General features: G+C 52.5%; 56 protein-coding genes (2 of these 56 cut by a window edge). 33 read left to right on the top strand and 23 right to left on the bottom strand.

The annotated features are described in order from the left end of the window. The 10 genes from bchM to ACZ1HF_RS11005 form a co-directional block, all read left to right on the top strand. Positions 1-104: the 3' portion of a magnesium protoporphyrin IX methyltransferase gene (gene bchM / locus ACZ1HF_RS11050; protein ID WP_472657549.1), read on the top strand. The gene continues 571 nt to the left of window position 1, outside the view; only the last 104 of its 675 coding nucleotides appear in the window; its start codon lies beyond the left edge, outside the window; it ends in the stop codon at positions 102-104. After that, entirely contained in the window at positions 101-1,525 is a 1,425-nt protein-coding gene (locus ACZ1HF_RS11045; protein WP_472657548.1) for a PucC family protein, read from the top strand. The genes bchM and ACZ1HF_RS11045 overlap by 4 nt, the downstream gene beginning before the upstream one ends. A gap of 18 nt (positions 1,526-1,543) precedes the next feature. Continuing rightward, the gene (gene puhA / locus ACZ1HF_RS11040; RefSeq protein ID WP_472657547.1) at positions 1,544-2,311 is read left to right on the top strand and encodes a photosynthetic reaction center subunit H; all 768 of its coding nucleotides are present in this window, start codon (positions 1,544-1,546) and stop codon (positions 2,309-2,311) included. Between the two features lie 78 nt (positions 2,312-2,389). Beyond that, positions 2,390-2,944 (top strand): photosynthetic complex putative assembly protein PuhB, encoded by a 555-nt coding sequence (gene puhB / locus ACZ1HF_RS11035; RefSeq protein ID WP_472659035.1) that lies wholly within the window; start codon positions 2,390-2,392, stop codon positions 2,942-2,944. A gap of 11 nt (positions 2,945-2,955) precedes the next feature. Beyond that, positions 2,956-3,408, top strand: coding sequence for a photosynthetic complex assembly protein PuhC (gene puhC / locus ACZ1HF_RS11030; RefSeq protein WP_472657546.1), 453 nt, complete (start codon positions 2,956-2,958; stop codon positions 3,406-3,408). A gap of 18 nt (positions 3,409-3,426) precedes the next feature. Next, positions 3,427-3,723: a hypothetical protein gene (locus tag ACZ1HF_RS11025; protein ID WP_472657545.1), complete on the top strand. Its 297-nt coding sequence runs from the start codon at positions 3,427-3,429 to the stop codon at positions 3,721-3,723. Continuing rightward, positions 3,720-4,814 carry a magnesium-protoporphyrin IX monomethyl ester (oxidative) cyclase gene (gene acsF, locus ACZ1HF_RS11020; RefSeq protein WP_472657544.1) on the top strand — a complete coding sequence of 365 codons (1,095 nt, stop codon included), beginning with the start codon at positions 3,720-3,722 and terminating at the stop codon, positions 4,812-4,814. Before ACZ1HF_RS11025 ends, acsF begins: the two co-directional genes overlap by 4 nt. Beyond that, a complete protein-coding gene (gene puhE / locus ACZ1HF_RS11015; RefSeq protein ID WP_472657543.1) occupies positions 4,814-5,608 on the top strand; it encodes a putative photosynthetic complex assembly protein PuhE in 795 nt (264 codons plus the stop codon). Before acsF ends, puhE begins: the two co-directional genes overlap by 1 nt. Further along, positions 5,598-6,809 carry a 5-aminolevulinate synthase gene (hemA, locus tag ACZ1HF_RS11010; RefSeq protein WP_472657542.1) on the top strand — a complete coding sequence of 404 codons (1,212 nt, stop codon included), beginning with the start codon at positions 5,598-5,600 and terminating at the stop codon, positions 6,807-6,809. Before puhE ends, hemA begins: the two co-directional genes overlap by 11 nt. Before the next feature lie 82 nt (positions 6,810-6,891). Next, complete coding sequence (locus tag ACZ1HF_RS11005; protein WP_472657541.1) at positions 6,892-7,344, top strand: c-type cytochrome; 453 nt, start codon at positions 6,892-6,894, stop codon at positions 7,342-7,344. A gap of 45 nt (positions 7,345-7,389) precedes the next feature. Here ACZ1HF_RS11005 and ACZ1HF_RS11000 read toward each other — a convergent pair whose 3' ends face one another. The 3 genes from ACZ1HF_RS11000 to ubiE form a co-directional block, all read right to left on the bottom strand. Beyond that, entirely contained in the window at positions 7,390-8,757 is a 1,368-nt protein-coding gene (locus tag ACZ1HF_RS11000) for an IS110 family RNA-guided transposase (protein WP_472657540.1), read from the bottom strand. A gap of 292 nt (positions 8,758-9,049) precedes the next feature. Next, positions 9,050-10,582: a 2-polyprenylphenol 6-hydroxylase gene (ubiB, locus tag ACZ1HF_RS10995; RefSeq protein WP_472657539.1), complete on the bottom strand. Its 1,533-nt coding sequence runs from the start codon at positions 10,580-10,582 to the stop codon at positions 9,050-9,052. Beyond that, positions 10,583-11,335, bottom strand: coding sequence for a bifunctional demethylmenaquinone methyltransferase/2-methoxy-6-polyprenyl-1,4-benzoquinol methylase UbiE (gene ubiE / locus ACZ1HF_RS10990; RefSeq protein ID WP_472659034.1), 753 nt, complete (start codon positions 11,333-11,335; stop codon positions 10,583-10,585). It abuts the gene before it with no gap. A 186-nt stretch (positions 11,336-11,521) separates the two neighbouring features. On the opposite strand from ubiE, the gene mutM reads away from it, so the two are divergent. The 8 genes from mutM to ACZ1HF_RS10950 all read left to right on the top strand — a co-directional run bounded on the left by mutM (position 11,522) and on the right by ACZ1HF_RS10950 (position 18,633). Further along, positions 11,522-12,373: a bifunctional DNA-formamidopyrimidine glycosylase/DNA-(apurinic or apyrimidinic site) lyase gene (gene mutM, locus ACZ1HF_RS10985; protein WP_472657538.1), complete on the top strand. Its 852-nt coding sequence runs from the start codon at positions 11,522-11,524 to the stop codon at positions 12,371-12,373. A 62-nt stretch (positions 12,374-12,435) separates the two neighbouring features. Further along, the gene (locus ACZ1HF_RS10980; RefSeq protein ID WP_472657537.1) at positions 12,436-13,212 is read left to right on the top strand and encodes an enoyl-CoA hydratase; all 777 of its coding nucleotides are present in this window, start codon (positions 12,436-12,438) and stop codon (positions 13,210-13,212) included. Positions 13,213-13,298: 86 nt separating this feature from the next. Next, the gene (gene rpsT, locus ACZ1HF_RS10975; protein ID WP_472657536.1) at positions 13,299-13,565 is read left to right on the top strand and encodes a 30S ribosomal protein S20; all 267 of its coding nucleotides are present in this window, start codon (positions 13,299-13,301) and stop codon (positions 13,563-13,565) included. Between the two features lie 203 nt (positions 13,566-13,768). Then, on the top strand, positions 13,769-14,218 hold the full coding sequence (locus tag ACZ1HF_RS10970) for a rhodanese-like domain-containing protein (RefSeq protein WP_472657535.1): 450 nt from the start codon (positions 13,769-13,771) through the stop codon (positions 14,216-14,218). A 22-nt stretch (positions 14,219-14,240) separates the two neighbouring features. Beyond that, on the top strand, positions 14,241-15,620 hold the full coding sequence (gene dnaA, locus ACZ1HF_RS10965; protein ID WP_472657534.1) for a chromosomal replication initiator protein DnaA: 1,380 nt from the start codon (positions 14,241-14,243) through the stop codon (positions 15,618-15,620). 105 nt (positions 15,621-15,725) lie between these two features. After that, positions 15,726-16,844 carry a DNA polymerase III subunit beta gene (gene dnaN / locus ACZ1HF_RS10960; protein ID WP_472657533.1) on the top strand — a complete coding sequence of 373 codons (1,119 nt, stop codon included), beginning with the start codon at positions 15,726-15,728 and terminating at the stop codon, positions 16,842-16,844. A gap of 27 nt (positions 16,845-16,871) precedes the next feature. Next, positions 16,872-17,984: a DNA replication/repair protein RecF gene (gene recF / locus ACZ1HF_RS10955; protein WP_472657532.1), complete on the top strand. Its 1,113-nt coding sequence runs from the start codon at positions 16,872-16,874 to the stop codon at positions 17,982-17,984. A gap of 28 nt (positions 17,985-18,012) precedes the next feature. Then, on the top strand, positions 18,013-18,633 hold the full coding sequence (locus ACZ1HF_RS10950) for a LysE family translocator (protein ID WP_472657531.1): 621 nt from the start codon (positions 18,013-18,015) through the stop codon (positions 18,631-18,633). A 67-nt stretch (positions 18,634-18,700) separates the two neighbouring features. Here ACZ1HF_RS10950 and gspD read toward each other — a convergent pair whose 3' ends face one another. The 9 genes from gspD to ACZ1HF_RS10905 all read right to left on the bottom strand — a co-directional run bounded on the left by gspD (position 18,701) and on the right by ACZ1HF_RS10905 (position 27,587). Continuing rightward, the gene (gene gspD / locus ACZ1HF_RS10945; RefSeq protein WP_472657530.1) at positions 18,701-21,151 is read right to left on the bottom strand and encodes a type II secretion system secretin GspD; all 2,451 of its coding nucleotides are present in this window, start codon (positions 21,149-21,151) and stop codon (positions 18,701-18,703) included. A gap of 89 nt (positions 21,152-21,240) precedes the next feature. Continuing rightward, the gene (locus ACZ1HF_RS10940) at positions 21,241-21,900 is read right to left on the bottom strand and encodes a hypothetical protein (protein WP_472657529.1); all 660 of its coding nucleotides are present in this window, start codon (positions 21,898-21,900) and stop codon (positions 21,241-21,243) included. After that, positions 21,897-22,748, bottom strand: a complete 852-nt coding sequence (locus tag ACZ1HF_RS10935) for a hypothetical protein (RefSeq protein WP_472657528.1) — start codon at positions 22,746-22,748, stop codon at positions 21,897-21,899. The genes ACZ1HF_RS10940 and ACZ1HF_RS10935 overlap by 4 nt, the downstream gene beginning before the upstream one ends. After that, entirely contained in the window at positions 22,733-23,398 is a 666-nt protein-coding gene (locus ACZ1HF_RS10930) for a type IV pilus modification PilV family protein (RefSeq protein ID WP_472657527.1), read from the bottom strand. The genes ACZ1HF_RS10935 and ACZ1HF_RS10930 overlap by 16 nt, the downstream gene beginning before the upstream one ends. After that, positions 23,395-23,793, bottom strand: coding sequence for a type IV pilus modification PilV family protein (locus ACZ1HF_RS10925; protein WP_472657526.1), 399 nt, complete (start codon positions 23,791-23,793; stop codon positions 23,395-23,397). The genes ACZ1HF_RS10930 and ACZ1HF_RS10925 overlap by 4 nt, the downstream gene beginning before the upstream one ends. Further along, positions 23,790-24,227, bottom strand: coding sequence for a pilus assembly FimT family protein (locus tag ACZ1HF_RS10920; RefSeq protein WP_472657525.1), 438 nt, complete (start codon positions 24,225-24,227; stop codon positions 23,790-23,792). Before ACZ1HF_RS10920 ends, ACZ1HF_RS10925 begins: the two co-directional genes overlap by 4 nt. Then, on the bottom strand, positions 24,208-24,645 hold the full coding sequence (gene gspG, locus ACZ1HF_RS10915) for a type II secretion system major pseudopilin GspG (protein WP_472657524.1): 438 nt from the start codon (positions 24,643-24,645) through the stop codon (positions 24,208-24,210). The genes ACZ1HF_RS10920 and gspG overlap by 20 nt, the downstream gene beginning before the upstream one ends. Further along, positions 24,629-25,867 (bottom strand): type II secretion system F family protein, encoded by a 1,239-nt coding sequence (locus tag ACZ1HF_RS10910; protein WP_472657523.1) that lies wholly within the window; start codon positions 25,865-25,867, stop codon positions 24,629-24,631. The genes gspG and ACZ1HF_RS10910 overlap by 17 nt, the downstream gene beginning before the upstream one ends. A 19-nt stretch (positions 25,868-25,886) precedes the next feature. Beyond that, positions 25,887-27,587, bottom strand: coding sequence for a GspE/PulE family protein (locus ACZ1HF_RS10905; RefSeq protein WP_472657522.1), 1,701 nt, complete (start codon positions 27,585-27,587; stop codon positions 25,887-25,889). 294 nt (positions 27,588-27,881) lie between these two features. Between ACZ1HF_RS10905 and ACZ1HF_RS10900 the strand changes: the two genes are divergently transcribed. The 5 genes from ACZ1HF_RS10900 (at position 27,882) to ACZ1HF_RS10880 (ending at position 34,300) form a co-directional block, all read left to right on the top strand. Continuing rightward, positions 27,882-30,785: a DUF1800 domain-containing protein gene (locus ACZ1HF_RS10900; RefSeq protein WP_472657521.1), complete on the top strand. Its 2,904-nt coding sequence runs from the start codon at positions 27,882-27,884 to the stop codon at positions 30,783-30,785. A gap of 96 nt (positions 30,786-30,881) precedes the next feature. Further along, on the top strand, positions 30,882-32,123 hold the full coding sequence (locus ACZ1HF_RS10895) for a DUF1501 domain-containing protein (protein ID WP_472657520.1): 1,242 nt from the start codon (positions 30,882-30,884) through the stop codon (positions 32,121-32,123). 71 nt (positions 32,124-32,194) lie between these two features. Further along, positions 32,195-33,256 (top strand): PilN domain-containing protein, encoded by a 1,062-nt coding sequence (locus ACZ1HF_RS10890; RefSeq protein ID WP_472657519.1) that lies wholly within the window; start codon positions 32,195-32,197, stop codon positions 33,254-33,256. After that, on the top strand, positions 33,253-33,789 hold the full coding sequence (locus tag ACZ1HF_RS10885) for a GspMb/PilO family protein (protein WP_472657518.1): 537 nt from the start codon (positions 33,253-33,255) through the stop codon (positions 33,787-33,789). Before ACZ1HF_RS10890 ends, ACZ1HF_RS10885 begins: the two co-directional genes overlap by 4 nt. A gap of 28 nt (positions 33,790-33,817) precedes the next feature. Beyond that, positions 33,818-34,300, top strand: a complete 483-nt coding sequence (locus ACZ1HF_RS10880; RefSeq protein WP_472657517.1) for a hypothetical protein — start codon at positions 33,818-33,820, stop codon at positions 34,298-34,300. On the opposite strand, the gene phaZ is transcribed toward ACZ1HF_RS10880, so the two are convergent. After that, entirely contained in the window at positions 34,301-35,575 is a 1,275-nt protein-coding gene (phaZ, locus tag ACZ1HF_RS10875) for a polyhydroxyalkanoate depolymerase (protein ID WP_472657516.1), read from the bottom strand. A gap of 113 nt (positions 35,576-35,688) precedes the next feature. Between phaZ and ACZ1HF_RS10870 the strand changes: the two genes are divergently transcribed. Then, positions 35,689-37,476 carry a PHA/PHB synthase family protein gene (locus tag ACZ1HF_RS10870; protein WP_472657515.1) on the top strand — a complete coding sequence of 596 codons (1,788 nt, stop codon included), beginning with the start codon at positions 35,689-35,691 and terminating at the stop codon, positions 37,474-37,476. A gap of 146 nt (positions 37,477-37,622) precedes the next feature. After that, complete coding sequence (locus tag ACZ1HF_RS10865) at positions 37,623-38,069, top strand: phasin, PhaP (RefSeq protein ID WP_472657514.1); 447 nt, start codon at positions 37,623-37,625, stop codon at positions 38,067-38,069. Positions 38,070-38,130: 61 nt separating this feature from the next. On the opposite strand, the gene ACZ1HF_RS10860 is transcribed toward ACZ1HF_RS10865, so the two are convergent. Further along, positions 38,131-38,715 (bottom strand): DNA-3-methyladenine glycosylase I, encoded by a 585-nt coding sequence (locus ACZ1HF_RS10860; RefSeq protein ID WP_472657513.1) that lies wholly within the window; start codon positions 38,713-38,715, stop codon positions 38,131-38,133. A 123-nt stretch (positions 38,716-38,838) separates the two neighbouring features. Between ACZ1HF_RS10860 and ACZ1HF_RS10855 the strand changes: the two genes are divergently transcribed. From ACZ1HF_RS10855 to phbB, 3 genes are all read left to right on the top strand, one after another. After that, positions 38,839-39,669 carry an EAL domain-containing protein gene (locus ACZ1HF_RS10855; protein ID WP_472657512.1) on the top strand — a complete coding sequence of 277 codons (831 nt, stop codon included), beginning with the start codon at positions 38,839-38,841 and terminating at the stop codon, positions 39,667-39,669. A 171-nt stretch (positions 39,670-39,840) separates the two neighbouring features. Then, positions 39,841-41,013 carry an acetyl-CoA C-acetyltransferase gene (locus ACZ1HF_RS10850; protein WP_472657511.1) on the top strand — a complete coding sequence of 391 codons (1,173 nt, stop codon included), beginning with the start codon at positions 39,841-39,843 and terminating at the stop codon, positions 41,011-41,013. A 39-nt stretch (positions 41,014-41,052) separates the two neighbouring features. Then, on the top strand, positions 41,053-41,778 hold the full coding sequence (gene phbB, locus ACZ1HF_RS10845) for an acetoacetyl-CoA reductase (RefSeq protein WP_472657510.1): 726 nt from the start codon (positions 41,053-41,055) through the stop codon (positions 41,776-41,778). Between the two features lie 113 nt (positions 41,779-41,891). Here phbB and ACZ1HF_RS10840 read toward each other — a convergent pair whose 3' ends face one another. The 3 genes from ACZ1HF_RS10840 to ACZ1HF_RS10830 all read right to left on the bottom strand — a co-directional run bounded on the left by ACZ1HF_RS10840 (position 41,892) and on the right by ACZ1HF_RS10830 (position 43,117). Then, the gene (locus ACZ1HF_RS10840) at positions 41,892-42,056 is read right to left on the bottom strand and encodes a YdcH family protein (protein WP_472657509.1); all 165 of its coding nucleotides are present in this window, start codon (positions 42,054-42,056) and stop codon (positions 41,892-41,894) included. A 95-nt stretch (positions 42,057-42,151) separates the two neighbouring features. Next, positions 42,152-42,901 (bottom strand): tRNA1(Val) (adenine(37)-N6)-methyltransferase, encoded by a 750-nt coding sequence (locus ACZ1HF_RS10835; RefSeq protein WP_472657508.1) that lies wholly within the window; start codon positions 42,899-42,901, stop codon positions 42,152-42,154. Beyond that, the gene (locus tag ACZ1HF_RS10830) at positions 42,902-43,117 is read right to left on the bottom strand and encodes a putative signal transducing protein (protein WP_472657507.1); all 216 of its coding nucleotides are present in this window, start codon (positions 43,115-43,117) and stop codon (positions 42,902-42,904) included. 56 nt (positions 43,118-43,173) lie between these two features. On the opposite strand from ACZ1HF_RS10830, the gene ACZ1HF_RS10825 reads away from it, so the two are divergent. Beyond that, entirely contained in the window at positions 43,174-44,175 is a 1,002-nt protein-coding gene (locus tag ACZ1HF_RS10825; RefSeq protein ID WP_472657506.1) for a polyprenyl synthetase family protein, read from the top strand. Here the strand turns inward: ACZ1HF_RS10825 and ACZ1HF_RS10820 are convergent. From ACZ1HF_RS10820 to ACZ1HF_RS10805, 4 genes are all read right to left on the bottom strand, one after another. Then, the gene (locus ACZ1HF_RS10820) at positions 44,151-45,047 is read right to left on the bottom strand and encodes a 4-(cytidine 5'-diphospho)-2-C-methyl-D-erythritol kinase (protein ID WP_472657505.1); all 897 of its coding nucleotides are present in this window, start codon (positions 45,045-45,047) and stop codon (positions 44,151-44,153) included. The two genes, ACZ1HF_RS10825 and ACZ1HF_RS10820, sit on opposite strands and share 25 nt — an antisense overlap. Beyond that, a complete protein-coding gene (locus tag ACZ1HF_RS10815) occupies positions 45,040-46,755 on the bottom strand; it encodes a tetratricopeptide repeat protein (RefSeq protein WP_472657504.1) in 1,716 nt (571 codons plus the stop codon). The genes ACZ1HF_RS10820 and ACZ1HF_RS10815 overlap by 8 nt, the downstream gene beginning before the upstream one ends. 98 nt (positions 46,756-46,853) lie before the next feature. After that, complete coding sequence (locus ACZ1HF_RS10810; protein WP_472657503.1) at positions 46,854-48,506, bottom strand: electron transfer flavoprotein-ubiquinone oxidoreductase; 1,653 nt, start codon at positions 48,504-48,506, stop codon at positions 46,854-46,856. 65 nt (positions 48,507-48,571) lie between these two features. Continuing rightward, positions 48,572-49,537 (bottom strand): phosphatase PAP2 family protein, encoded by a 966-nt coding sequence (locus tag ACZ1HF_RS10805; protein WP_472657502.1) that lies wholly within the window; start codon positions 49,535-49,537, stop codon positions 48,572-48,574. A gap of 145 nt (positions 49,538-49,682) precedes the next feature. Here ACZ1HF_RS10805 and ACZ1HF_RS10800 point away from each other — a divergent pair, with 145 nt between their 5' ends. The 3 genes from ACZ1HF_RS10800 to ACZ1HF_RS10790 are packed head-to-tail and all read left to right on the top strand — an operon-like array spanning position 49,683 to position 53,944. Continuing rightward, the gene (locus ACZ1HF_RS10800; protein ID WP_472659033.1) at positions 49,683-50,000 is read left to right on the top strand and encodes a DUF2834 domain-containing protein; all 318 of its coding nucleotides are present in this window, start codon (positions 49,683-49,685) and stop codon (positions 49,998-50,000) included. Beyond that, the gene (gene lysA / locus ACZ1HF_RS10795) at positions 50,000-51,265 is read left to right on the top strand and encodes a diaminopimelate decarboxylase (protein ID WP_472657501.1); all 1,266 of its coding nucleotides are present in this window, start codon (positions 50,000-50,002) and stop codon (positions 51,263-51,265) included. The genes ACZ1HF_RS10800 and lysA overlap by 1 nt, the downstream gene beginning before the upstream one ends. 30 nt (positions 51,266-51,295) lie before the next feature. Continuing rightward, a complete protein-coding gene (locus ACZ1HF_RS10790) occupies positions 51,296-53,944 on the top strand; it encodes a DUF4175 domain-containing protein (RefSeq protein WP_472657500.1) in 2,649 nt (882 codons plus the stop codon). 200 nt (positions 53,945-54,144) lie between these two features. Here ACZ1HF_RS10790 and ACZ1HF_RS10785 read toward each other — a convergent pair whose 3' ends face one another. Next, the gene (locus tag ACZ1HF_RS10785; protein WP_472657499.1) at positions 54,145-54,783 is read right to left on the bottom strand and encodes a hypothetical protein; all 639 of its coding nucleotides are present in this window, start codon (positions 54,781-54,783) and stop codon (positions 54,145-54,147) included. 323 nt (positions 54,784-55,106) lie between these two features. Next, on the bottom strand, positions 55,107-55,838 hold the full coding sequence (locus ACZ1HF_RS10780) for a zinc-ribbon domain-containing protein (RefSeq protein ID WP_472657498.1): 732 nt from the start codon (positions 55,836-55,838) through the stop codon (positions 55,107-55,109). A 158-nt stretch (positions 55,839-55,996) separates the two neighbouring features. Here ACZ1HF_RS10780 and ACZ1HF_RS10775 point away from each other — a divergent pair, with 158 nt between their 5' ends. Beyond that, positions 55,997-56,590 carry the 5' portion of a cell division ATP-binding protein FtsE gene (locus ACZ1HF_RS10775; RefSeq protein WP_472657497.1) on the top strand. The gene runs 84 nt beyond the window's last position, so 594 of the gene's 678 nt are visible here — the first part of the coding sequence; the start codon lies at positions 55,997-55,999; the stop codon falls past the right edge of the window.

Here is a 56,590-nt window from a genome sequence, read left to right as displayed (position 1 = left end):
CGCATAACTTATGCAGCCTTGGCATTGATGGTTTGCAAGAGGTCGGCACGGTCAATTCTGGGTTTTACCATTCGACCGCCTATCGTTTCGGAGGTGCCCTATGAGCCAGCACCCCCTGACCAAGTTTACGCTGAAAATGTTGCCTTTCGCAGATGCGGCGAGTGCCGATCTGCCGATGCGCCAACTGCTGCGTCTGTCGCTGTTTCAGGTGTCGGTAGGTATGGCGGCGGTTATGCTGCTTGGGACGTTGAACCGGGTGATGATCGTCGAGCTTTCGGTTCCGGCTTTCCTTGTGGCCATCATGATCGCGTTGCCAGTTCTGATTGCGCCGTTCCGGGCGCTGCTTGGGTTCCGATCAGACACCTATCGGTCTGCCATCGGGTGGAAGCGCATTCCGTATCTGTGGTTTGGGACGCTTTGGCAAATGGGTGGCCTTGCCATTATGCCGATGAGCTTGCTGGTGCTTGGTGGCGACAATGTTCATGACGTTCCTTTCGCGGGCGAAGTTCTGGCTGCGCTTGCGTTTCTGATGACTGGCCTTGGTATGCACATGACCCAAACCGCGGGTCTTGCGTTGGCTGCAGATCGCGCCACGGATGAAACGCGCCCCCGTGTTGTTGCGCTGCTTTATGTGATGTTCCTGATCGGAATGGGGCTGTCTGCTGCTATAGTTGGCTATCTTCTGCGCGACTTCGGAAATATCCGTTTGATCCAAGTGGTTCAGGGCACAGCCGTTGTGACCATCGTGCTCAATACGGTGGCGCTTTGGAAGCAGGAGCAGATGAGCCCGATGAGCGCAGAAGACCGCGCAGCTCCACGCCCGAAATTCGCCGATGCGTGGGCCGATTTTGCCGCTGGTGGGCAGGCAGGTCGTCTGATCGCTGTGGTCGCTATCGGAACACTTGGTTTCAACATGCAAGATGTTCTGCTGGAACCATATGGCGGTGAAATCCTAGGCCTGTCGGTCAGTGCGACGACACTTTTGACGGCAATGTGGTCTGTTGGGGCGCTGATTGGTTTCGCGCTTTCCGCAAAATGGCTTTCCATCGGAATGGATCCTTTCCGTATGGCGGGGCGCGGTTTGCTGGCCGGCGTAATCGCCTTTTGCGCAGTTATATTTGCGGGGCCTATGGTTTCGCCTGTTCTGTTTTTCATTGGTGCTACAGTTATTGGCTTTGGCGGTGGCATCTTCTCGGTTGCGACGCTGACTGCCGCCATGACTATGCCAGCCGCTGGTATCGCCGGGCGTGGTCTTGCCCTTGGCGCTTGGGGGGCCGCGCAGGCGACTGCCGCGGGGCTTGGGGTCGCCATCGGCGGGACTGTGCGCGATCTGACCAATGCTGCAGCGCTGCAAGGAGCGCTTGGCGAAGCGATGGCGTCAAATGCCACCGGCTATTCTGTCGTTTACCACATCGAAATCGCGTTGCTTTTCGTAACGCTCATTGCACTTGGTCCGCTGGTGCGGACCGGGCGTCTTACCACACAGGAGAACCGCAAGATCGGGCTTGCGGATTTCCCGACTTAAAGACCTTCGGAGGATAAAATGGTTGACCCATTCTTTGGTAATTTCGATCTCGCATCCCTCAGCCTTTGGCTGTTCTGGGCCTTCTTCGCGCTTTTGATTTACTACCTGCAAACAGAAAATATGCGCGAGGGCTACCCGCTTGAAGATGATGACGGGAAGCCCGCAGCCAATCAGGGACCGTTCCCGGTTCCGTCACCAAAGACATTCAAGTTGCCCCATGGACGGGGCGAGGTCACTGTGCCCGATCTTCAGCCAGAACGTCGCGATGTTGCGCTGAAACGCACGAATGCAGCGAATGGTTTCCCGCTTGAGCCTACCGGTGATCCAATGATTGACGGTGTCGGCCCTGCGTCCTGGGCTCCGCGCCGTGATGTGCCTGAGCTTGATGGGCATGGCCATCCAAAGATCGTTCCAATGGCGGGGCTTGATAGCTTTGCTGTCGCCGCAGGGCGTGACCCCCGTGGCCTGCCTGTCATGGCAGGGGACAATGAAATTGTCGGTGTGATCTCGGATATGTGGGTGGATGAGCCGGAGCAACTGGTGCGCTACCTTGAGGTCGAGCTTGACGCGGCCCACGGTGGCGGCAAACGTCTGATCCCTATGCCTTTGGCCAAGATCAAATCCGACCGCGTGCAGGTGAAGACGATCTTTGGCAAGCATTTCGCAAATGTGCCGCGCACGAAGTCCGGAAACCAGGTGACGCTGCTCGAGGAAGACAAGATCTGCGGATATTATTCCGGCGGTTTGATCTACGCCTCAAAAGAACGTCAGGAGCCTCAGCTTTAAGGATATAGATATGCCCCATGACGATTTTTCCATAGAACCCATAGAAGGCTTGCCAGAGCTTCCCCCGAAGGTGAGAAGATCCTTTGGCAGGGTCGTCCGAACTGGTGGGCTTTGGCCAAAGAGAGCCTGAATATCTACTGGGTTATGGGGTATTTCGCCCTGCTTGCGGCATGGCGGTCTGTCGCATTGTCAGATTTTCTTGATCTTGGCCCGTCGCTTTGGGGTGCAGTGCCGTTTCTGATCCTTGGTCTGATAACCTGTGGGCTGCTTGTTCTGATTGCTGTGACACAGGCGCTGACAACGGTTTACACGATCACCAATAAACGCGTTGCAATGCGCATTGGGGCGGCGCTGACAGTCACGTTGAACCTGCCATATCGTTGGATTGGGTCTGCCGATCTTGACTTGCGGCGCGGTGGAACGGGGTCAATTGCGTTGCATCTGATCGATGACGGCGCGACGAAGCTTAGCTACCTGACCTGCTGGCCCCATGTCCGTCCATGGAAAATGAACCCGGCCCAACCCGCTCTGCGCTGCATTCCTGATGCTGAGCATGTTGCAAACATTCTTGGACAAGCGGTGCAAATGCAGGTCGAGATCGCGCAACCGGGCATTGCCGTTGCCGCAGAATAGGGAAAACAAGAATGAGCCAGCAGGAGTTAATCACGCGCGACAAAGAGATGATCCCCGTAGCATTGCTGCGCGCTATGTTGGTGCTGGTTCTGATTGTTTTGGCCGTAGTATCCTATGCTACCCTAACCGACCGTCCGCTTGAGGCCATGCCACCCGAACTGGCAGTGGCTCAGGAACGTGAGATCATGATCTTCTCTGAAATGTCTGGCGCTGCGGTCGTGAAGGACAAAACAGGCTCTGTTATTGCAGAACTCAGCCCGCAAGAGGGCGGATTTATCTCGGGCGTGGGCCGTGTTCTTGAACGCGAACGTGCCAAGTTGGGCCTGAAGGCCTCCCTGCCTATTCGTTTGATCAAATACGAAAACGGTCGTCTTGCCCTGAGAGACGATTTCACCACGTGGCGCGCCGAACTTCAGGGGTTCGGCCAATCGAACGAAGCCGCGTTCCACAAACTTCTCAACTGATTGCCGGGAGACAATGCAATGGGACTATTTACAAAGGAAACCGAAAAGGCGCCTTGCGAGGTCGAGGTGTCGCACACCTTCGACAGTTTGCATGCACACGTGAAATTTCTCAACGGTGCCGTGATCCATCCGGGTGATGAGGTCTTGGTGCATGGCAAGCCCGTGTTGGCGGGCTATGGCGAGGTCATAATCGAAGAGCGCGAGGCCACGATCACACGTGCGTCGAAACTGGAACAGGTCTGGACCCGCCTCACCGGCGATTTCGAATGTATGGAGCTGGCCGAATTTGCCTTTTCAGAAGGAGCTTTGTCATGAACGCGCATGCTGACCCGAATGCAATGGGCATAATCCCTGAAAACTCTGATGAGGCGACTGCTATCGCCACCGAAACGACGCTGCTGGACCCCCGCTTCTATACCACCGATTTCGACGAGATGGACAAGATCGACGTCACCCCGGTGCGGGCACAATGGGATGAGATGATCACAGCTATGGCAGCAGATCCTAACAAGGGCCATTTCAAGAAGAATGATACGTGGGAAACCCCCGACTGGGAGAATATGGAGCCGCAACTCAAGGCTGAGTTGATCGACTTCCTTGTGTCCTCGCTTACGGCGGAATTTTCAGGCTGTGTGCTTTACAAAGAGATGAAGCGTCGCGGCAATAACCCTGACATCTGTCAATTGTTCCAACTTATGGCGCGGGACGAGGCACGGCATGCGGGCTTTATCAATGACGCGCTGCGCGAAGCCGGGGTTGCAGTCAATCTGGGCTTCCTCACAAAGTCGAAGAAATACACATATTTCCGGCCAAAATTTATCTACTATGCCACTTATCTGTCGGAAAAGATCGGCTATGCCCGCTACATCACGATCTTCCGCCATCTGGAGCAGAACCCGGACCATAAGATACACCCGATTTTCAACTGGTTCCGGGAATGGTGCAATGATGAGTTCAGCCACGGTGAAGCCTTTGCTCTTCTGATGAAAACAGACCCTAAATTGACCCAAACCTGGCAAAACAAGCTTTGGATCAGGTTCTTTCTGGTCGCTGTGTTTTCGGTAATGTGTATCCGTGATCACAACCGCCCCGCGTTTCACAAAGCGCTTGGGATCGATATCGATTGGTATGACCGCGAGGTGCTGCGCAAGACCTCTGACATCTCCAAGCAGATTTTTCCGATCGCAATTGATCTCGATAATCCTCGTTGGGAAAAGAACCTGCTGAAGCTGCGCCAAGCCTCTGAGGCGATGGATGCGGCCCAGCGCAGGGGCGGTCTTATGGGCAATCTGGGGAAAATCCCGGCTGGACTGCGCGCCGCCAAGGCGTTTGCGTCTCTTTATCTGATCCCGGTCAAAACTGACCATGTGATCGCGGAAGACAGCCGCATGGTGCCGAGCTACTGATGCTGGCAAGCCCATGGATAGCAGCCCTTTTGGCCCTGTTTCTCTGGTGGTTTTCGACCGGGGTAATCCTTCTGCTGGTCCGGTATGGAGATCAGCAGGGCCGGGGGCCGGTATCCACATTTTTGACAACACCGCTTCTTTGTATCGGGTTGTATGGTATCTGGGCGACATCGGGCTCTGTGTCAGTTCAAAACATCTATCTTGCTTTTCTGTCCGCGCTGGCTGTTTGGGGTTGGATCGAACTCGCCTTTCTGACGGGTGTGATCACCGGCCCCAATCGAAATATTTGCCCTGAAAACATCCCACAATGGGAGCGTTTTATCCGTGCCTGGGGAACCATTGCTTATCACGAAATGCTGCTTGCGAGCGCGCTTATTGGCATTGCGTTTCTTGCCATACACGCCCCCAACACGTTTGGCTTCTGGACTTTCGCGGTGCTGTTCTTCGCCAGGATTTCAGCCAAGCTGAATTTGTTTCTGGGTGTGCCGAAGATAAATACTGAATTCTTGCCAGGCGCGCTGAGCCATTTGCCTAGCCACTTCCGGTATGCGCGCATGAACTGGCTATTCCCCGTCTCGATCACACTGCTGACATTCGCGGTCGGTTGCTGGTTGGAAAGACTCTATTCCGGGGCAAATCCTGTTGGTTTTGCTCTTCTGGCTGCGCTTACGACCCTTGCCATGCTGGAACATTGGTTGATGGTTTTGCCGCTCCCGGATGAAAAACTTTGGCGCTGGATGTTGCCTGCGCCCAAAAACGACACGTCACGACAGGAAGAAGCTCATGGAATTTGACACGCTATTTGACGCCCAACTAGATACGCTGAAGGAAGAGGGTAATTACCGCATTTTCGCCAATCTTGAACGTAAATGCGGCGCCTTTCCAAAGGCGCGAAACCATTCTGACGGCGCGAATGAAGTGACCGTGTGGTGTTCGAATGACTACCTTGGTATGGGTCAGCATCCCAAAGTTATGCAAGCCATGAAGGACGCAGTGGATAAATGCGGTGCCGGGGCGGGCGGGACGCGCAATATCTCTGGCACCAATCATGCGCATACTGCGCTTGAAGCGGAACTGGCGGATCTGCATGGCAAAGAGACCGCGCTATTGTTCACTTCGGGTTATGTGTCGAATTGGGCGGCGCTCAGCACCCTTGGCGCACGTCTGCCAAACGCTGTGATCTTGTCTGATGAGCTTAACCACGCCTCTATGATCGAAGGCATCCGCCATTCCCGCGCTGATAAAGTCATCTGGAGACATAACGATCCGGATGATCTGGATCGCAAGCTCGCGTCGCTTCCGGCCAATGCAACCAAGATAATCGCATTTGAAAGCGTCTATTCAATGGATGGTGACATCGCGCCTATTCGTGAGATTGTCGAGGTCGCAGAAAAACACAATGCCATGACCTATCTGGACGAGGTCCATGCGGTCGGCCTTTACGGCCCGCGTGGTGGCGGCGTCAGTGAACGCGAAGGGCTGGCCGACCGCATCACCCTGATTGAAGGAACCCTTGGCAAAGCCTATGGCGTCGTTGGTGGCTATATCACCGGGTCGGATAGTCTGTGCGATTTCATTCGGTCTTTTGCGTCCGGGTTTATCTTTACGACTGCATTGCCGCCCGCAGTGGCTGCTGCGGCTAAAACCTCGATTGCGCATCTGAAAACAAGCCAGATCGAGCGTGCGCGGCAGCGCCGCCAAGTCAAGCGTTTGCGCGCCATGTTGGACCGCGAAGGTATCCCGCATCTGGACAATCCCAGCCATATCATCCCTGTGATGATCAAAGATCCGGTCAAATGTCGGATGCTGGCCGATATCTTGATGGCTGATTATGGGATTTACGTGCAACCGATCAATTACCCCACCGTTCCAAAGGGCACAGAGCGGCTGCGTTTTACCCCGTCACCGCTGCATAGTGATGCCGATATTGACCACTTAGTCCGTTCGCTCAGCGCTTTGTGGAAGCAATGTGCGCTTGCCCGCGCGATTGCGTAAAATTGACAGATCACGAAGACGTCAGCGAAATTTGTGAACTTTACCTTATAGATAAGAGTATTAAGTTAGCTGAGATAAAATAATGGAGCGAGATCTTATGAAGTTCACTGCGATTGCCGCCCTTGGCGTAACTTTTCTAGCAGCCCCGGCTTTTGCCGACGGCCATGCAACAGGCGATGCCGAAGCAGGCGAGAACATTTTCAAGAAGTGCAAGTCCTGTCACATGATTGTTGCTGACGATGGCACGGAAATCCGGAAAGGCGGAAAAACAGGACCAAACCTGTACGGTTTATTCGGTCGGGTCGCGGGCACTTATGACGGTTACAAATATGGTCCATCTCTGGCTGCAGCAGGCGAAAAAGGTCTGGAGTGGAACGAAGAAGAATTCGTGAACTATGTTGCTGATCCTAAAAAATATCTGGCCGCATATCTCGAAGACCCGAAAGCTAAATCAAAGATGTCCTACAAGCTGAAAGACGCAGAGGATGCTGCGAATATCTGGGCTTATCTGGTTTCTGTCGGACCGGAAAGCTGAATATAATTTAAACGATCAGAGGCTGCATATTTTGATGCAGCCTTCCTAAGAAACAGCCATGTCTGCCTCTTGTGGCAATTCTTGCAAATCATAGCCGAATGACTTGGCACGGCGCTTGAGATTGCCGAGCACGCGATTGCGGTATCGTTCTTCATAATGGGCTGCACCGGGATCCTGATAGGTCATGCCGTGTCGGAGGGTGTTGTAGAATAGAACGGCGATCTTGCGCGCCGTCGCTGTGACGGCTTTAGCTTTGCCCGCGCGCGCAGCCAATCGCCGGTAAAACGCTCCCAACGCGGTATCGCTTCGTCCAATCGTGACGGCTGCCAATCGCAATAGAGCTGCTGCACGGCTGGATGAGCGCCGTGTTCGGGATGATAACACCTTACCGCCGGATATCTTGTTGCCCGGCGCCAAACACAGCCAAGACGTGAAGTGCTTAGCACTTGGCCATGCGCTCAGATCAGTGCCGCATTCGCCAATCAACTTGAGCGACAGGGACGGCCCCATCCCATGGATTTGGGTCAGATCAATTCCGAGAACCCCAAAAAGCGCGGCTCTGACATCGAACGACGGTGCCCCTGCCTTCTTGGTCTTGCTACGGATTTTGGGCATTTGGCTGGGGTTATGGTCTTGGTCTGCCGCTAGCGTCTCGAGCACCGCCTCAAGATGACGATCACATTCCAGCATCTTGGTCTGATAAAAGTCGTAGAGTTCAAGCGACTGGGTCAGTGCAAAGACATGTTCTGGTCGGTCATTACCATGTAGTGCGGCCTTGATCGTCTCAGTAGAAGCTTTGCAACGCACGTCACGATAGGTGGCCAACAAGTCTAAATCCCGTTCGCCCGCGACAATCGCACGGATGATCCGCATTCCCGTGACGCCAGTAATATCTGACACGACATGATGCAGTTGCAGGTTCATCTCCATCAGCGCTTTCTGCATATGCTGAATGTGGGCAGCCGCATATTCCACCAGCCGCTCCCGCTGGCGCAGATAGGCCCGCAGCGTTGCAATCTCTGCCGTTGGTCGGAAGCTACCACGCAGAAGCCCATACGAATGCAACTGCCGCAGCCAACTGGCATCGCTGACGTCCGTCTTTCGGCCCGGTACATTCTTGGCGTAGCGCGCATTCACCAAGATAACCTCGAAGCCATGCTGCTCGAGTATCTCATATGCTGGGATCCAGTAGACACCCGTAGATTCCATCGCGACGCTGGTCACCCCGTGTGACTTAAACCAATCCGCAAGATCATGCAGGTCATGGGTGAAGGTGCCAAAAGCACGTACTGGCGTGTCCGTCACGTCGGGATTGACGGCCGCCATATGTTCGCGCGAACCGATATCAACAGCCGCAGCACCGACGTTCACAGTCTCAATTGCTGGGGGCTTGCAGTTCTCTTGCTTTGCCATCGTTCATCCTCCTGTTGGCAACAGAAGGGCGTGGGCTATGCAAATCCGTCATCTTCCTAACCGGGATCACTGCAAAACAGCGTCACCACTCTCAAGTTCGCATCAACCCATGGACCACGTTTTTTAACGGGGTTCTGCCCAAGACAGACCACCAATAAGCAAACGGCCGCTGCCCTTCATGGCGCAACTGTAGCATAGCCTGTTTCTATCGCGCACAGGCGGGCTCCAACCCGGAACGGTTTTTTATGTCGCGTGAAACTTGTGCTTTTGCTGAAGTATTGGCCAACAGCTCTTACAGCAAGACAATCGCAAGCATTATGATCGCGCCGATCATCACCCCGCTGACAAAATACCAAATCTTGTTGCTTGGTCTTTGTGACTCGGGATGGTTTTGCTGTTGATTGGACTGCTGCATCAATATGGCTTCTGTCAGCTGAGGTAGTTTCGGCCCAAAACGGGCCAGTACCCGAGCTGTGCCAAGGAAGTCTTTCAAAAGCGCCGGCGGTCCGATATTCTGTTTGATGTAATGTTCTACGACTGGCCGGGCGACCTCCCAGATATTGATCTGTGGGTACATGGTCCGGGCGACCCCTTCGACGACGACCATGGTACGCTGCAGAAGGATAAGATCAGTTCTGGTTTCCATGCCAAAGCGCTCGGTCACTTCGAAAAGGTAACTCAAGACGCGACTCATGGAGATTTGTGTGGCGTCCATACCAAAGATCGGCTCGCCCACAGCGCGAAGGGCTTGCGCGAATTCATCAACGTCTCTGTCTGCTGGCACATAACCTGCTTCAAAATGGACCTTGGCAACTCGGTGATAATCCTTGCGGATGAACCCCATAATGATTTCTGCATAGACGCGGCGGGTGTATTCATCGATCCGACCCATGATCCCGAAATCATAGGCGATGATATCGCCAGACGCGCTGACTTTCAGGTTGCCTTGATGCATGTCCGCATGGAAATAGCCGTCGTTCAGGGCGTGGCGCAAAAACAGCTGTAATACGCGTTCCCCCAAGATGCGCCGATCATGCCCAGCGGCTTCAATTGCTTCAATATTGCCGAAAGGTATGCCTTCAGCCCATTCCATAGTCATCACGCGCTTGGACGAGAAGAAGAAATGGGTATGTGGAACGATGAAGCCTTCATCATTTGCGGTATTGGCAGCATATTCGCCACCGGCTGCACCTTCGAGGCGCAGATCCAGCTCGCCCTGAACAACGCCGTCGAAATGTTTAATCACCTCGGTCGGGCGCAATCTTCGCGAGGCAGGCGATAAAAACTCTATCCAGGAGGCCGCAAGGTAGAACGCATCAATATCTTTACGAAAAGCTTTCTCGATGTTTGGGCGCAGCACTTTGACAGCAACCTCTTCGCCCGTCTTCAAAAGTTTTGCTTTGTGGACTTGTGCAATAGAAGCGGCTGCCACAGGTTCGGAAAAGTCCGAAAATAGTTGATCGGTCGGCTGTTCCAGCTCTGCTTCGACCGTGGCTTTTGCGATTTCGACCGGAAAAGGCGGCAGCTTGTCTTGTAGAACGCGCAATTGATGCGCCAAATCGTCCCCGACAACATCTGGGCGTGTCGAGATCACCTGACCAAATTTGATATATGCCGGCCCCAGCGCCGTGAGAGCCCGTGTGGCAGGCGGCATCGAGGGATCACCTTTTAGCCCCAGCCACTTGAACGGCCACCCCAGGACACGCGCAACGATACGAAGCGATGGCGGTGCCTGAAAGGCATCCAATACAACACCCATGGCGCCGGTCCGCTCCAGCGTTGCGCCTGTTCGGATCAGGCGCCAGATATTATGGGGTCCCCGCACCTAGATTTTCCAGCCGGAATGCAATGCTGCGACGCCAAATGTCATGTTGCGATAATTTACGTTGCCGAACCCGGCTGCGCGGATCATCCCAGCAAACCTGTCCTGATCAGGGAATTTGCGGATCGATTCCACCAGGTATTGATAGCTGTCGCGATCATTGGCGATAACTTGTCCCATGCGGGGAATGACATTGAAGGAATAGAGATCGTAGGCCTTTTGCATCATTGGGTTTGGCAACTGCGAAAATTCCAGCACCATCAAGCGCCCACCAGGGCGCAGGACGCGATAAGCTTCTGACAAAGCTTTTGGGATATCGGTCACATTCCTTATGCCGAAACTAATCGTATAAACATCGAAGGAGTTATCATCGAAAGGAAGTGCCATTGCATCGCCAACGATCCAGTCCAGCTTATCGGACATCGTTTCAGCCTCGGCGCGCTTGCGGCCCTCGATTAGCATAGACTCGGTCATATCCAGAACAATCGCTTCGGCCTGACCAGCACGTTTGAGAAATCGGAACGCAATATCGCCAGTTCCACCCGCAACATCCAGCAAGCGCTGCCTTGGACGCGGGGCAAGCCAGTCCATCATGGCGTCTTTCCAGATACGGTGAACTCCGCCGGACATGACATCATTCATAACGTCGTATTTTGAGGCGACATTTGTGAAAACGCCGTGCACCATCCCGGCTTTCTGGTCTTCGGGAACATCTCGGTAGCCGAAATGCGTGGTCTTCTTGGTTGTGTCGGTCATGGTCTCGCCCAGTTCATGTGTCTCTGTCGATATAGCGGTTTTGATCCAGACACAAAGCGCGATCACGTCGCAGCGCAGAAAAGCCACATGACACAGACTATGATCGGTCTGATATGCGATTGAAAACATCTGTTCTAGTGTGATCAAAACAGTCAATCTCAAACCACATGCACCACAAGAGGTTAAATGCCCGAACTTCCCGAAGTCGAAACTGTACGAAAAGGGCTGCTACCAGCAATGGAAGGCAAGCTGATCAAACGTGCGGATATACGCAGGCCTGACTTGCGATGGCCGTTTCCGGAAGGCATGGCAGACCGCCTGACAGGCGCACGGGTCTTACGACTTGGGCGGCGGTCCAAATATATACTGGCAGACCTCAGCACTGGTGAAACATTGATCATTCACCTTGGCATGTCCGGACGCATGTTGATCAATGGGCTTGGGACTGCGGAATTTCATAACAACCCTGCACTGCCCGGCAAGCATGATCACGTTATTTTGGATATGGAAGATGGCACACGGATTACGTTCAACGACGCACGACGTTTCGGGGCGATGGATTTAGCCCCGACAGATGAGGTTGAAGATCATTGGCTATTGAAAAATCTGGGCCCCGAACCTTTAGGAAACAGGTTTGACGAGGCATATCTTATCGGACGGCTCAAAGGCCGGAATATGCCGATCAAGACCGCGTTGCTGGACCAGCGCATTGTATCAGGTCTTGGTAATATCTATGTATGCGAAGTGTTGCATCGCACCGGAATTTCGCCGAAGCGTAAGGCCGGAAAACTGTCTGAAGCGCGTGTCGCCACACTTGTTCCTGCGATACGCGATGTTCTTGGCGAAGCGATTGAGGCTGGCGGTTCATCCTTGCGCGACTATCGTCAAACAGATGGTGAGTTAGGTTATTTTCAGCATAGTTTCGCCGTATATGACCGTGAAAATGAACGCTGTGCCAAGGAAGGATGCAAAGGCATTGTGACGCGGGTTGTACAATCGGGGCGATCCTCTTTTTATTGCCCGACATGTCAAAGATGATTTGAACCGGCTGTCAAGAATGGTACATCGTGAGTCCTGAACTATCCTAGAGAGGTCCAAGTATGGCTTTCGAGACGCTCATCGTCGAAATAGAAGACCACATTGCCTTGATCAGGCTAAATCGACCGGACGCGTTGAATGCGCTGAACTCTCAATTAATGTCTGAACTTGCAAAGGCGCTTCTGGATGCAGATCGCAATGACAAGGTGCGTTGCATCATTCTGACGGGATCTGAAAAAGCGTTTGCTGCTGGTGCAGACATAAAAGAAATGTCGAAGAAGACGTTTGTGGATGTGTTCGTGAATGACCTTTTCGGCGGTGAGTCCGAGAAAATACTGAATGTACGAAAGCCGATTATTGCGGCTGTGGCAGGCTATGCTTTGGGTGGCGGTTGCGAGCTTGCCATGATGTGTGATTTCATCATTGCGGCAGACACTGCGAAATTCGGTCAGCCCGAGATTAATCTAGGCGTTATGGCAGGGCTTGGTGGCAGTCAGCGGCTGACACGCTTTGTCGGCAAGTCGAAATCCATGGATATGCATCTGACGGGTCGTTTCATGGATGCCGAAGAAGCCGAGCGTTCCGGCCTTGTCAGCCGTGTTGTCCCGGCTGGTAATCTGATTAAAGAGGCCAAGGGTGCCGCCGAGAAGATTGCCGAGAAATCCGCGATTGCGACTCTCGCTGTGAAAGAGGCGGTTGACCGCAGTTATGAGACGACATTGTCCGAAGGCCTGCTGTTTGAGCGACGCCTGTTCCACTCTCTTTTTGCCACAGAAGATCAAACTGAGGGTATGGAAGCGTTCCTTGAGAAGCGCGAACCGCAATTTCGAGACAAATAGGCCGGAAACACCGTTGACTTGATGGTGAGTCGGGCCTAGAAGCGCGGTCTGAGAATTTAAACACCGAAAGATCGGGGTCTTTACGTATGGCAAATTCGCCTCAAGCCAAAAAACGCGCCCGCCAGAATGAGCGGCGCTTTGAAGTCAACAAAGCGCGCCGGTCGCGCATCCGCACATTTCTGCGCAAGGTCGAGGAAGCAATCGCTTCCGGCGATCATGCTGTGGCAAAGGACGCGCTGAAAGTTGCGCAGCCTGAATTGATGCGCGGTGTGACCAAAGGTGTGTTGCATAAGAACACTGCAGCCCGGAAAATGTCCCGGCTTTCTTCGCGGGTCAAATCTTTGAGCGCCTGACCAGAGCGATAGATAAATTTTTAGAAAACGCGTCCTTTTGGGCGCGTTTTTTTTGTCTTCAACACGTTAGAGCCAATCGTTCACATGCCCGTGAGATTCGCAATGCAACTAAGTTTGAGTCAAGTGAGAAGATAAGTTGCGACAGCCCACTTTCACTCGCTAGGAATACATAGCGATTCACTTCGTCTTTAGGGGGACATGGAATGAGCACGGACATAGGTCCGCGCGTTTCGGAGCTGTTGCCAACCGAAACGTGGGACTGTCTGAAGACTTTATCAGACGCCGTGCTGATCGACGTCAGGACAAAACCCGAATGGGATTTTGTAGGGAAACCTGATCTGTCGTCTCTGGGCCAATCGTTGCTTTGCATCGAATGGATCAGATATCCGGATATGTCTGCAAACCTGCGCTTTGCGGAAGATGTGAAGGATGCTTTGGACGGTGCCACTCCGTCTAAACTGTTCTTCATCTGCCGATCCGGAGCCCGGTCCCTGAGCGCTGCTAATGCTGTTGCAGAGGCCTTTCTTTCTGAAGGCAAGTCTGTGGACTGCATAAACGTAGCCGAGGGCTTTGAAGGTGATGTGGACCCGCAAAAACACCGGGGGGGCCTTAACGGATGGAAGGCCCGGGGATTGCCTTGGGAGCAGTCTTGAAGACAACAAAAACGGGTTGGAAATGACGGAAGAGATTTGGGGACAGACACGTGATGCACTTCAAGGAACAATTGGAAGAAACAACTACCTGACATGGATCGAACCACTTCGGTTTGTGTCTTTGCAAGATGGCGTTGCTGCGTTTGATGTCGCAACAAAATTTATGGGTGATTGGGTGCAGCGTAATTTTGGCGACGAGATTATGCGGCAGATGAACAAGCTGGGCGGCGAGGTAGATCGGTTGAGCTTTTCAGTTTGCCGAGAGGCTGCGAAAGATATCGCCGTTAAGCCTTACAGCCCGGCGGTGCAAGCCACAGCTCAGAAGACACAGCATAAGAAAATGCACAAACCTGACGAAATCCTGCCGGGTGCCCCGCTGGACAAACGCTTTACGTTTGATCGTTTCGTTGTTGGTAAACCCAATGAGCTTGCCCATGCCGCTGCGCGCCGCGTGGCTGAGGGGGGTCCGGTCAGCTTCAACCCGCTTTTTCTTTATGGTGGTGTGGGTCTTGGCAAAACGCACCTTATGCATGCCATTGCTTGGGAACTGCAGGAACGGTCTCCGGAATTACGCGTCGTTTACCTAAGCGCTGAGCAATTCATGTACCGCTTTATTCAGGCGTTACGAGATCGTCAGATGATGGATTTCAAGGAACTGTTCCGCTCGGTCGATGTGCTTATGGTGGATGATGTGCAATTCATTGCGGGCAAAGACAGCACGCAGGATGAATTCTTTCACACATTCAATGCGCTGGTTGATCAGAACAAGCAGATCATTATTTCGGCAGACCGTGCGCCGGGCGAAATAGATGGGTTAGAGGAACGTATTCGCAGCCGCCTGCAATGGGGTCTGGTGGTTGATTTACACCCGACAGATTACGAATTACGTTTGGGCATCTTACAGCAGAAGGTGGAACAATACCAAAGCCAGCAGCCGGACCTTGATATTTCGCAGGGCGTGCTTGAGTTTTTGGCGCAGCGTATATCTAACAATGTTCGTGTGCTTGAAGGTGCGTTGACGCGGCTCTTTGCATTTGCATCGCTGGTCGGACGAAAAATCACGCTGGATATGGCACAGGAAAGCCTTGCGGATATCCTACGCGCTTCGGACCGGAAGGTTACGATGGATGAGATTATGCGCAAGACCTGCGACTATTACAGCGTCCGCATGTCGGATCTGATGTCCCCAAAACGCAGCCGCAATATTGCCCGGCCACGACAAATGGCGATGTATCTTGCAAAGCAATTGACATCACGGTCGTATCCGGAAATTGGCAGGCGTTTTGGCGGTCGGGATCATACCACGGTCATCCATGCTGTGCGTAAAATCGAAGAATTGAAATCGCAGGATAGCCAGATTTCTGAGGATGCGGAACTTTTGCGCAGGATGCTTGAGGCCTGAGCCCTTGACGCCCGTGTCCGAACAGCGGACATTCCAAAAAAACCATTGCATTGCGGGGCAGGACGGTTACGTTCTCTGCCCCGGTTGTCTGAAAGGTACGAGGCTATGAAGATCAGTGTCGAGCGCAGTGTTTTATTAAAAGCGGTCGGTCAGGCCCAATCTGTCGTTGAGCGGCGCAATACGATCCCGATCCTGTCGAATGTACTGATCGAAGCAGAAGGTGATACGGTCAGTTTTCGGGCCACTGATCTGGATATTGAAGTCGTCGACAAAGCCCCAGCTAAGGTGGAACGCGCCGGGGCCACGACGGTGTCTGCCACGACACTGCACGAAATCGTGCGCAAGTTACCGGACGGGGCGTTGGTATCACTAAGCGATGATGGCACGTCCGGTCGCCTGACGGTCGAGGCGGGACGGTCCAATTTCTCATTAGCGACCTTGCCGAAAGAAGATTTTCCGGTGATGGCATCGTCCGAGTATAGCTCTAATTTTTCGGCACCCGCGCCAGTGTTGCGCCGGCTGTTTGACAAGTCAAAATTCGCAATATCGACTGAGGAGACCCGCTATTATCTGAACGGGGTCTATATGCACGTGGCGGATGCTGATGGTGGTAAAGTGCTGCGGTGCGTGGCCACAGATGGCCACCGGCTTGCCCGGATCGATGCTGAACTGCCCGCAAGTGCCTCAGAGATGCCCGGTGTGATCGTGCCGCGCAAGACAGTTGCTGAACTGCGCAAGCTGCTTGACGATGATGAGATGCAGATTGCTGTGTCGGTCTCTGAGACAAAAGTAAGATTTGCGACGCCTGATATTACACTGACCTCGAAGGTCATCGACGGAACTTTCCCGGATTACACGCGTGTGATCCCACAGGGTAATACCCGCAAGCTGGAAGTTGACGCGGCTGAATTCGCGCAGGCCGTAGACCGGGTTGCCACTGTCAGCTCTGAACGGTCCCGCGCTGTAAAGCTTGCCTTGGATGAGGATCGTCTGGTCTTGTCAGTTAACGCGCCTGACAGCGGTGCCGCGGAAGAAGAGTTGGCGGTTGCCTACGGGGATGAGCGGTTAGAGATTGGATTTAATGCCAAATATCTGCTGGAAATTGCTGGGCAGGTAGATCGTGAAAACGCGGTTTTCATGTTCAATTCGGCGGGTGATCCGACAATGATGCGCGAAGGCAATGATCATTCGGCAATCTACGTCGTCATGCCGATGCGCGTGTGACGCATTGTATGATCTGAAGGACAGCAGATGTCTGGCCTGTCCCTGCTTGAGCTGTCCCTATCCCACTTTCGGTCCCATCGATCTGCGAAGCTGACATTGGACGGGCGCCCCGTTGCGATTTTCGGGGCGAACGGGGCGGGGAAGACAAATATACTTGAAGCAATTTCTATGCTTTCGCCCGGTCGTGGATTGCGTCGGGCGACAGTGAATGAAATTGCCCGCAAGCCCGAAGCATTGGGATGGAAGGTCTCTGGCGTATTGCGATCGCTTGACCAAATTCATGAGGTCGAAACCCGCGCAGAACCGGGTGAGAACAGAGTGGTTCTGATTGATGACAAATCGGCACGTCAGATAGCACTTGGCCGGATTGCCCGGATCGTCTGGCTTATCCCGGCTATGGACAGGCTATGGCTGGAAGGGGCAGAGGGGCGACGACGGTTTCTCGACAGGATTACGTTGAGTTTTGAGCCGAAACACGCGGACGCCTCTGTCACCTATGAAAAAGCTATGCGCGAACGTAACCGCCTTCTGAAGGATCAGGTGCGTGACGCAATGTGGTATGGCGCGCTTGAGGCCCAGATGGCCGAAGCCGGGGTTGCAATTATCAAGAACCGCACCAAGGCGCTGGAACGTCTGCAGCTTGCCATGAACGGGGCTCAGACGTCATTTCCAACGGCTGAGTTGTCGATTGAGAGCCCGGATGATGTCGTGGCTACGATTGGCAAGGATGATCTGACCGAGATATTCGCGGCGTCTCGGCCACGGGATCTGGTCGCAGGGCGTAGTCTGGTTGGACCACATCGGGTGGATTTGAAGGCAATCTACGCGGCCAAGGCCATAGAAGCAAAACAATGCTCGACCGGAGAGCAGAAAGCGCTTTTGCTATCGCTTATTCTGGCGAATGCCCGCGCTCTCTCCGAAGATTTCGGAGCACCCCCCATCATGCTGTTGGACGAGGTTGCAGCGCATTTGGATGCAGACCGTCGCGCGGCTTTGTATGATGAGATCTGCGCTTTGGGCGCGCAGGCCTGGATGACCGGGACAGGTCAGGAGCTGTTTGAAGATTTGTCTGATCGCGCGCAGGCATTTGAAGTGGCCGAATCCAGTGGCGTGTCCTCGGTACAGGCGTGCGAGCTTTGAGACCGATGTCAAATATCGGTTTTGCGCTATGACCGTGACCTTGTTTGAACTGTCGCTTTACTCAGGTGCTTTGCTGATCCTGTTTCTCACGCCCGGCCCGGTATGGGTTGCGCTGATCGCACGATCACTGTCGGGTGGGTTTCATGCGGCTTGGCCCTTGGCGCTGGGGGTCGTGCTTGGTGATATACTCTGGCCGTTGGTGGCTATTCTGGGTGTAAGCTGGATTACGTCTGAGTTTGATAACTTCATGTCTGTCTTGCGTTGGGTCGCTGTGGTTGTCTTTGTCGTGATGGGTTGGACTTTGATCAGTAATGCAGACAAAAGCCTTGGCTCTGACAGTCGCCTGACCCGCCCCGGTATGTGGGCAGGCTTCGTCGCAGGGGTGGCTGTTATTCTTGGAAACCCCAAGGCTATTCTGTTTTATATGGGTGTTCTACCAGGCTTTTTTGATGTCTCTGCGATCACCAAACCAGATATTGTGGCTATTGTTTTTGTCAGTATAGCAGTGCCATTGTTTGGCAATCTGGGTTTGGCTATTTTCATTGATAGGGCGCGGCGTTTGCTCACATCACAGACGGCCTTGCGGCGGATAAATCTGAGTGCAGGCGTCATGCTGATCGGGGTGGGGCTTGTCATCGCAGTGACATGACCCGTGCGCTGCATACAAAAAAGACCCGGCATTGGATTGCCGGGTCATAGTTTCATTATATCAGAGCTTAGTTTTTGGCTGTGAAGCAATCTGTCCGCACGTCAATGCATATCTGCCGGGCAGAGTCCTTGCTCATCGGACCAACTGATACTGTGGTCAGTGGGCCCGTTTTAGTGAACCTTGGCGAAAGCGGGGCCAAAGGCGCATTCGCAGAGGCGATTTGACCCCAGTGTTTCTTTGCTGCATCGTCCGAGCTGAACGACCCGAGCACTGCGTAGAAGTTACCCTTTGTGATCTGGGTCTGACTGGCTTGAGCCGTTGGTGCTGCTTGAGCCGAGATAGACGTTTGCTGTATGGCCGCGATTGCAGCTGAAGCGACCGCAGGTTGGGCCAGTTGTGCTGGAGATTCTGCACGGGTAGGGGGTTGTGGTTCCGCATCCTGTAGGCTGCTGTCTTGGAAGCTCTCGGAATTGCGTGTCCGGGTGCTGGGTACGTTCACCTGTGTGCTGAGTGACGCGTCATCCAAACGAAGCGATTGCACACGTTCACGCAGTTGCGATGTGACCCGGCGGGCATCCAGAGAGTTGCTTACAATACGTGGCGTGATCAGCACCAAAAGTTCCGTTTGCGCACTGTTTTTGCTTGTACGGCCAAATAGTTTGCCCGCGACCGGAATATCTTTAAGGACTGGGATGCCGGCATTACCTCTTTGATTTCTGTTCGAGAACAGGCCACCCAAGACGATGGTCTCGCCACTATCGACAGCGACTGAGCTGTTCAACACACGCTGCGAGATAATCGGGTTACCAGTATCTGCATCATTTTCACCGACAGTACTGACCTCCTGACCGATGTTCAGAATGACTGAGCCGGACGAGTTGATGCGCGGTGTAACTTCAAAGATCACACCGGTATCCCGGTATTCCACAGTCGAGACGAAAACCTGATTTGCATCGGTTGGGTCTTGTGCAGTTCTGATAGATGTCGGGATTTGATCACCAACCACCAGACGGGCGGACTCGTTGTTCAGGATCATAAGGTTTGGTGAAGAGACGACATTGATGGACGTGACGTCATCCAGCGCGTCGATCACAGCGTTTGCTGGCGTGCCGCCAAGCGATAGGCTGAAGCCCGGCAAGTTTGGCGCGACATTTACCGCGTCACCAGAACTTAAACCGATCTGATCGCCATCTTCCTGAAAGAAGTATTGAACGCCGTATCGCAGGTCGTTGTTCAGTGACACTTCTACGATGGTTGCTTCAACCAGCACTTGGCGTTGTGGGACGTCAAGGCGGTGCAGAATACCCAGAACGCGTTGGTACTCATCCGGTGTGGCATGGATCAACAGGGTGTTCGTCGCGGCACTTGCAACAATGCGGGTCGCATTCAGCGTCCCCTGATTTCCGCCATCGAAATTGGCGGGGCTGTTTTCTACAAGTTGCGCCTCGACGGCTTCGTCACTTGCCTCGGAGGTTTCAACACTGACGCCAAGGATTTGCGAGAGCGTCGGTGCGATAACGCCAGCGCGGGCATATTTCATGTCGTAGGAATAAACCTGCGCGTCGTTCTGACCTTCTTGGGTCAGGCGCTTGATCCACACCGAGACATTTTCCAATGCGCGCGGTGTCTTGGCAACTGCGAGGATCGAGTTGTTTTCGGGGATCACTTCGAACACGGCAATAGGTTCAAAGCTTTCGTCGGTTTCTACGACACGCTCCAGACCTTTAACGATGGATTGCGCGGAACGCCCTTTGATCGGGAAAATGCCGACTGAGCGGTTTGCGAGCCAGTCAACATCGAAGCTTTCTACTGTCTTCTGCCAGGATTTCTGATCAGCGGAGGTGCCCGCCAGAACGATGATGTTACGTTGTGCGTCGATGCCGACAATACCGTTGCCGGCGAAGGGCTGCAAAATTGCGGCCATTTCCTGCGCGCCGATGTTGCGCAGCGGTACAACGCGCAGACTGTAACCTGGCAAAACATCGCGCGCTGTCGTAGCCCCAAGGGTCAAGTCAGCGGATAGCGGAACGATTGCGAAGATATTGTCCCGGCGGATCAGCGCTGCGTTGTTCTGCTTCAGGGCAAGTTCAAATACCTCGATTGCCGTCGTGCGGCTGACAGGCTGAGACGAGCGAATATTGACCGTGCCCTGTACACCGGGATCAATCACGTAATTCTCTTTGAGTAGTTCGCCCAGAATGGCTGCTGCAGCTTCTTCGACACCGACATTTACGAGGTTCAGTGAAACCGTCCGTTCGCCATTCTCGTTTACAAAGTCGCTATCGCGTAGAAGAGGTTGCCGACCCGGGAAGATTGTACCGGAACCTGCTTTGACTTGCTGGGCACCTGTAACCCGCCCTTGCTGGCGGTTTGAGGACGCATTATCGCCGCCTCCGAGAATAGTTTTAGCACGCCAAGGCTCAAGTCCCTGAGATTGATTTGCGCGGTCTACAGTTCTGAGTTCCCCACAACCTGTAAGTATCGCGGCGGCTGCCACGAAAGCCATATATTTATTCATGCTCACTACCTCGTTCACATGCTTCGGATCTGATCGCCCAAATGCACATATTTTTTACTTTGTTTTGTCAGGTAGTTAGCACGCTCTTTTCAAGTGATGTCCATGAAAACGTATATGGCTGCGAAAACGATACACAGATGTGTTCCATAGGCCACGCCATATCTGGTACTCTCGTTATTCCTAAATACCATCCGTATAGCGACTTCAATAAGTCCGGAGGTTGCAGCCAAACCAAGCAATACAAATGCCAAAATTGGTGACAGAAAACCGGATAATCCTATCGCAAGCCAGATGTCACCAAGGCCAAGCGCCTCGACACCCCGCAAGCGCAACATAGCTTCGCGTAGCGCCAATAGCAGGAGTGCAGGTCCAAGCATCGCCAGCAGAGTTATGCCAATGTGTTGGGCAAGAACACCATCAAGGAGCGCTATAATAATAATCCCTCCGGTCCATTCGATCGGCAGCCAGCGCCACGCATAGTCCATGAGCGCCAGCAATGTCAGCAAGCAGAACAGCGTGGTAAGAAGCGAGGTGTTGTTTCCAGTAAATCCAGCAAGCATCACCGTTGCCACCATCCCAAGTCCGACACCGAAGGTCACTGCCTTGTACCAGCGATGCATTGCATGTGGCCCAAGGGTCGCACGAATGATCGAGCGCGCTACGAAGGCGGTCGGTCCAAACCAAAGGGCTGCCAGAAGGATGATCAAAGACAGGAGGAGTGAAAGCAGGTCTGGGCCCCCTGCAGTCATCGTAGGATTTCTACGCTCAGGATATCGTAATCCATCGTCCCACCGCGAAACGCGATGCCTCGGCTTGCGACAGTGGTGATCATACCTGCGGTGGTGCCGTTCGTCAGGGTCGCCTTACTTTCAATTGTGTAGATTGGTCCCTCGACTTCCACGAGCCAAGCGGATGCGGTTCCAAGCCGTGGCATTTCCTGTCCTGATTGTCTGCGGGCCATGATCTCGGCCACATCGCTTGGGCCCAAACCGGGTATTGCTTCAAGAAGGGCCTCGGGTGCTGTGCGTGGATTGACCTGTGCCGTTGCATTATATGTTGTCAGGAATTGGCGGGCCTGCAGGCTGATTTGTTGCGGAAAGCCCAATTCAGCCAGAAGCCTTGGAAGGGGTGTGGTTATCCGCGCACCGTTAGCTGCGCGTCTGCGTGCCAGAATGGCTTCAGCGATTGTTGCCGCGTCGAAGGCGTCTATGCCGCTGCCTTCGCCAAGCTTCTGCAAAGCGGGGCGCAGTAATTGAATGGGCGCCTTGTTTATGTCGAGCTTTCCGCCTTCGTCCCAGATTTGGTAGGTGGCTGTGCCTTCCTGCATCTGTATCTGTATCGGTGTACCATCCCGCAGGCTTTTCAGAACGTTCTCATCTATCCGACCCAAATCAGCCATGGCGACATTGATGGCGCTACGGGCAAGTTCAACCGCCCGGCTCGTTTCAACCTCGCCGCGTGTTGCCAATGCGTGCTGACGTTGCGTGGCAAGGTAGCTTGACGCAGCGACAAGCAGCCCAAGTCCCATCCACAAAACTGTTAGCAGAATAAAGCCCCGTTGCTTGCGGCGTCTGTGAGGGGTCAGCGTAAACGGCATTCTCTATCCTCCAACCCACCTTGCCCTAACCGGGTCAGACAATCACCGCTGCGCGTCACTGGTAAGCGGGCCATGATCATGCGTTCCGCGCCCATCTCTATTGCAATGGCTGAGGGCAGCCCGACGCTTTGCTCAAGATCATAAGTCCAGATCAAGCCCGGCCTGTCGCGTGGTCTGACCAGATAACTCAGGCGCAAGGGCTTGTCCGAGATCACCACAATACTTTCGCGCGGATCCTGAGCATCTACGCGTGTGTCGGCAACACCATGATGCTGACCTGCCACCAGAAAGTATTTTTCATCCTCCTTACGTATGTCGAAACTGACCATATGCGGTCTGATATTGCGTCCGCTGGCATCATCTATAACAAGCCGCATTTCTGTTGACGTGCCCGAAAAACGGCCTGTGATCTGCCTGAGTCCGGGTGCGGTTGCAGAACTGGCCCAAGCCTGCAGAACACGACGCGCAGTGAGCCAATCCGTCGCGTCTTGCTGAAGCTCCGAGGCGGTGGGGGCTGCTTGCCGCAATCCCCATGTGGCACTGGTCAGCAGGGCAAGTGTGACGGCTGCCACCGCAAGAGAAACCAGCGCCTCGGCCAAGGCAAAACCGCGAGCCTTGCCGCTGCGGCGGTGAGAGCGACGCCATATCATAAGGGTGCCTCGGCATAACGAATGCCGCGCAATGTAACGGGGCTGGCATCCGGGTCGGTAGTGTTTACGGTGACGTAGATATAAACAAGCTCATTTTGCCGTATTGCGCCAAGCTGCATGTCACGTGTCCCTTGTTGCGAAACGACCAAAGCCCATTCCACTCCGCGCATTTGACCCGCTTGCTGTGTGCCGGGCCGTATCGGTATATCGATACCTGCGCGGTCAAGTATATGGGTGGCAACGAACATCTTTTCCGCCTGGATATCAGCGCGCTGATCCAGAATTGCCCCTGTTGACAGGGCGCGGTAGAATCCGCCGATCGCAATGGTCGCTATGAACAGCGATACAAGTGTTTCGATCAACGTGAAGCCTCGCTGGGATTTACGACGCGTCATGGCTGCACAGCGATCCGGCCGGTGAGCCAGTCCAGTTCAACCGTGCGCGCGTTCTCACTGGCGACAAGAGTGAGCGCAAAGCCCTCATTCTCACCGGAAGGGCGTATTTGCAGGGCCGTTGAGGGGGTTGTGCTGCTGATACCGCGCCCGAGCTCATGTTTTTGTACACCGGCCACAAGCGTACGATTTTCCTGTGAAAAGTTGATAGCGACACTGCGTCCCGTCTCTGCGGCTTGCAGGCGGGCTTGTTGTAAAACCAGCGCAACTGCAGAGACCTCGCTTTGCAACCGCAGGCGATCTGAGTTGCCAAATGCAACAAGAGACAATGTGCCGACAAGTAAAACGATAGCCAAAGTGACCAACACTTCGATGGTTGTGAAACCTCTGGTCTGATATTGCCTGCGACGGGGGGATCTAACCTTGAATATCCGCATCCAAACCCGTTCCTCCCGGACGCCCATCGGCACCAAGTGATCTGACCCGGACCTCACCGTTATTCAGTATGTATTCGTAGGTTCCTCCCCATGGATCGACCGGCATATTCCCGTCACGCAAGTACGGCCCGTTCCAGCCGGGGATCAGTCCACCCGAGTTGACCAGTGCATTCAGCCCTTCCTGTGCGCTTGGATAGCGCCCGGTATCGATCAGAAAAATATCCAGCGCACTGCGCAGCTGGGTAATCTGCGCTTCGGTCGCTTTGACGCGAGAGGATTGCAATTGTCGCATGGCAGACGGGCCGACAAGGCCGATCAGAAGTCCCACAATCGCAACTGCGACCAGCATCTCGACCAGCGAGAACCCACGTGCGCCGGATCGCCTGCGCAGGCGGCGTGATTTAAAACGATATGGCATTGACGGATACGATAGCTGAAAAGAGGGCATAAAGGCTCACTCCTATAAGAAGGCCGACCCCTACGATCAGGGCGGGCTGAAAAACGAGTAAAAAGCGTTCGAGATCGCGGTCTGCGGCATCGCGCATATCATCCGAGGTGCGGGTGATCATCCCCCCCAGATCACCGGCTTCTTCGCCGATGCGGATCATCTCAATCGCTTCGCGGGGCAAGAGTTTCTGTTCCTTGAAGGCGCTGGACAGGGCACGGCCGCTTTCGACCTTCTGCGTAATGCTGGTCATGCCGCTTTTGACGCTGCCGTCCGGTGCAGATTTGCTGACAACGCGTAAAGCCCCGCTAAGTGTCACGTCGCGTGCCAGAAGCGCGCCCAGAACATGCAAAAGCAGCATCATTTGATTGCGGAGTACCATTTGGCGCACGAACGGTATGTAAGCCCCAAGTTTCGTCAGAATGCCGGACAGCAATCCCCGTCTTGCAGCCAGCCAGGCGGTTATACTTACCAGCAAGATTGCGATTAGAAAGACGGGCCATAGTGTTGACAGAACTTGCGAAACAGCAAAAACAGCGCGCCCGATTGGCGGAACAAGATCAAACCGATCTTCGACCAACGGGCGAAACTGCGGGATAATCGCCACCATGATCAGACCAAGTGAGGCCAATGCTACAGTCAGAAGAATGCCGGGATACATAAGACCAGTGATGATCCGGCGTTTCACTGTTAACCGACTTTGTAAAATATCGGCAGCGGTGGCGAGCGCCTGATCCATATCGCCAGAGACTTCGGCACCTCCAATCAAGGACAGTGTCACAGGATCAGCGATACCCGCCTCAGATTGAAGTGCGCGGGACAAGGGCGCCCCTTCGCGGAGCGCACGCCGCACCTCAAGCGCAGTGCGCGATATCCGGTCATCACCCCCTTCGCCGATAATCGCCAAGGCCCGTTCTGTGGTGATCTGGCGTCCAGCAAGCTTGGCGAGGCGTGCCAGAAAGTCAGCGGTCTGCTTGGCTGTTAACTGTTTCTTTCCACCTTTGGCTATTTTGCCACCGAAGCTGGAAGAGGTTGCCTGATTACCCTCGGGCTCCAGCGCAATAGGGAACAGGCCCTTGGCCTTTAGGGCTGCTGTTGCCTCGGCACGGTCCTTGCCTGCGATCAGGCCTGACTGTCGCGTACCCTTTGCATCGCGCGCCTTATACTGGAAGGTGATGCCAGATCCATCGGCCACAGGTCGGTCACTCCTTTACTCAAGTCCAGAAATCAGACACGCCAAGCACGCGCGTGACTTCGGCCAAAGTCGTTTCACCTTCCGAGATCAGGCGCAGGCCTTCAAGCCCCATTGATCGGGTATCGGTTTTCCCGGTCGTTAGCGCATTGAGGGTTTCTTTCCCATCCAACGCCTCAAACAGTGCAACCCTGCCGCTATATCCGGTCCAGTTGCAAGCCTCACAGCCAACAGAATGGACAACGTCCCAATCATCAAGCACGCCTAATTCCGGGTCGAGCTTTGTAAGGCCTTTATACAAAGCTCTTGCTTGAGGATCGTCTTCCCAGACCACTTGCTTGGCACATTTTTGGCAGACCTTACGTACTAGACGTTGCGCTGCAACCATGCGCACAACAGATGTCAGAAGATATTTGGGAACGCCCAGATCAACCAGCCGCGTTATGGCGTCAGCTGCGCGATTTGTGTGAAGGGTCGAGAAAACAAGATGACCCGTCATAGCTGCGCGAACGGCCAGCTCTGCGGTTTCCTGATCGCGTATCTCGCCGACCATGATGACGTCCGGGTCATGGCGCAAAACTGTTCTGAGGGCTGCGGCGAATGTCCAGCCCAGTTCCGGGTTCACTTCGATCTGCTGTAGGCCCTTCGATTGTATTTCGACGGGGTTTTCGATGGTAACGATCTTGCGGCGTGTGTCGTTCAGTTCATTCAATGCGCCGTGCAGCGTTGTGGTCTTGCCGCTGCCGGTTGGACCGGTCACAAGGATCAGACCATTTGGATGACGCAGAGCTGTTTGTAGTTTCGATCCCACATGCTTCGGCAGCTTCAGATCTTGCAGGCGTGATAGCCCTTCATCATTGTCGAGCAATCGAAGAACCAGAGTCTCGCCATGAATTGTCGGTGCGCTGGCCACACGCATGTCAATGTCACGGTTCGCTGCTTTTTGCCGAATGCGCCCATCCTGCGGTAAGCGGCGTTCGCTGATATCCATCCCAGCCAGAATTTTCAGGCGGGAAACGACACCATCATAAAGCATACGTTCCGGCGCTTCAGCCTCAATCAGTTCTCCGTCAATGCGCAGGCGCACACGTGGAGTTTCTTCCAAAACCTCCAGATGAATGTCTGTGGCACGCAACTCAATCGCGCCAGCGAAAAGGGTTTCAAGATATCTAACCGTAGGTGTATTATTGGCAAGCTCGGTCAGCCTGTCCGTATCTAGCTTCAGGGACCCGTCGTTTTTTGCGGATAGTTGTTCAGTTGCGTTGGTTGTTTCTGTGCTTGTAGCTTGCTCACTACGTGAAATAGCAAGTTCGATATCTCGATCTGTGGCAATTTCCAGTTCCAGAGAAGCCCCGAAAATCATTTCAAGCGCTGCGAGTGAATCCTCGTCAAAAGGGTCAGCAATTGCAAATCTTGCGCAGTCCTGCGTTATCGTGAGCGGCGCAATCGAGCTACGTTTGAGATAATCGGCAGAAAGTCGCGGATCATCCGCCAGTTTTTCGGGCATTAGATCAAAGGATATAAGGGGTAAACCCAGCTCTTCTGCAGACGCGCGAGCCCATTCTTTCTGTGAGATGAGACCAAGCCGATCAAGGATCGTTCGGACAGGCTGACCTGTGCTTTTTGCGGCCTCATAAACGCGCTGAACATCGGCCTTGGAAAGAGGTCCGTTTTCTAGGAATTGCTGAGGTATACGCTTGTTTTCATGTAAGGATTTCAGCATGATTGCATTTTTCCATTTTCACTACCATTACAAGCGTCAATTGCGCCGATTCTGTCGCATATTAATAAATGGAAATTATGGCCTAACTGGTTCTCAACAGACACTTTTTTACTCTCTAAGAACTGAATATTATCCCCAATATGAGAACATAGATGCGATATTCGTCATATTGTAATCCATATCGTTTATAAAAATCAAAATGTGGCGAAACTATGGGAGTGCCCAGCCATATTTTTGCCTATATTCACGGCTTAATTACCGCCAAATATGGCAAATTTTAAAGGGTGCGATATTATGAAGGCGAAGCTTGTGCGGCTGGGCGTTGTTACGCCGGTATTAATGTCTGTGTGTTTTGGCGTAGCGATTGCTGAAGAAACCCAAAAGAACAATTCTGTTTACAGTCAGGTCAATAAGTCCTTTGCGGCGGGATCATCGCAAGCGCAGCCCACGAATACGTTTTATAAAATTTCCATCCCTGCTGCGGGCGCTTTTGTTTTTGCCGCACCTGCAGGCAGTGCTGCGCAATTACGGATCGACGGAGAGCTTGTGCTGGATCTGTCGTCCATATCAGGCGGTAGAAACAATGAACCCGTGAAGGCAGTTGTTACCCTGTCTGCTGGGGATCATATACTTGAAGTTGCACCCGGTAAGCTGCGCCCAGCGGATATTAATCGTGTCACCTTTAACCGGGCAGGGGAGTTGCCCACCGAGATATCACAAGTTGCATCTGCTATGACTGCTACGCAAGCAAATCAGTTTGCTGGCCAGCCATCTGCTGCTGCACCGCAAGCGGCGCAAGGTGTTGCGGGTACAGCGGGTCAGCAACGCGCTCCGTTTGTTATCGGTGGCGGTTCATCAAGATTACAACGCACCGGCGGTACTGGCGAGAGCGCGCCTGCTGTCGCCCCCGCAAGATCTCAATCTGCTGGCGCTGCCCCATCGCGTCGCCCTGTACAAGTGGCCAATGCGATTACCGGCACCTCCTCCGGTGCATCAGAAGAAAGCGGAACTACGCAATCAAGCACCGTCCCAATTGTGACAGCTGGTGTGGCGAGTGGAATTAGTGGTAGTGGTGGTGGTGGTGGATCAGCACCTGCATCGGCCCCCGCGCCTGCACCGGCCCCCGCACCTGCACCGGCCCCCGCACCTGCACCGGCCCCCGCACCTGCACCGGCCCCGGCACCTGCTCCGGCCCCCGCGCCTGCACCGGCCCCGGCACCTGCTCCGGCCCCCGCGCCTGCACCTGCACCGGCCCCCGCGCCTGCACCGGCCCCCGCACCTGCTCCGGCCCCCGCACCTGCACCGGCCCCCGCACCTGCACCGGCCCCCGCGCCTGCACCGGCCCCCGCACCTGCTCCGGCCCCTGCGCCTGCACCGGCCCCCGCGCCTGCTCCGGCCCCCGCACCTGCACCGGCCCCTGCACCTGCTCCGGCCCCAGGTGGTGGATCAGCGTCCTCCAGTCCTCTTGCACCTCCGACAGGGGTCACATTGACAGAGGCTGTACAATTGACTGCCGGGGCCTCGTCTGAGGGCATTGTTGCAAATACCGGGCAAACGCTTTTTGGTGCCGTGATGGACTCTCAGACATTTGATACTGTTGAGGTCGCAATTGCACCGTCCGGGCGCACAACCAGTGTTGATGTCGGCCCAACCACGGGCCAATTCGCTGTACGGCTTTTCCCTGAAGACATGACTGGTGCAGAAGTCACTGTGACGCTGACTGGCACTTTCAGCGGCAACAGTGAGGTCGAGGCTGAGCCTGTGTCCTACACATATGATGTTGGAGTGGTTCAGGATGGTGTCGGTCAAGCGCTGTCCCGCATCACATATGGTCCGACGTCTGAACTTTATTCTCGCGTGAAAGCTATCGGATACGAAACCTATGTTGACCAACAGCTCAATCCGGAGTCGATTGACGACAGTTTTCTACAAAGCCTGAGACCGCAGGACATCATTGACAGCACAACACGTGATCGCAATGCGATGTTCCGATCAATTGTCCACCATGATATCGTAACGGCTGCGTATACTGAAAAGCAGTTACAGGAAATTATGGGCCAATTCTGGTGGAACCATTTCCACGCTTCGAACAAGGCGTCTGGAATTTATCACCGAGCTATCGTTGACCGGCAATTCTACCGTGACAATGCTTTCGGGCGTTTTGAAGATCTTCTGCTTTATTCTGCGCGAAGCCCATTAATGTCTCAGTTTTTGGACAACGATGAAAACCGAGCGGGTCGTTTGAATGAAAACTATGGTCGCGAAATCCTGGAACTTCACACCGTTGGAGTGAATGGCGGGTATGGGGACGACGATGTGATCGCCGTGTCGCGCATCTTTACTGGCTGGTATTATCGTAACACGAATGAAGGTCAGAATGAGGTTGCACCTCAGTATGAGTTTGACTTCCTTGATGAGCGTCACGATAGCGATGATAAGGTTCTGCCTTTTTTGAACACGACGATTGAAGGGCGCGCTGGAGACGGAGCTCAGGAAGGTGAGGAACTCATCGCGCTTCTTGCCGCTGACGAACGCACCCAGAACTATGTATGTGGCAAGATTGTCCAAAAATTTGTATCTGATCGTCCGTCGGCTTCCATGGTTGCAACCTGTGTCGCGGCTTGGGCAGCGAATGACGGGGACTCGCGTGAGATACTTCGCGCCATTCTGACCAGTCCGGACTTCATCCAGAATGTTGAATATCAGCGTGAGAAATCCAAAACACCATTTGAATATGTTGTCTCGGTCATCCGCGCCCTTGGTGCGCGTCCAAATGATCCGGGTAATGACAATGACTTCCTAAGGCGCTTTAGGGAAGCCCTGGAACTTGCAGGCTATCGCCCGCATCATTTCCCTGTTCCAACAGGTTTGCCCGAAGTTGGCAAGGCTTGGGCAAACTCGGCTGTGATGGTGGCTTTGTACCGCAAAGTCAGCGAAGTGGCAGAACGTCCGGATAGCTATAATTTCGATGTGCAGACTCGTACTCGGGACATCGGGTTGGAAACGGCTGAAGAAGTGGCAGCCTACCTGCTCGCAATCGGGACCGCGGACCGATATTCACAAGAAGAGTTTGAGGCTGTTGTTCAGGTTCTCAAGGATGAAGATGGTATATTCGAACCATTGGTTCAGGATGAAAAAGAAGCATTCAGACGTGCCGTTGGCCTACTGATTGTATCTCCAAGCTTCCTGCTGCAATGATCAAAACATATAAGCCGTGGCCTAAAGAGAAGGGTGTACAAAGTGACAACTCGTAGAGAATTTCTGAAATCATCGGCGCTTATGACAGCTGCTAGCATGGCCGGTATCGCTGGTGCCCCGCAGTTTGCTTTTGGCCAGTCGACCAACGGTAAAACCTTCATCAAGGTTTTCATGCGCGGTGGGGCCGATGGGCTTCATCTGTTTCCGGCCTATGGCGACACTGCCTATTATCAGCATCGCCCGAATATCGCCATCGAGGGGCCGGGCAGTGGTGTAAACTCTGCGGTTGATATTGGTGACAGCTACCGTGGGATGAACCCGAACCTAGAACTTTTGAAAGAGATTTGGGACGACGGGCGCATGATGGTATCTCCGTCTACAGCGCTTGACGAAGGCAACAGGTCACATTTCGACAACCAGCGCTGGATTGGTGTCGGATCGCGCAACAATCTCTTTGACGGATATTTGAACCGCTATATGCAAAATATAGCTGGACCAGATCATCCTTTAAGGGGCGCAACACTTGGTAAGTTCTCTATAAGCACTGAAATCCGCGGAGAAATAAGCGTTCCAGCCGTTCCAAACAATAACAATTTCAACGTTAGAAATACATCGCTATGTGGTGATGGCTGTACCGAACTGACACAGCTGATGCGGGAAATCTCATCTCACGAGGTTGATCAGGCATCTATGGAAGGTACTGTGCGCGAAAACCAGATTGTCATGCTGGATACAATCGTCGAAATTCAAAGGGCTGGCACAGATTATACCCCCAGCGCGGACGGTTTGGTGTATTCAAACTCTGACATTGGTCGCGGTCTAAGACTCACGGCGCAATTGCTGAAAGCTGGTGTTCCGCTTGAAGTTGCCGCTATGGATTGGAACATTGGATGGGATACGCACTCAAACCAGATCGCAAATGGTGCGAACCGCTTCACCGATCAGAACTTCAGATATCATAGCAATATGCGTAATGGGGCCTCGGACTTTGTAACTTTCTACCGCGATATTTCCGACATGATTGATGATGTCGTCGTTTTGGTAGGAACGGAATTCGGACGCACGGTCAAAGAAAACGGCAATAACGGAACGGATCACGGTCACGGCGGCGCGTGGTTTGCCTTTGGCGGTCCTACTGTTGGTGGAGTTGCAAACGACATTGTTTCGCTTGAGGAAGATCAGCTTTTGAACAATCGCTATGTGCCCACGGTTGTGAACTATAAAGATCTTGTCGCAGAGATTATGGTTAGGCATATGAGTATGCCAGAGAATCTGGTATCAACGATTTTCCCGGAGCACGCGTTCCAAAACCAGAATTTGTTCACCAGAGTGGGTTAATCTACCAAATCACTCTATGGGCGTGGACAAGGGGGCGGTGACGCCCCCTTTTGTTCGTAAGTAAAGTAGTAATGACCAATACACCCCAGATGCCGTCAAACGCTAAAACACCAAAACTGTCAGCAAAGAAGCTTGGTAAGGTGATGAATCTGGCGCGCGCCGGTTGGGGAGAGCTGCATAATCCAATCGTACAGCATGAGGACCTTTCCCCGAACCAGCTTTTTATCGGGGATGAAGGCCATACGCTTCGAATGAATGGGTCTGATCAGGCATTGGGTCGGAATTCGGATTTGGCAGCCCATCTGACTTCCTTGCATGGACAGGCAATTGATTTGATCTTCACCGGACGGGCGGCGCTTGATTTAACCTTCAACTTGCCGGATGGCCCGCTGGATGAGCTGCGATCAATGATCGAGACAGAATTGCAATTCCGCTCGCCTTTTGGGGACAGCAGCGCGGTTTGGTTTTGGACCGCGTATGAGACAGATGAGGATGATTGGCATATCGATGCATCCATTGCCCTGAAATCGTCAGTTGACGGGGCATTGCAGAGTATCTCTGACGCGGGTCTAAAGATCGGGACTGTCATGCGACAAAAAGGTGATGGCAATATCGCGATTATCGCAAGACCAGATTGGGCGATTACTAAGTCTGCGCCAAGAACAGGCAGGCTGGGTAAGATGCTACGGGACATCCCCCCAACGCTTCGAGTGCCTGTTGTATGTTTTGTGGTGTTTGCAATCTCGGCCATTTTTTTGATTGCTTCGCAAAGCTTACGTTACAATGCTGCATCGCAGGCAGCATCTGAAGCGCAGGCTGCTATAAGCGCTCAGGCAAGGATCAGTGCAAGTGCACGCGACATAAATCAGCGCCAGATGATCAGTTTTACTAAACTATCCTTTCCAGGCCTGTTGGCTGAGCTTTTACCTGATGGGACATGGCTTGAGCAGATTGCGATAGATGATGAGAAGCTCACCATAACCGGATATGGTCCCTCGGCAGGTGAAATCACACGCATCTTGTCGGATATCGAGGCGCTAAGTGATATACGCTATGGCTCGCCTGTAACGCGCGACAATACCCAAGGGTTGGAACGGTTTCAGATCATTGCCACGCTTACAGGTGCATCATGAGCGATTTTGTATTTCATAATGCGGACGCTCCGCGTCGCACAGTGCTGCGCCTGTTGCTATTACTGGGTATTGGGTGTCTCGTGATTGCTCTGATGTTTTGGAGCAGCGCCAGTGAGCGCAGCAGAGAAATCACCGATTTGCAGGACATCGTAGAACGTAGCAAGTCGCTGAACCCTGGGGATGCTGGGCCGGGTGCATCTGAAACCCGTTTTTACAAAGGTGATACGCCGCAACTGGCACAGACGCAGATGCAAAGCGAGATGCAAAAGCTTGCGGACGCGCATGACATGAAGTTGGAGGTTATTCGCGCCGACGAGATCGAGCAGTTTGCAGGTCGTATTCGGCTGGGCCTTGTTCTTAACGGTGTTGTGCCAGAAGCTAATCTGGGACTGCTGCTCCAACAATTGGCTCGACACGAACCGATGGTTGTCGTTGATGCGTTAAATCTGCGCCGTGCCAGAGGCGCGCGCCGTGGGGAAGATCAGCGGCTTCTGGCAATTCAACTCAAACTTAGTGGCTTTGCTGACCGATGAAAAAAGTTTTGGCTCTGTTGGACAAGTAATGAGCGCTGCTCGGGGGATTACCCCCGCGCAGATTGAAAAATGGGCACCACTTGCATTTGGCGGTATCTTCGCGTTGCTTGCCTGGGTGATCTGGCTTCCCGCCAGCGGTAGTGATTTCAGCACATACGAGACAGAGGCGACTGCCAACGATATCGCCCAAAGGGCGGAAGATATTGATCAGCGTTTGGCGCAGGGCGCATTTCACCTGACAGAGCGCCCCATTTTCCACGTTACGCGCCGTCCGCCCGTTCCGGTTGCGCCTGTCGCTGCACCGAAAGTAACCCTTAGCCTTTCTGGTATTCTGAATAATGGCGGCAGTCAGATAGCGCTTTTACGCCTGTCGAATAACAATGAACTGATGCGCCGCAAAACGGGTGAGCGTATCGGGCAATGGGTTATAAAATCGATCACTCGAAATTCGGTCACTGTAACAGATCAAAATGGTGAAGATCAGGTGATGACGCTTGGGACGTCTCAGTAATTAACCTGTTTTCACCAGTTTAGGCTTTCTTCGTTTTGTTGGTGTGCTGCTATTTGCATCTATAAAGCTAAGCACAAGTGGCCGGATGTTTTTACGCCAGCTTTTGCCTGCGAAAATTCCGTAATGCCCTGCGCCGGGTTCTACATGGCTTGCTTTTTTCGCATCAGAAAGCCCGGTGCACAAATCCAAGGCCGCGACGCACTGACCTGGGGCCGAGATATCGTCATTTGCACCTTCGACCGTTTTCACAGCGACATTGGTTATCTTACCGATATCAACCTTTTTTCCAGCAACAACGAATTCATTCTTTGCAATTTCACTATTTTTGAAAATACGCTGGACCGTCGACAGGTAGAATTCAGCCGTCATATCCATAACTGCCAGATACTCATCATAAAAACGGTTATGTGCATCGTGATCTGATGCCTCGCCTTTTGCTTGGCGCATGATCTGTTCCGAAAACGCGCGACTGTGCCGTTCGGAGTTCATCGACATGAAAGAAGCAAGCTGCAATAGGCCCGGATAAACCATTCGCCCCACGCCTGCATGCTTGAAGCCAACACGTTGGATCGCCATTTCCTCAAGCTGGCCCATTGTTACACGGCGCCCGAAATCGGTTACATCCGTAGCTGCGGCATCCGGATCGACTGGTCCGCCGATCAGCGTCAGTGTTTTTGGCTGCGCGTTGGGATCTTCTTCGGCAAGATATGCCGTTGCCGCAAGTGCAAGCGGAACAGGTTGGCAGACGGCAATAACGTGGCTGTCCGGGCCCATTTTCCTCATGAAATCGACAAGGTAGAGGGTATAATCTTCGATATCGAACTTGCCTTTGCTGACTGGAATATCGCGGGCATTGTGCCAATCTGTAATATAAACTTCTGCATCGGGCAGAAGGCTGGATACGGTCGAACGCAGAAGCGTCGAGTAATGCCCGGACATTGGCGCTACCAGCAAGACCTTGCGCGGTTTTTCGGGTCGGTCAGAAACTTTGAAATGGATCAGATCGCCAAAAGGTTTTTCCATGACGTGTTCGACTGTAACAACATGATCGCGCCCATCTTCGCCTACGACAGTGTGAATGTCCCAATCTGGCCTTGTGATTATACGACCAAATGATCGTTCGGTCACTTCACCCCAAGCTGCGAGCATCTTGAACATCGGGTTGGGCGTCATTGCCATTGCGGGATGAGAACTCATGGCCTTGGCGGTCGCGCCGAGCCATTCATTCGTCAGCCGCATGGATTCTATAACATCATATGTTACCATATACTTCACAGCACACTCCTTTCGCGGGTAAGCTTCCCACTATGTTAAAGCGTCGCATTGTCCCCGCGGAAAAACGACTGCATTTCGCACTTGCAGCATAAAGCTATGATGGAACTGTTAAAATGACAACAGAAACTGACGAAACCGCAGAGAAACTTGAGCGGTTAAACGCCAACATAGCAAAAATGGAGGACCTGTCGAAAAGGCTGGTCGCGGCTTTGTCTAATAAAAGGAAAGCTGATCCGGGTTTGCAGGGTCCAAGCCACGATCTGTATGTGAAGGCTGCTGCGGCGTATATGGCTGAAATGATGTCAAACCCGTCCAAGATGATTGAGCAACAGGTCGGCTATTGGGGCAAATCGCTCAAGCATTACATGGAAGCTCAGCAAGCATTGGCGAGCGGCAAGTTGCAAGCACCAGAAGATAAGGGCCCATCGGACCCTCGCTTCAAGTCCGAGATGTGGGAAACCCACCCCTACTTCAACTTTATCAAACAGCAATATCTGTTCTCAAGTGAAGCTATTTCGAGCGCTTTAAGTGATCTTGAAGGCTTGCCAGAGGCGGACAAGCATCGCGTATCCTTTTTTGTACGCCAAATTGTTGATATGATGGCTCCCACCAACTTTCTAAGTACAAACCCAGAAGCACTTGCTAAAGCCGTTGAGACCGATGGCGCATCGTTGGTGAGGGGGTTGGAAAACTTGGTCCATGACATTGAGCAAAATCAAGGTGATCTGCTTGTGTCACTGGCCGATGAAGCTGCATTCACAGTTGGTGAAAATATTGCGACGACAGAAGGCTCTGTTGTGTATCGTAACCGCCTGTTTGAGCTGATCCAGTATACTCCGACAACGCAAAAGGTTCATAAGACGCCGTTGATCATTTTTCCGCCTTGGATCAACAAGTTTTACATTATGGATCTCAAGCCCGCGAACTCTTTGATCAAATGGATCGTTGATCAGGGGTATACCTTGTTCATGGCCAGTTGGGTTAACCCGGACGCCAGTTATGCTTCGACCGGGATCGATGATTATATCGAAGAAGGGTATTTGACGGCCATCGATCAGGTGAAAGAAATTACCGGTGAGAAGCAGGTAAACGCAGTTGGGTACTGTATTGCTGGCACAACACTGGCGATGGTTCTGGGGCTTTTGCGCAAGCGTAAAGATAAATCGATCAAATCCGCCACGTTCTTTACGACATTAACTGATTTTGCTGATCCCGGTGAGATGGGCGTTTTTCTGGATGATGATTTTGTTGATGGTATTGAGTGTCAAGTGGCAGATACGGGGTGTTTGCAGTCCTTCTTTATGAGCCGGACATTTTCCTATTTGCGGGCCAATGACCTGATCTATCGGCCTGCAATCCGCAATTACATGATGGGCGAAGCCCCACCAGCCTTTGATCTGTTGTATTGGAATGGTGATGGCACGAATTTGGCAGGACGTTTTGTTGTCGAATACCTGCGCGAGCTGTGTCAGAAAAACAAGCTGGCGCTTGGCGAAATGCGCGTTCTGGGTGAAACGCTAAGCCTGAGGGATATAGAACTCTCGATCTGCGCAGTTGCTTGTGAAACTGATCATATTGCCGCTTGGAAGGGCAGCTTCAACGGCATCAAACAGTTTGCATCAAAGGATAAGACATTCATCGTATCTCAGTCCGGGCATGTTGCTGGCATTATAAACCCACCATCAAAAAACAAGTACGGTCATTATACCAATGACGGCCAGATGGTGGATGCAGATGCCTGGATGGAAGGCGCGACCTTTAATGAAGGGTCTTGGTGGCCCCGATGGGGAGAGTGGTTGAAGAAACGCTCAGGTGCGCGAGTCGCCGCTCGCATTCCAGGCTCAAAAAGCCATCCTGTGCTGATATCTGCACCTGGGACTTACGCCCGGATGAAGGCTTAATGCTGGAATGTGCTGATTTTATAAAGACTTAGTCAATTTATGCTGCAATGCAGAAAAAACTTGAAATGCTGCAATGCAGCATGTATATAACTTTTCAGAACAACGAGACGGGGCTGATGGTGGCTCCATTTATTCGGAGACTGAAAATGGCTAAGGCACAAGACTACACTAAAGTATTCACAGACATGGCATCTGCGTTCCCAGTTGACATGACTGCATTCAACGAAGCGATGAAAACATCTGCTTCGCTTGGTGAGAAAATGTCCAAAGTCGCACTGGACGCTGCTGCGACATCTGCTGAACTGTCCAGCAAATATGCAAAAGAGACCATTGCAAAAGTTGGTGGTGTTACCAAAGCAAAAACAGAACCTGCTGATTACACAAAAGCTTTCACAGATTTTGCATCTGCTCAGGCTGAATCAACTGCAGAACATATGGCTGCTTTCGCAGAAGTTGCGAAAAAAGTTCAAATGGAAACTGTTGAGTTGCTAATGGCCGCTGGAAAAGACATGCAGGAAGATGCGACTGCTGCTGTCAAAAAAGCGACTGACGAAATGACCGCAACTGCGAAGAAAGCTGCAAAAGCAGCCTAAGCATTGCGAAACGGATATGTTGCCTGATCCTCCCTGATGGCAATATTCCAAGGGGCGAGCATTATGCTCGCCCTTTTTGCGTTAGCGATGCGACTTTGCTGTAGCTGGGGCACGTGATCAAATGGTCGTTGACCATGCCGACCGCTTGCATGAACGCATATACGATTGTCGGCCCACAGAACCGGAAGCCAGCTTTCTTCAAATCTTTTGATATCTGTGTGCTCAACTCCGTTGAGGCTGGCACATCGGCAAGTGTTTCAAAACGGTTTTGCAGTGGCTTGCCATCCACATAATCCCATAGAAACTTATCAAACCCTTCGGTTTGCTCTATTTTCTGCCACGCGCGCGCATTACCAATAGTTGCTTCGATCTTGCCACGATGCCGGACAATTCCTGCATCTTGCAGAAGCAATTCCACCTCGGGCTCACCCCATGTTGCAATCACGTTCGGGTCAAACCCTGCAAAAGCTGTGCGAAACCCTTCCCGCTTCTTAAGGATTGTGATCCAACTGAGGCCTGCCTGAAAGCCATCCAGAATCAGTTTTTCCCATAAAGCGCGGCTGTCATATTCAGGCACGCCCCATTCGGTATCATGATATGTGGTATAAATTTCTTCGGTTCCACACCAACCACAACGCTCCGACATTTTTGTTACCTCTTTTCAGATAGATAAGTCCTTCGCTCTCATTTAGCTAAAATTAGAACAAAAGTGGAATATTAATCTCTGTTTAGGATTAGCGCGGTTACAGATCAACCAGTGAAATGGAGAATGAGTAGATCGCGCATGAACTGGACTACAGCAGAGAGCCCGTTAACCGAAGCAGTCCGCCAGCGGGACAGCGCGACTTTGGACATGGTCCGCCATGCATTGCATAATGACAATGTCATGCTTGCCTACCAACCTGTCATGCAGGCGCGCCAATTCAATACACCCGCATTTTACGAAGGGCTGATCCGCGTTCTGGACCAGACCGGGCGTGTCATTCCTGCGCGCGATTTTATCGAGACGATTGAGCCAACACAGGAAGGGCGTAAGCTGGATTGCCTAGCTCTGTCATATGGTCTTGCCCAACTGGCGCGCCAACCGAATCTGCGCTTGTCTATAAATATGTCAGCACGCTCTATCGGGTATCCTGACTGGGAAGAAACATTGGCCCGCGGGCTTTATAAAAACCCAACAATCAGTGAACGGTTGATTTTGGAAATTACTGAAAGCTCAACCATGGACATGCCTGAACGGGTCATAGATTTCATGGCGCGATTGCAGATGAAGGGCATTTCTTTTGCCTTGGATGATTTCGGATCCGGCTATACGGCCTTTCGGTATTTCAAGGATTTCTTCTTTGATATTGTGAAGATTGATGGGGACTTCATTCGTAATATCCATGCTGATCCGGATAATCAGGTTCTGACTCAGGCGTTGGTGTCCATTGCGCAGCAGTTTGAGATGTTCACTGTCGCGGAATCGGTCGAGATAGAACGCGATGCAGAATATTTGATCGCGGCCGGTGTGGATTGCCTGCAAGGTTATCTGTTTGGTGCTCCCAGCCTGTCTGTCCCGACACAAACAACGGAACCGCAAGTCTTGAAACTGGCATAAACGTACCGCCCGGAGATTTGACCTGCGTCATAGCGCTTGTCCATTGGCTTTGGCATGTAAGAGGGCAAGTTACAATATCTTGACGACTCGGCCTTGCGGGTAGGGACGAAAGAATATTACGTTGCTCCAAGTTTACTGACCAACTGCCATTTTCCTTGGAAAGGACCAGACATGACCAATGTTGTAATTGCTTCAGCCGCTCGCACCCCAGTTGGCAGTTTTTTGGGTTCGTTTGCTAATACGCCTGCACATGATCTGGGTACTGCCGTTCTTGAGGCTGTGGTGGCGCGTGCTGGTATCGACAAGTCCGAAGTATCCGAGACAATACTCGGTCAGGTTCTTACGGCTGCCCAAGGGCAAAACCCCGCAAGACAAGCCCATATCAATGCGGGCTTACCGATTGAAAGCGCGGCCTGGGGCATCAACCAGGTTTGCGGATCGGGCCTGCGCGCGGTCGCTTTGGGCGCACAGCATATTCAACTTGGCGATGCAGCTATTGTGGCTGCGGGTGGTCAGGAGAATATGTCCATGTCACCCCATGCTGCAACTTTGCGCCAAGGTCAGAAAATGGGGGATATGCAGTATATCGATACGATGATTCGCGACGGTTTGTGGGATGCATTCAATGGTTACCACATGGGCCAGACCGCGGAAAACGTTGCCGAGAAATGGCAGATCAGTCGGGATATGCAGGATGAATTCGCGGTGAGTTCCCAAAACAAGGCCGAAGCCGCGCAGAAAGACGGGAAGTTCGCTGACGAAATCGCCGCCTACACCGTGAAGACTCGTAAAGGTGATGTCGTCGTTGAAAATGATGAATACATTCGCCATGGCGCAACAATGGACGCAATGCAAAAGCTGCGGCCTGCTTTTGTCAAAGATGGCTCTGTGACAGCTGCGAATGCGTCGGGCCTGAATGATGGCGCCGCCGCGACTTTGTTGATGAGCGCAGATGACGCGGAGAAGCGCGGGATTGAGCCACTGGCACGAATCGCTTCTTACGCGACGGCTGGGCTGGACCCGTCCGTTATGGGCGTTGGGCCAATATACGCATCGCGCAAAGCGCTTGAGAAAGCAGGCTGGAAGGTCGATGATCTTGATCTTGTCGAAGCGAATGAGGCATTCGCCGCTCAGGCCTGTGCCGTCAACAAAGACATGGGTTGGGACCCTTCCATTGTGAACGTGAATGGTGGCGCGATTGCGATCGGCCACCCAATTGGCGCCTCTGGGTGCCGCGTCCTAAATACGCTTCTGTTCGAGATGAAGCGACGTGATGCGAAAAAAGGCCTTGCCACGCTTTGTATCGGGGGTGGTATGGGTGTCGCGATATGCGTCGAACGCTAAAAACTTAATGAAATAAAATTACATCGGGAGGAGATAAATTTGGGACGTGTAGCACTGGTTACGGGTGGGTCGCGCGGCATAGGCGCGGCGATTTCGGCAGCCTTGAAAGAAGCGGGTTGCGCGGTCGCGGCAACATATGCTGGCAATGATGAAAAGGCGGCAGCTTTCACGGCTGAAACAGGTATCAAGACCTATAAATGGAATGTCGCGGATTATGACGCCTGCGTCGCAGGCATTAAGCAGGTCGCGACGGATCTGGGCCCGGTAGATATCCTTGTAAACAACGCTGGGATCACCCGCGATGCGCCATTTCACAAAATGACGCCTGATCAATGGAAAGAGGTGATGGATACCAATCTAAGTGGTGTCTTCAATATGACGCATCCGATCTGGCCCGGTATGCGTGATCGCAAATTTGGGCGCGTGATTACGATTAGTTCGATCAACGGTCAGAAAGGTCAGTTTGCGCAGGCAAACTATGCTGCTTCGAAAGCTGGCGATATCGGTTTCACAAAGGCCTTGGCACAAGAAGGTGCGCGCGCGGGTATCACTGTTAATGTGGTCGCGCCTGGTTACATAAACACAGAAATGATGAGTACGATCCCTGAGAAAGTAATGAACGAAGTCATTTTGCCGCAAATCCCCGTGGGCCGTCTGGGCGAGGCCTCCGAGATTGCGCGTTGCGTTGCGTTTCTGGCGTCAGATGATGCCGGGTTTATCACCGGTGCAACTCTGTCGGCAAATGGCGGTCAGTATCTGGCGTAATCTCTGCCGATTTAAACACATAAGGCCGGTCCATTTTGGCCCGGCCCTTTGTTATTGAGATATACACAACGGCAATGTGCCATTCGTTACCCCACGTCTTTCGAAGAAAAATGTCAGGTTGCAAGCCTGCTAATCTCTTCCTTGATACGAAGTTTCTTCTTCTTCAGTTCAACAATGGATAAATCATCCGTACTCGGGTTACGCTGCGCCTCTTCAACACGTTTGGACAATACTTCGTGCTTCCGTTTCAGCTCTGACAAGTGTGAACTGATGGACATGGGCATACCTCCGATGGTTGGTTTCAATACGTGTAGTCCACCATATCTGTTGGTCTGAGTCACGTATTTCAACGCGTAGGTACGCATGTTTTCTGTCAAAAATTTACTGTCGCACCGTCGCGTAGAATGCTCTGCAAAGTTTTGGAATAACTTTCGCCGTCCTTTTCATGACGCAAACCTTCATGAATTATCAATGGGTTACACAATCGAAATGGTCCTTTTGAGCCTTTCTGCGCCTGTAACAAAATGCGTTTGGCGTCTTTTCCGACACGCGCTTGTAATGGTTTAATACTGATCGTACCTGCCCTTGAATTTAGCGTTTCCAGAATATCAGGCAGCCGCTCAGTCATATGAATCAGTGTTAGCCAGCCTTTGGGCTTCAGGCGGCGTAGCGCGCAGGCAATCCAGTCTTCGATAGATGTTTCCTCGCGCAAAGCCAGGTCTCGGCCCGCATCATTGGACCGTGTCCCATGGCGGTAGTAGGGCGGGTTCATGATGACGTGGTCAAAACTTTGTGTTCTCAACGCGGTTGGCAAATCGGTTAGCTCAGCGCAGACGACACTGAACCTGATCCGGTTTTCTTTTGCGTTTCTCAGCGCCAACTCGGCATATGCTGGCTGCAATTCAATTCCTGTAAGATCGACAGTAACCCGGCTTGCTAAACACAGTGATGCAGTACCGGCACCGCAGCCAAGTTCCAGTACGCTTTCCCCTTGTTTTGCTGGGCAAGCGGCGGCCAGTAGCACCGGGTCGGTGGCAGCGCGGTAGCCGTCCAGGGGCTGCCAGATATGCAATTTACCGCCCAGAAACTTGTCGCAGCTCAACGCATTATCCGCGAAGCTCACTTAGCCCTCGATTGTGATGTCATTATCGCGCATTACTGCGCGTGCCATGAACAGGTCGCGCTCCGCAACCATCAGGCGCCGCGGCAATATACCCACCGACCCTTCTAGCACACTCATATGGACGTCCATTTCAAAGGTGTTTATGTTTTCACCTTGAAGAAGAGCTTGTGCAAATGCGATGATTGTCGGGTCGTTGCTGCGTAAAAGTTCTTTCATGATCCAGAGATAACGACACCTTCCGGTGTTTGTCGAGAGAATAGGCGGTCAATGTGATGAGCTTGGACGATCCATCTGCAAAACCCCATGATCGCCTGCAACTTGCCCTGAGCGATGATTTATCCGCAGTGAATTCGCTGATATCGGATCGTATGGCATCAGAACACGCTCCGCGCATTCCAGAAGTTACACGCCATTTGGTAGAAGCTGGTGGCAAGCGCGTGCGCCCTATGCTGACATTGGCTGCGGCGCGAATATGCGGATATGAGGGTCCGTATCATGTACATCTCGCCGCGACGGTCGAGTTCATTCATACGGCAACTCTGCTGCATGATGATGTGGTTGATGAAAGCGCCCAGCGGCGTGGCCGCCCCGCCGCAAATTTGTTGTGGGACAATAAATCCAGCGTTCTGGTTGGGGATTATCTGTTTGCCCGATCATTTCAGCTTATGACAGAAACTGGGCGTCTGGATGTCTTGCGGGTGTTGTCAGATGCTGCCGCAACGATTGCCGAAGGCGAAGTGTTGCAGCTTACCGCCGCGCAGGATCTCGGGACGAATGAGGACATTTATCTGCAAGTGGTTCGGGGGAAAACGGCTGCCTTGTTTTCCGCTGCAACTCAGGTTGGCGGGATGATCGCCGATGCCGATGAGCAGGTCGTAAACTCTCTGTTTGCCTATGGTGATGCACTGGGTGTCAGCTTTCAGATTGCCGATGATGTGTTGGATTACGCAGGTGTTGCGACTCAAACTGGCAAGAATATCGGTGATGATTTTCGCGAACGCAAACTGACGTTGCCGTTGATTAAAGCGGTCGCGAAAGCGGATGCGCAAGAGCGTGTTTTTTGGATGCGCGTGATCGAAAAAGGGGATCAACGCGACGGTGATTTGGAACACGCGCTTGCGTTGCTGGATAAGCATTATGCGTTGAGCGCAGCGCGGACCGATGCTTTGGAGTGGTCAGAAAGAGCAAAGCAGGCTTTGGCATCCGTCCCGGATCATCCAATAAGGGATATGTTGCGTGATTTGGCCGATTACGTTGTTGCGCGTCTCAACTGACCTGCCTTGGGCTGTGCCAATTCATCCTGTGAGCCCAGAATGCAGCTTCGGACCCACCAGTCCGGATGATTGTCTGCAATAGCTTTTGCAGCGGTGGCTGCGGCGCTCAGATCAGGAAATAACCCAAAACATGTCGCCCCTGACCCGGACATGCGGGCCAAAAGGCAATCCGTACTGCGCGAGATTTCTAACAAGACCTGATCAATAATGGGTGCGATCTTGCGCGCTGGTGGCTGCAGATCGTTTCGCTGTGTCGCTAGCCATGCAGCCACGTCGTGTATACCTGTAAAATGCGGCAAATGCGCTGGCATGGCGGGGTTCTCTTTTTTCGAAAGCTGCTTAAAAACAGCAGGTGTTGAGACAGGATAACGTGGGTTTACCAAAACACATGGCATTGATGGCATATTCTCTAGGGGCTTAAGAACTTCACCGGTCATCTGGGCGCGCAGGATTGTTGACAGCAGGCACATCGGGACATCGGCCCCCATGGTCTTCGCATATTCAAGAAGCTTTAACGTGCCTTGATGACCATGCCAGAACGTGTCCAGACCACGAAGGGCGGCTGCTGCATCTGCCGAACCTCCGCCAATGCCCGAGGAGATTGGCAGGTTCTTTTGTAAGGTAATAGCGGCGTGCCTGGACTGGCCAATCGTCTGTGCAGCCTTGAAAATAAGGTTATCTGCACCGGATGGTATATCTGCGGCTTCTGGCCCTTCGATCTTCAGAGAAAGCATCTCGCCTTCTGCGATCAATAGCCTGTCACCCACATCTGCGAAGGCCACCAGACTATCCAGCAGATGATACCCGTCATCACGCTGGCCGATAATATGCAGTGTCAGGTTGATTTTTGCAGGTGCAAAGACCTCAATCATTCGCAGTCTGAGTTTCCTCGGTATTGCTTTCGTTTTCCAGGACTTCATCAAGGCCGACATCCAGCTTAAGGCGAATTCGCTCTGCCTCCGCTTCAGCTGGTTCAAAAGATAACGCGCGCTTCCATTGGAATTCAGCTTCGCGGAAACGGCCAACCTTCCAGTAGACATCGCCTAAATGATCATTGACCACCGGATCAACAGGTAACAAGGAGACGGCTTTTTCCATAGGTTCGACCGCTTCCTCAAAGCGCCCAAGCCGGTAGAAAATCCAGCCAAGGCTGTCGGTGATATACCCGCTTTGCGGACGCTCTTCGACAGCGGTTTCGATCATGCCCAAGGCTTCTTCAAGCTTGATCTTTTGTTCAACCAGCGCATATCCTAGATAGTTCAGCACATCCGGCTGGTTTGGGGACAGCTCAAGCGCCTTGCGAAAGTCTTGCTCCATATCTGGATAGTTCTTCAGGCGCTCATAGACGATGCCCCGCGCGTAGAAGATACGCCAAGCCGAATTAGGTGTGTCGTCACCCTGAAGATCCAGCGCTTTGGTATAGGCACCAATTGCTGCATCGTCTTTATCCTCACGGCTCAACATATCGCCCAAGGCAGCATGAACCATGGGAATTTCGCTATGGCTTTTGCTCAGCGCGGTCAGAACTTCAATCGCGGCATCTTTACGATCATCGGAATACAGCGCATCTGCGCGCCCCATCTCGGCTATGAAATATGTCGGATGATCCGTTGGCACATTTGCATAGGCTGCGTTCGCCAGTTCGTACTGATCAAGGCTTTCCAGTGTTTCGGCAATTGTCAGAAGGGCAGGTGCGTGGTTTGGGCGCAGATGTTCGGCAAGGCGCGCATAGATCAATACATGTTCCGGTGCGGCGCGGCCATTCAGGATTGAGGACATGTTGTAGTATACTTCTGCGGCACCATCTTGTGCTGATGTAACGAAGTTGTACTCAACAGTATCACCAGCCTGCAAACGATCCAGGAGCGTTTCAAGCTCGGCGCTGAACCCGCCTTCCAAGACTTCTTGCAGCAGTTCAATTGCTGCACCGTGACGCTCAAGCTGAACCAGAACCTGTGCATGGGCTTCAATGCCACGGCTGCTTAGTGTCAATGGGCCGTAAGTTTCACCAGAAAAAATCTGTTCTGATGCTTCAAAATCGCCAACTACAGCAAGCGCCAGTGCTTGGTGATACCGCGCAAAACTGGCGAAGTCCTCGGTTTCCGCAACTGTCTCGAAGCTTGCAATTGCATCAGACATGCGGCCTTGGCCTAGAAACGACCATGCCCGAACCAGCCCATCTACAAGAGGTGCCAGCCCAGAGGTTTCAATCGTTTCTTCTGGGGAAAATTCGAAATCACCTTCGCCAATGGCTATGGTGTTCAGGACCACATTGATCAACTGATTTCGACCACCAGCCTGTTTGTGTTGCTGGGCAATGCGGGCTGCACCGTCCATGTCGCCTTTGCCAACAAAGGACACAAGCGCGTTTTCCATCAGAGAAATATTGCCCGGCTCACTTTTAAGGGCCTGATCGTAATATTTGGCAGCCATTTCGTAGTCTGACAGAAAGCTTGCTTGTCGCGCGGCCAAATAAGGGCCCGCAAGTCCAGACTCTGCCGCCACCGGCAGAGATATAAGGGCGGTAGATACACTTAATCCAAGCGTCATTAGAAGAGTTCGGGATAAACCAGATGTCATACGTAGATGCCCAATAATTTTTATAACCTCAAAGTAGTGTCTTCATAGATGTTGTCCATGCGCAGAACGGTCACAGGGCTGTCATTGCGTGATCCAAGTCACATGTTCGGATAGTTTGGCCCATCGCCGCCTTGCGGTGTTGTCCAGTCGATGTTCTGGCTGGGATCTTTGATATCGCAGGTTTTGCAATGTACGCAGTTCTGAAAGTTAATGACAAAGCGGGTTTTTTTACCTTCTTCCATCACAAACTCATACACACCCGCCGGGCAGTATCGTGCTGACGGGCCGGCATATTTTGGCAGGTTGACGTTAACGGGTACATCAGGGTCTTTCAGCTTAAGGTGCGCCGGTTGGCTTTCTTCATGGTTTGTCATGGAAAAGCTGACATTGGTTAAGCGATCAAATGACAGGGTCCCGTCGGGCTTGGGATAGTCGATTGGCTCGAAGTTTGAGGCTTCGCCAGTAGCGTCTGCGTCTGACTTGCCGTGCTTCAGCGTGCCCAGAGCGGAAAAGTTGAACAGATTGTTCGTCCACATATCGAACCCACCGACCGCCAGCGAGGCCGTCAGTCCATAATGTGACCAGAGCGGTTTAACATTCCGAACGCGTTTTAGGTCTTTTCCGATAGGGCCATTCCGCACCTCGGCATCATAGCTATCCAACATATCGCTGGATCGGTCGTCTTGGATGGCAGCATAGGCCGCTTCGGCAGCAGCCTTGCCAGATAGCATGGCGTTATGATTGCCTTTGATGCGCGGAACATTGACCATGCCTGCCGAACAGCCAAGCAATGCCCCACCCGGAAAGACGGTTTTGGGCAAGGATTGCCACCCACCCTCTGTGATCGCGCGCGCGCCGTAAGCAATGCGCTTGCCGCCTTTCAGCAGCTCGGCCACCATAGGGTGATGTTTGAAGCGCTGGAATTCCATATAGGGAAAAAGGTGCGGGTTTTGGTAGTTCAGATGTACGACGAAGCCGACATAAACTTGATTGTTGTCCAAATGGTATATGAATGATCCGCCGCCAGCATTCTTGCCCAAGGGCCAGCCCATAGTGTGTGTGACGGTGCCTTCACGGTGTTTTTCCGGGTCGATTTCCCAGATTTCCTTCATTCCAAGGCCATATTTCTGAGGCTGCGCGTCCTTGGCCAAGTCGAATTTTTCGATGACTTTCTTGGACAATGAACCGCGGACACCTTCCCCTAGTAGAACGTATTTACCGTGCAGCTCCATCCCTGGTTCGTAGCCTTCTGACGGGGTGCCATCTGGCTTTAGCCCGAACTCACCTGCGATAACACCTTTGACCGCACCGTCCTCGCCATAAACAATGTCCGAGCAGGCCATGCCAGGGAAAACCTCGACACCCATTTCTTCGGCTTTTTCCGCCATCCATCGGCAGACATTGCCCATCGAGACAATGTAATTGCCATGGTTGTTCATAAGCGGCGGCATGACGAAATTCGGAATCTTCAACTGCCCGGCTTCGCCTAGCATGTAGAAGTTATCTTGTTTGACAGGCACCGTGATGGGCGCGCCCATATCACGCCAGTTTGGCAGTAAAGCATCAAGGCCAGATGGATCAAGTACCGCACCGGACAGGATATGCGCCCCAACCTCGGATCCTTTCTCAAGCACCACGACATTCAAATCAGCATTCAGCTGCTTGAGGCGGATTGCTGCGCTCAGACCAGCTGGTCCAGCTCCAACAATCACAACATCATACTCCATGCTTTCGCGTGTCGTTTCGGTCATTGATGGATGTCCTCTTTTGAATTTAGCACGCAGATACGGCCGCAGTTATAGTGTTTATCTTTCAATCAGGCAGTATTGTAAGAGGCAAATGCGACGTTGCGTCGCCATAGAACAACCCATAGACCGACAATGAACAGGATCGAGAAGTAACTATCCAGCGCATAATGGAAGCCGGTGTGAACCGAGCAGAATAGGATTGCCGTAACATAAGCAAGCGCAATAGGTGAGAGCCATCGCCATCGTTCAGCAATATAGAGTGATACAACGGTCGACATCCCAACATGGACACTTGGGAATGCTGATATGCCAGAACCGATACCAATCTGTCCGCTGCTATAAGTATCCCATAGTCTAGCTTGTATTTCGCCCACCAGCGACTGGGCTATCCCAACATCTGACAATGACACAATGAGTGACGCAAAGCGGTCTCCACCAAGCAGTTGATCATAGTAAATAGGTCCGGCAGAGCTTCCTGCAATTGCAAGGATGTTCCCAAGGCCCAACAGAACTGTCACGAACAGAATGATAAAGCGCTTTGAGCGCTGCGCGTCGCCATCCGTTATAGCAATGAATACTGGTAAGAACAGAGATGGAATGCCCCAGATATGAAAGTACAAATAGCTCACCCAAGCAGGATCAAGGTTTGGCGCGGCCTGGTGCGCTAGGATGTACGGGTCGATGCCGCCATGAAGCCATTTATCAAGACCTGCGAAAAATGGATCAGCATAGAATGGAACGATCAAAGAAATGATTGATTTGATAAGGGAAAAAGAAACCGTGCTTATGATCACGGCCATGCTTGCAGCAAGGGTTGCTATCAGCCTTTCTTTTATGTCTTCGCGACCAACGACGAAAAATAATATGACCAAACCAATAACGATGTAGTGGAGAAATTTGAAGAACTCTTCCAAAAATATCAATGAGAGCGCTAAAGCACTTTTGATCATAAAAAGTGAATCGTCAGTAAAGGCAACGATTAAGCCAACCGCTAGTAAAAAGTATAGCGCAGAGAATGCTAAAAATGCTCTCATTTGATTGAAGGTTTAACCCAATAACGACCGTTCGTTTCCAGATACTTAACAATCGTGGCCAAAATTTGACTCGGGCGAGGCTGATGGTTTTCCGTTCGCCGATTTCGTTCTAAGTCTTGCAATATTTGGATAAAAAGGGCTCATGATGTCTGTCTTGCGGCTTCTATACCTCGCTCTCGCCATCTGGGGCACGGTCCACCCGATGAGCTGGTTCATCGCGTGGTTCAACGAAAACGGATATGATCTTGGCTTGATGGTCGAGGCCTGGCATGCGAATGCCGCATCCAGCGGGCTGGTTTGGGACCTCACGATTGCAGCCGTATCGCTTACGACCTGGGCAATCGTGGAAAGCTGGACGCGCAAAAACTGGCTTGGGCTGGTTGCGATTCCCGCAACCTTCTGTATCGGTGTCAGTTGCGGATTGCCGCTTTATCTTTTCTTGCGCACAAGGCCTCAGACCTGATGGATCACTTTCTGTATCGCAATGGACAGCTTCATGCTGAAGACGTTGCTGTTCAAGACATTGCTGCGACGGTTGGGACACCGTTTTATGTCTACTCGACTGCCACACTGACGCGTCATTTCAAGTTGTTTGACGACGCGTTGAAGGGGTTGGATCATCTTGTTTGCTATGCGATGAAGTCGAACTCCAATCAGGCAGTGATCAAGCTGTTATCTGATCTTGGTGCCGGAATGGATGTTGTGTCGGGGGGTGAGTATCTTCGGGCCAAGGCTGCAGGTGTGCCGGGAGATCGTATTGTTTTTTCGGGTGTTGGTAAGACCCACGAAGAAATGCGCATGGCCATTGAGGGCGGTATTAGGCAGTTCAACGTCGAATCTGAGCCTGAGATAAACGTGCTAAGCGAGGTTGCAACTTCGTTAGGCGCAACGGCCCCTATTACGATCCGTGTGAACCCGGATGTTGATGCCAAAACCCATGAGAAAATAGCAACTGGCAAATCAGACAATAAGTTTGGCATCCCGATCAGCCGGGCCCGCGATGTTTACGCGCATGCGGCAAACCTGCCGGGGCTAGAGGTGGTCGGGATCGATGTGCATATCGGCAGCCAGCTCACTCAACTGGAACCCTTTGAGCTGGCTTACCGAAAAGTGGCGGAGCTGACTGAAACCCTTCGTGCAGACGGGCATATGATCAAACGGCTTGATCTAGGCGGCGGGCTCGGCATTCCCTATGAGCGCTCGAATGAAGCACCACCATTGCCAACAGAATACGGTGATCTGATCAAACGCACTGTCGGCCATTTGGGATGCGAGGTTGAAATTGAGCCGGGTCGCCTGATTTCCGGCAATGCTGGGATCATGGTCAGCAAGGTGATTTATGTGAAATCTGGTGAGAATCGGAAATTCCTGATTCTTGATGCTGCGATGAATGATTTGATCCGACCGGCAATGTATGGCGCATATCATGATATTCTTCCCGTGGTGGAGCCTGAACCGGGCAGAGAACATGTGAAATATGACATTGTTGGACCAGTTTGCGAAAGCGGTGATACGTTTGCAAAACAACGGTTTATACCCCCTGTCGCGTCAGACGATTTGGTCGCGTTCAGATCGGCTGGAGCTTATGGTGCAGTCATGTCATCAGAGTACAATACCAGACCCCTGATTCCGGAAGTATTGGTCCATGACGATCAATTCGCTGTCATTCGGCCCCGTCCAACCTTTGACGAGATCATAAATCGCGATACTATACCTACATGGCTTTGACGCTATAGTGCGTAGGCTTAAGGAGCATCGATGCACGAAAGCGACCAAATCAAACCTCTGACCCTGCTTAAATGGCCTTTGCGCCTGACGTGGTTTGGGCTTTTTGCCGAACAGGTTGTTTGGGCATTTTGGCCGCTTTGGACGATATTATTGGTCATATGGTCTGTCGCAGCTTTTGATCTGCATAATACCCTGAGTGGTGAGCTTAGCTGGCTGGCGATTGCTAGCGCTTTAACAGGGTGTGTTGCGGCCTCGGTTTTTGCGTGGCGCAAATTCAGAATGCCATTAAAAGAAGATGCACTGGCACGGATGGACGCATCCTTGGCAGGCAGGCCCATTGCGGCCTCTTTGGATACACAGGCAATTGGCGTTAGTGACGCTGCATCGCAATCTGTCTGGTCTGCCCATGTCGCGCGGATGAAGGCGCGGTTGAAATCTGCCAAGCCCGTTTCGCCAAATCTTCGGATTTCAGATAGGGACCCTTACGCATTGCGATATGTGGCCCTGCTTTTCTTCGCCATGGCTTTAAGTTTCGGATCCATCTGGCGCCCAAATTCATTGGGTGATCTGACGCCGGGCTCAACCGCAGAGGCTGCTTTGGCTGGCCCAAGCTGGGAAATGTGGATTGAACCTCCTGCATATACCGGGCGTCCAAGCCTGTATCTCAATGAGGTCAAACAGACGGACTTGTCAGTCCCGGTAGATAGCGAAATAACAGTACGCTTTTACGGGCAGCCCGGTCGTCTGTCTCTTGTCGAAACGGTATCAGACGGGGCAGAGGTTTCCCCCGAAGAAACTGCATTCTCGCTGCCGATCAAGAAAAACGGTGAAATTCGCCTTGAAGGGGCGGACGATGAACACACTTGGCAAATTACAGCGACAAGCGATGCGGTGCCAGTTGTAGAGGTCGCGGGCGAGATTGAACGCAGCCCTGCCGGTGAGTTAAAATTACCGTTCACGGCTTCTGATGATTACGGCGTTCAAATGGGGAGCGCGGAAATTACACTCGACCTTGCAAAGGTTGAACGCCACTATGGCCTGGTAGCTGATCCAGAGGACCAAGCGCCAATTCTATTAGACCTGCCAATGCCGATTTCAGGTAATAGGGAAGAATTCACCGAAACCTTGATCGAAAACCTGTCCGAACATGTTTGGGCAGGTCTGCCTGTTGAATTTCGGATGACCGTTACTGATGGTTCTGATCAGGTCAGTGAGACAGAGGTTTTGTCTACAATCTTACCCGGCCGCCGATTTTTCCAGCCGATTGCCAAAGCCATTGTAGAGCAGCGCAGGGATTTGCTCTGGTCACGTGAGAATGCGGATCGTACCAGCCAAGTATTGCGCACGATCACCTATAAGCCAGAAGGATTCTTCAAGAACGAGCAGGCGTACTTGATGACACGTATGGCGCTGACGCGTCTGGATATCGGACGTGAGCTTGGTCTGTCAGAAGAAACGCGCGACGAAGTAGCAGAGATACTGTGGCGCGTTGCAATCATGTTAGAGGATGGGCGCCTGAGCGACGCGCTGGAGCGTTTGCGCGAAGCGCAGGAACGTCTATCTGAAGCTATGAAAGATGGCGCTTCTGACGAAGAAATTGCAGAGCTGATGCAAGAGCTTTCAGAGGCGATGCAACAATATATGCAGCAATTGGCGCAAGAAGGCTCGCCGCAGGACCAGCAACAGGCCCAAAATGATGAGACGATGGAAATCACCGGCGATCAGTTGCAGGAGATGCTCGATCGTATTCAGGAGCTGATGGAAGAAGGCCGCATGGATGAGGCCGAACAGCTACTCAGCGAGCTGATGGAAATGATGCAAAACATGCAGGTTGCCGAAGGTCAGCAAGGACAGAGTGGCCAAAATCCGGGTCAGCAAGCCATGGAAGGCCTACAAGACACGCTTCGCGAACAGCAAGGGCTGAGCGATAAGGCGTTCCGTGATCTTCAGGAACAGTATAACCCCGGTGCGCAGGCTGGCGAGAGCCAAGGCAACGAAGGTCGTAATGGCGGTCAGGGCCGCGGTCAGGATCATGAAGGTCAGGGCGGGCAGGGCCAGGCTGAACAAGGTCAAGAAGGCCAGCCACGTCCCAATGAAGAAGGACAACAAGGCGAAGGTAGCGGTGGCCAACAACAGGCACAACCAAATCAAGGTCAGGGTCAAGGCGAAGGCCAACAACCCGGATCGCTTGCAGATCGTCAGCAAGCTTTGCGAAATCAACTGAACCAGCAACGCCGCAATATACCCGGCGCTGGCACGCCCGAAGGTGACGCGGCCCGCGATGCGCTTGACCGTGCCGGGGAGGCGATGGACCGCGCTGAAAATGCGCTCCGAAACGACGAAACTGCCGAAGCGCTTGGCGCGCAGTCGGATGCCATGGAAGCTTTGCGCGAAGGAATGAGAAACCTTGGGGAAGCCTTGGCACAGGATCAACAACAGCAACCCGGTGGTCAACAAGGGCAGGGGCAACGTGGCCAATTCACTCCCGGCAGTCGTGACCCGCTTGGTCGTGATGCAGGATCAGACGGCAATATTGGATCAAATGAAGAAGTTTTGGGCGGTGAAGATGCGCGCAAACGCTCTCGCGAATTGATGGACGAGATCCGCAGGCGCTCTGGTGATCAGCAAAGACCTGAGCTGGAACGTGACTACCTCAGACGCCTTCTTGATAGGTTCTAAGCGGATTTAGGACGTCGCGAACCTTTGACTCGATGCGCGACATTTCTGAATAAATCCGTGCAGTCCCTTAGGCTAATGCGGCCCATTCATGAAGCATTTCTGACACAAGGTCAGAAATGCGGGGCTTAGTAAGCTTTCGCTAGGTTTGCGCCAATGTTCTCTCCAGAAACCCCCGAACACTCTCTTTAGATTCGTCTGGACTATCGATGACAAGTGGCGCTCGCTTCAATTACGCCTGCTACGGCCAGTGCCTTTGTGGAAATCTCCGGTTCCGCATCATCGGCGAAAGCCAAACTCTCCATTCTGGTGTACAGAGCTTTCGATATGTAAAAATCAAATACCGTTGTTTTATCAGGATAATCCCAAAATGCTGTGATCCAAACAGCCTCACGTCCCGGCACAACTCCATTGCACCAATCGTTCCAAAACCTCTGCGCCAAAATGATATCAGTAGTTGATAAAACCTGTTCCAGCAGGTCTTCCAGCGGCCATCCTGCAAGCCTGAACATGCAAATGGTGTCATCCAAATAGTTTTCCGTCTTACTCTCTATTTCGCGTTTAAGAAATTGGCGTTGAAATTTATCAAGAATTCGCCATTCGTCCGAGGTCCAATTGTTGCGGTTGCCTGTTTCGAAACGATTGAGACTGACTTCGAGAGCCACAGAGCTAACATCTTCTTTAACCGCGAGTATCTCCAGAATTCGAGGAAGTAGGTAACCCCATGTTGATTTCGCGACCCCCTTCGGATCGTAAGCCGCAAAATACCAGTCCTGTATGTAATGTAGTGGAAGCTCATCTATCCGTGGATTGAAAAAGTCCGCTTCGATATCTGCATCCATGCAACAACCTTCGCAGACCTCAATGCTCTTTGGCTTATAGCGCGCAAACACACGATATGCCTCCGCAATGATATTGAAGAATGGATGGTCCGTAGGGATCTTAGCCTTAAGTGGCTTCTGCTGTTTGCGAACCATGTATTTTTGAGTCCGAATATCAAGTATTTTATTATCCAACCCTTATGACGCAAGCAGACATTAACTACATTGCAGAAAGCCTGCTAGATGGGCTCACCTCGGACATTTTTCGCGATGCAGCGCGGCCAAGATCAGTTGATAACGTGAAGTCCAAAGTCATCTGACGTTCAACAAGCAGGTCGCATTCCTCAGCCGCTGAGTTGCCCGATCCACTCTGTTATTTTTACGACCGCATTTTGAGCGGCCCCATCAAGCCATATCCGGAACTTTTCAACCATAATCACATATCGTGCCAGAGGATCAGCCATAGATGGATATTGGTCGGCCAAAAATGGTGCGAAAATATACAAAAGCAGCGCAACTGTTGCGAGGATAAGCATTAATCCAAAGCCCAGTCGGAAACCACTGCGTTTTGAGCGGGTTTCAACGACAACCTCTTCTTCGTCTTCTTCCGTTACTTGAACAGGTGCAGTCGACAGAGTTGAATTGATTTCATCAATATCCGGCAATAACTGGCTTTTTCCAGAACTGTCTTCGCGCTGTGGTGCAGTCGTTAGCTCGGTATCTTCTTGCTCTTCTTCCCGTGCTTGCTGATCTTCTTCAATAGAGGCGCGAATGCGCGCTTCTGTATCGTCGTCTTCAGCAGCGGCGGTATCCGGTACAGATGGTTGTTCCGCATCCTCTTTTCGAGCCTGTGTCTCGCGCTCAACTTCTTCGTGAATGACGTTCAGCGCCTCCGGATCAACCGATGGCCGTTTGAAAACGGCACCTGTTACAGGGCTAGGGCCTTCTGCGGCATCTTCGTGGTCCTGAAACCACATCTTGCCACAGTTAGAGCACTGCACGTCTCGCCCTTCAACGGGGATGAGCGTGTCATCGACCTCGTACTCAGCATCACAGTTTGGACAGATCAGCCGCATATTTTTCCTACTTCACGCAATAAGACCTTGTTGCGCCACAATTCCTTTCACTTTCATAACCTGTGCTTTGGGTCAAATAAAGCGTTAGTGTCCTCAACGGATTGCAAGTGTTGCACGCAATGGCATAACTGTCGCAAAAGAAAACCGGAGCAGGCCCTTTGATTGAGCTGGAAAATGCCGCCTATAGTTATAATAGGGATGATCTGTTGCGCGATATGACCATTCGCTTGCAACCGGGGTCATTCCATTTTCTGGTCGGACCATCCGGTGCCGGAAAATCAACATTTCTCAAACTGTGCTATATGGAACTGAAAGCGACGACTGGATCGGTTCAGGTTTTTGGGAAAGATGTGCGGGATATGGACCGGGATCAGATTGCGCTTGCCCGTCGTCGCATCGGTGTGGTGCATCAGGATTGCCAGTTTTTGGATCATCTTCCCTTGATTGAAAATATTGCCCTGCCATTGACGGTTGCCGGACGCGATGTGACGTCCCAACGGGAAAATCTGGAAGAGCTTTTGAAATGGGTTGGCCTGTCGGATCGCAGGGATGCCACGCCACCAGAGCTGTCCGGCGGAGAGCGGCAACGCGCGGCTTTGGCCCGTGCTGTAATTATGGACCCTGATTTGATCCTTGCGGATGAACCGACAGGCAATGTTGATCAACAGATGTCCGAGCGCCTTCTGGCGCTGCTTGTTGAACTGAACCGTATGGGCAAAGCCATTCTGGTGGCGACCCACGACTTTGGTTTG

It is taken from the genome of Litoreibacter sp. GN1-5 (assembly GCF_055693805.1).
This window is presented reverse-complemented; position numbering and strand designations above follow the sequence as displayed.

Coding starts and splice junctions, on each gene's coding strand:
- ACZ1HF_RS11045 (WP_472657548.1), top strand. CDS start 101: ATGAGCCAGCACCCCCTGACCAAGTTTACGCTGAAAATGTTGCCTTTC.
- puhA (WP_472657547.1), top strand. CDS start 1,544: ATGGTTGACCCATTCTTTGGTAATTTCGATCTCGCATCCCTCAGCCTT.
- puhC (WP_472657546.1), top strand. CDS start 2,956: ATGAGCCAGCAGGAGTTAATCACGCGCGACAAAGAGATGATCCCCGTA.
- ACZ1HF_RS11025 (WP_472657545.1), top strand. CDS start 3,427: ATGGGACTATTTACAAAGGAAACCGAAAAGGCGCCTTGCGAGGTCGAG.
- acsF (WP_472657544.1), top strand. CDS start 3,720: ATGAACGCGCATGCTGACCCGAATGCAATGGGCATAATCCCTGAAAAC.
- puhE (WP_472657543.1), top strand. CDS start 4,814: ATGCTGGCAAGCCCATGGATAGCAGCCCTTTTGGCCCTGTTTCTCTGG.
- hemA (WP_472657542.1), top strand. CDS start 5,598: ATGGAATTTGACACGCTATTTGACGCCCAACTAGATACGCTGAAGGAA.
- ACZ1HF_RS11005 (WP_472657541.1), top strand. CDS start 6,892: ATGGAGCGAGATCTTATGAAGTTCACTGCGATTGCCGCCCTTGGCGTA.
- ACZ1HF_RS11000 (WP_472657540.1), bottom strand. CDS start 8,757: ATGGCAAAGCAAGAGAACTGCAAGCCCCCAGCAATTGAGACTGTGAAC.
- ubiE (WP_472659034.1), bottom strand. CDS start 11,335: ATGACCGACACAACCAAGAAGACCACGCATTTCGGCTACCGAGATGTT.
- mutM (WP_472657538.1), top strand. CDS start 11,522: ATGCCCGAACTTCCCGAAGTCGAAACTGTACGAAAAGGGCTGCTACCA.
- ACZ1HF_RS10980 (WP_472657537.1), top strand. CDS start 12,436: ATGGCTTTCGAGACGCTCATCGTCGAAATAGAAGACCACATTGCCTTG.
- rpsT (WP_472657536.1), top strand. CDS start 13,299: ATGGCAAATTCGCCTCAAGCCAAAAAACGCGCCCGCCAGAATGAGCGG.
- ACZ1HF_RS10970 (WP_472657535.1), top strand. CDS start 13,769: ATGAGCACGGACATAGGTCCGCGCGTTTCGGAGCTGTTGCCAACCGAA.
- dnaA (WP_472657534.1), top strand. CDS start 14,241: ATGACGGAAGAGATTTGGGGACAGACACGTGATGCACTTCAAGGAACA.
- dnaN (WP_472657533.1), top strand. CDS start 15,726: ATGAAGATCAGTGTCGAGCGCAGTGTTTTATTAAAAGCGGTCGGTCAG.
- recF (WP_472657532.1), top strand. CDS start 16,872: ATGTCTGGCCTGTCCCTGCTTGAGCTGTCCCTATCCCACTTTCGGTCC.
- ACZ1HF_RS10950 (WP_472657531.1), top strand. CDS start 18,013: ATGACCGTGACCTTGTTTGAACTGTCGCTTTACTCAGGTGCTTTGCTG.
- gspD (WP_472657530.1), bottom strand. CDS start 21,151: ATGAATAAATATATGGCTTTCGTGGCAGCCGCCGCGATACTTACAGGT.
- ACZ1HF_RS10940 (WP_472657529.1), bottom strand. CDS start 21,900: ATGACTGCAGGGGGCCCAGACCTGCTTTCACTCCTCCTGTCTTTGATC.
- ACZ1HF_RS10935 (WP_472657528.1), bottom strand. CDS start 22,748: ATGCCGTTTACGCTGACCCCTCACAGACGCCGCAAGCAACGGGGCTTT.
- ACZ1HF_RS10930 (WP_472657527.1), bottom strand. CDS start 23,398: ATGATATGGCGTCGCTCTCACCGCCGCAGCGGCAAGGCTCGCGGTTTT.
- ACZ1HF_RS10925 (WP_472657526.1), bottom strand. CDS start 23,793: ATGACGCGTCGTAAATCCCAGCGAGGCTTCACGTTGATCGAAACACTT.
- ACZ1HF_RS10920 (WP_472657525.1), bottom strand. CDS start 24,227: ATGCGGATATTCAAGGTTAGATCCCCCCGTCGCAGGCAATATCAGACC.
- gspG (WP_472657524.1), bottom strand. CDS start 24,645: ATGCCATATCGTTTTAAATCACGCCGCCTGCGCAGGCGATCCGGCGCA.
- ACZ1HF_RS10905 (WP_472657522.1), bottom strand. CDS start 27,587: ATGCTGAAATCCTTACATGAAAACAAGCGTATACCTCAGCAATTCCTA.
- ACZ1HF_RS10900 (WP_472657521.1), top strand. CDS start 27,882: ATGAAGGCGAAGCTTGTGCGGCTGGGCGTTGTTACGCCGGTATTAATG.
- ACZ1HF_RS10895 (WP_472657520.1), top strand. CDS start 30,882: ATGGCCGGTATCGCTGGTGCCCCGCAGTTTGCTTTTGGCCAGTCGACC.
- ACZ1HF_RS10890 (WP_472657519.1), top strand. CDS start 32,195: ATGACCAATACACCCCAGATGCCGTCAAACGCTAAAACACCAAAACTG.
- ACZ1HF_RS10885 (WP_472657518.1), top strand. CDS start 33,253: ATGAGCGATTTTGTATTTCATAATGCGGACGCTCCGCGTCGCACAGTG.
- ACZ1HF_RS10880 (WP_472657517.1), top strand. CDS start 33,818: ATGAGCGCTGCTCGGGGGATTACCCCCGCGCAGATTGAAAAATGGGCA.
- ACZ1HF_RS10870 (WP_472657515.1), top strand. CDS start 35,689: ATGACAACAGAAACTGACGAAACCGCAGAGAAACTTGAGCGGTTAAAC.
- ACZ1HF_RS10865 (WP_472657514.1), top strand. CDS start 37,623: ATGGCTAAGGCACAAGACTACACTAAAGTATTCACAGACATGGCATCT.
- ACZ1HF_RS10860 (WP_472657513.1), bottom strand. CDS start 38,715: ATGTCGGAGCGTTGTGGTTGGTGTGGAACCGAAGAAATTTATACCACA.
- ACZ1HF_RS10855 (WP_472657512.1), top strand. CDS start 38,839: ATGAGTAGATCGCGCATGAACTGGACTACAGCAGAGAGCCCGTTAACC.
- ACZ1HF_RS10850 (WP_472657511.1), top strand. CDS start 39,841: ATGACCAATGTTGTAATTGCTTCAGCCGCTCGCACCCCAGTTGGCAGT.
- ACZ1HF_RS10840 (WP_472657509.1), bottom strand. CDS start 42,056: ATGTCCATCAGTTCACACTTGTCAGAGCTGAAACGGAAGCACGAAGTA.
- ACZ1HF_RS10830 (WP_472657507.1), bottom strand. CDS start 43,117: ATGAAAGAACTTTTACGCAGCAACGACCCGACAATCATCGCATTTGCA.
- ACZ1HF_RS10825 (WP_472657506.1), top strand. CDS start 43,174: ATGAGCTTGGACGATCCATCTGCAAAACCCCATGATCGCCTGCAACTT.
- ACZ1HF_RS10820 (WP_472657505.1), bottom strand. CDS start 45,047: ATGATTGAGGTCTTTGCACCTGCAAAAATCAACCTGACACTGCATATT.
- ACZ1HF_RS10815 (WP_472657504.1), bottom strand. CDS start 46,755: ATGACATCTGGTTTATCCCGAACTCTTCTAATGACGCTTGGATTAAGT.
- ACZ1HF_RS10810 (WP_472657503.1), bottom strand. CDS start 48,506: ATGACCGAAACGACACGCGAAAGCATGGAGTATGATGTTGTGATTGTT.
- ACZ1HF_RS10805 (WP_472657502.1), bottom strand. CDS start 49,537: ATGAGAGCATTTTTAGCATTCTCTGCGCTATACTTTTTACTAGCGGTT.
- ACZ1HF_RS10800 (WP_472659033.1), top strand. CDS start 49,683: ATGTCTGTCTTGCGGCTTCTATACCTCGCTCTCGCCATCTGGGGCACG.
- lysA (WP_472657501.1), top strand. CDS start 50,000: ATGGATCACTTTCTGTATCGCAATGGACAGCTTCATGCTGAAGACGTT.
- ACZ1HF_RS10790 (WP_472657500.1), top strand. CDS start 51,296: ATGCACGAAAGCGACCAAATCAAACCTCTGACCCTGCTTAAATGGCCT.
- ACZ1HF_RS10785 (WP_472657499.1), bottom strand. CDS start 54,783: ATGGATGCAGATATCGAAGCGGACTTTTTCAATCCACGGATAGATGAG.
- ACZ1HF_RS10780 (WP_472657498.1), bottom strand. CDS start 55,838: ATGCGGCTGATCTGTCCAAACTGTGATGCTGAGTACGAGGTCGATGAC.